This is a genomic window from Enemella dayhoffiae, assembly GCF_002250625.1.
Lineage (GTDB): Bacteria > Actinomycetota > Actinomycetes > Propionibacteriales > Propionibacteriaceae > Enemella > Enemella dayhoffiae.
Genome location: NZ_NMVQ01000044.1, coordinates 1 through 54,721, shown reverse-complemented (window position 1 = coordinate 54,721; position 54,721 = coordinate 1). Strand labels below are relative to the sequence as shown.

62 protein-coding genes and 3 pseudogenes (1 of these 65 cut by a window edge) are annotated in these 54,721 nt (G+C 69.4%); 27 read left to right on the top strand and 38 right to left on the bottom strand.

Translation table 11 applies throughout. The annotated features are described in order from the left end of the window. The 3 genes in view from menD to CGZ93_RS15310 are tightly spaced (each overlapping or abutting the next) and all read right to left on the bottom strand, a layout consistent with a single transcriptional unit that may run on beyond the window. A protein-coding gene (gene menD / locus CGZ93_RS15320; protein ID WP_229117504.1) for a 2-succinyl-5-enolpyruvyl-6-hydroxy-3-cyclohexene-1-carboxylic-acid synthase crosses the window boundary here: on the bottom strand, positions 1-853 show its 5' portion. Its footprint begins 761 nt before the window's first position; only the first 853 of its 1,614 coding nucleotides appear in the window; it begins with the start codon at positions 851-853; its stop codon lies beyond the left edge, outside the window. After that, positions 850-1,815 (bottom strand): o-succinylbenzoate synthase, encoded by a 966-nt coding sequence (locus tag CGZ93_RS15315; RefSeq protein ID WP_094365024.1) that lies wholly within the window; start codon positions 1,813-1,815, stop codon positions 850-852. The genes menD and CGZ93_RS15315 overlap by 4 nt, the downstream gene beginning before the upstream one ends. Further along, positions 1,808-2,254 (bottom strand): universal stress protein, encoded by a 447-nt coding sequence (locus CGZ93_RS15310; protein WP_094365023.1) that lies wholly within the window; start codon positions 2,252-2,254, stop codon positions 1,808-1,810. The genes CGZ93_RS15315 and CGZ93_RS15310 overlap by 8 nt, the downstream gene beginning before the upstream one ends. 51 nt (positions 2,255-2,305) lie before the next feature. On the opposite strand from CGZ93_RS15310, the gene CGZ93_RS15305 reads away from it, so the two are divergent. Genes CGZ93_RS15305 through CGZ93_RS15290 form a run of 4 tightly spaced genes read left to right on the top strand, consistent with a single transcriptional unit; the run spans position 2,306 to position 5,054 of the window. Beyond that, positions 2,306-3,400 (top strand): AMP-binding protein, encoded by a 1,095-nt coding sequence (locus tag CGZ93_RS15305; RefSeq protein ID WP_094365022.1) that lies wholly within the window; start codon positions 2,306-2,308, stop codon positions 3,398-3,400. After that, positions 3,397-4,275, top strand: coding sequence for a 1,4-dihydroxy-2-naphthoate polyprenyltransferase (locus tag CGZ93_RS15300; RefSeq protein ID WP_094365021.1), 879 nt, complete (start codon positions 3,397-3,399; stop codon positions 4,273-4,275). Before CGZ93_RS15305 ends, CGZ93_RS15300 begins: the two co-directional genes overlap by 4 nt. Positions 4,276-4,284: 9 nt before the next feature. Beyond that, a complete protein-coding gene (locus CGZ93_RS15295) occupies positions 4,285-4,545 on the top strand; it encodes a PLD nuclease N-terminal domain-containing protein (RefSeq protein ID WP_094365020.1) in 261 nt (86 codons plus the stop codon). Beyond that, positions 4,542-5,054 carry a hypothetical protein gene (locus tag CGZ93_RS15290; protein ID WP_094365019.1) on the top strand — a complete coding sequence of 171 codons (513 nt, stop codon included), beginning with the start codon at positions 4,542-4,544 and terminating at the stop codon, positions 5,052-5,054. The genes CGZ93_RS15295 and CGZ93_RS15290 overlap by 4 nt, the downstream gene beginning before the upstream one ends. A 69-nt stretch (positions 5,055-5,123) precedes the next feature. Here the strand turns inward: CGZ93_RS15290 and CGZ93_RS15285 are convergent, their stop codons facing one another. Further along, on the bottom strand, positions 5,124-6,671 hold the full coding sequence (locus tag CGZ93_RS15285) for a flotillin family protein (RefSeq protein ID WP_094365018.1): 1,548 nt from the start codon (positions 6,669-6,671) through the stop codon (positions 5,124-5,126). Positions 6,672-6,742: 71 nt separating this feature from the next. Next, complete coding sequence (locus CGZ93_RS15280) at positions 6,743-7,264, bottom strand: NfeD family protein (RefSeq protein WP_094365017.1); 522 nt, start codon at positions 7,262-7,264, stop codon at positions 6,743-6,745. Between the two features lie 128 nt (positions 7,265-7,392). Here CGZ93_RS15280 and CGZ93_RS15275 point away from each other — a divergent pair, with 128 nt between their 5' ends. From CGZ93_RS15275 to CGZ93_RS15265, 3 genes are all read left to right on the top strand, one after another. Next, a complete protein-coding gene (locus CGZ93_RS15275) occupies positions 7,393-8,109 on the top strand; it encodes a hypothetical protein (protein WP_094365016.1) in 717 nt (238 codons plus the stop codon). Between the two features lie 22 nt (positions 8,110-8,131). Continuing rightward, positions 8,132-8,686 (top strand): PRC-barrel domain-containing protein, encoded by a 555-nt coding sequence (locus CGZ93_RS19620; protein ID WP_094365015.1) that lies wholly within the window; start codon positions 8,132-8,134, stop codon positions 8,684-8,686. 82 nt (positions 8,687-8,768) lie between these two features. After that, on the top strand, positions 8,769-9,884 hold the full coding sequence (locus CGZ93_RS15265; protein WP_141211244.1) for a hypothetical protein: 1,116 nt from the start codon (positions 8,769-8,771) through the stop codon (positions 9,882-9,884). Here CGZ93_RS15265 and CGZ93_RS15260 read toward each other — a convergent pair. The 3 genes from CGZ93_RS15260 to CGZ93_RS15250 are packed head-to-tail and all read right to left on the bottom strand — an operon-like array spanning position 9,881 to position 11,786. Next, positions 9,881-10,513 (bottom strand): energy-coupling factor transporter transmembrane component T family protein, encoded by a 633-nt coding sequence (locus tag CGZ93_RS15260; protein ID WP_094365013.1) that lies wholly within the window; start codon positions 10,511-10,513, stop codon positions 9,881-9,883. The two genes, CGZ93_RS15265 and CGZ93_RS15260, sit on opposite strands and share 4 nt — an antisense overlap. Next, the gene (locus tag CGZ93_RS15255) at positions 10,510-11,199 is read right to left on the bottom strand and encodes an energy-coupling factor ABC transporter ATP-binding protein (protein WP_094365012.1); all 690 of its coding nucleotides are present in this window, start codon (positions 11,197-11,199) and stop codon (positions 10,510-10,512) included. Before CGZ93_RS15255 ends, CGZ93_RS15260 begins: the two co-directional genes overlap by 4 nt. Beyond that, entirely contained in the window at positions 11,196-11,786 is a 591-nt protein-coding gene (locus tag CGZ93_RS15250) for a biotin transporter BioY (protein ID WP_212753703.1), read from the bottom strand. The genes CGZ93_RS15255 and CGZ93_RS15250 overlap by 4 nt, the downstream gene beginning before the upstream one ends. 163 nt (positions 11,787-11,949) lie before the next feature. On the opposite strand from CGZ93_RS15250, the gene CGZ93_RS15245 reads away from it, so the two are divergent. After that, entirely contained in the window at positions 11,950-12,483 is a 534-nt protein-coding gene (locus CGZ93_RS15245; protein ID WP_094365010.1) for a MarR family winged helix-turn-helix transcriptional regulator, read from the top strand. Between the two features lie 9 nt (positions 12,484-12,492). Here the strand turns inward: CGZ93_RS15245 and CGZ93_RS15240 are convergent, their stop codons facing one another. The 18 genes from CGZ93_RS15240 to CGZ93_RS15155 all read right to left on the bottom strand — a co-directional run bounded on the left by CGZ93_RS15240 (position 12,493) and on the right by CGZ93_RS15155 (position 27,707). Beyond that, positions 12,493-12,876, bottom strand: coding sequence for a RidA family protein (locus CGZ93_RS15240; protein WP_229117503.1), 384 nt, complete (start codon positions 12,874-12,876; stop codon positions 12,493-12,495). Continuing rightward, positions 12,873-13,205 (bottom strand): hypothetical protein, encoded by a 333-nt coding sequence (locus CGZ93_RS15235; RefSeq protein ID WP_094365008.1) that lies wholly within the window; start codon positions 13,203-13,205, stop codon positions 12,873-12,875. Before CGZ93_RS15235 ends, CGZ93_RS15240 begins: the two co-directional genes overlap by 4 nt. Further along, positions 13,205-14,281 (bottom strand): Rieske 2Fe-2S domain-containing protein, encoded by a 1,077-nt coding sequence (locus CGZ93_RS15230; RefSeq protein ID WP_094365007.1) that lies wholly within the window; start codon positions 14,279-14,281, stop codon positions 13,205-13,207. The genes CGZ93_RS15235 and CGZ93_RS15230 overlap by 1 nt, the downstream gene beginning before the upstream one ends. A 1-nt stretch (position 14,282) precedes the next feature. Next, complete coding sequence (locus CGZ93_RS15225) at positions 14,283-14,501, bottom strand: recombinase-like helix-turn-helix domain-containing protein (protein WP_094365006.1); 219 nt, start codon at positions 14,499-14,501, stop codon at positions 14,283-14,285. Continuing rightward, positions 14,494-15,051, bottom strand: coding sequence for an alpha/beta fold hydrolase (locus CGZ93_RS15220; RefSeq protein WP_094365005.1), 558 nt, complete (start codon positions 15,049-15,051; stop codon positions 14,494-14,496). Before CGZ93_RS15220 ends, CGZ93_RS15225 begins: the two co-directional genes overlap by 8 nt. Then, entirely contained in the window at positions 15,051-16,721 is a 1,671-nt protein-coding gene (locus tag CGZ93_RS15215) for a thiamine pyrophosphate-binding protein (RefSeq protein ID WP_229117502.1), read from the bottom strand. Before CGZ93_RS15215 ends, CGZ93_RS15220 begins: the two co-directional genes overlap by 1 nt. Positions 16,722-16,759: 38 nt before the next feature. Beyond that, positions 16,760-17,551, bottom strand: a complete 792-nt coding sequence (locus tag CGZ93_RS15210) for an SDR family oxidoreductase (protein ID WP_094365003.1) — start codon at positions 17,549-17,551, stop codon at positions 16,760-16,762. 8 nt (positions 17,552-17,559) lie between these two features. Continuing rightward, positions 17,560-18,309, bottom strand: coding sequence for an SDR family oxidoreductase (locus tag CGZ93_RS15205; RefSeq protein ID WP_094365002.1), 750 nt, complete (start codon positions 18,307-18,309; stop codon positions 17,560-17,562). After that, a complete protein-coding gene (locus CGZ93_RS15200) occupies positions 18,302-19,099 on the bottom strand; it encodes an alpha/beta fold hydrolase (RefSeq protein WP_229117501.1) in 798 nt (265 codons plus the stop codon). The genes CGZ93_RS15205 and CGZ93_RS15200 overlap by 8 nt, the downstream gene beginning before the upstream one ends. A gap of 2 nt (positions 19,100-19,101) precedes the next feature. Then, complete coding sequence (locus tag CGZ93_RS15195; protein ID WP_094365001.1) at positions 19,102-20,109, bottom strand: VOC family protein; 1,008 nt, start codon at positions 20,107-20,109, stop codon at positions 19,102-19,104. Positions 20,110-20,135: 26 nt separating this feature from the next. After that, complete coding sequence (locus tag CGZ93_RS15190) at positions 20,136-21,119, bottom strand: PDR/VanB family oxidoreductase (RefSeq protein WP_094365000.1); 984 nt, start codon at positions 21,117-21,119, stop codon at positions 20,136-20,138. A gap of 32 nt (positions 21,120-21,151) precedes the next feature. Then, the gene (locus CGZ93_RS15185) at positions 21,152-21,685 is read right to left on the bottom strand and encodes a cupin domain-containing protein (protein ID WP_094364999.1); all 534 of its coding nucleotides are present in this window, start codon (positions 21,683-21,685) and stop codon (positions 21,152-21,154) included. Between the two features lie 33 nt (positions 21,686-21,718). Beyond that, positions 21,719-23,287: an aldehyde dehydrogenase gene (locus tag CGZ93_RS15180; protein ID WP_094364998.1), complete on the bottom strand. Its 1,569-nt coding sequence runs from the start codon at positions 23,285-23,287 to the stop codon at positions 21,719-21,721. Between the two features lie 85 nt (positions 23,288-23,372). Further along, the gene (locus CGZ93_RS15175) at positions 23,373-24,167 is read right to left on the bottom strand and encodes an aspartate dehydrogenase domain-containing protein (protein ID WP_094364997.1); all 795 of its coding nucleotides are present in this window, start codon (positions 24,165-24,167) and stop codon (positions 23,373-23,375) included. Further along, the gene (locus CGZ93_RS15170) at positions 24,164-24,997 is read right to left on the bottom strand and encodes an ABC transporter ATP-binding protein (protein WP_094364996.1); all 834 of its coding nucleotides are present in this window, start codon (positions 24,995-24,997) and stop codon (positions 24,164-24,166) included. The genes CGZ93_RS15175 and CGZ93_RS15170 overlap by 4 nt, the downstream gene beginning before the upstream one ends. After that, on the bottom strand, positions 24,990-25,913 hold the full coding sequence (locus CGZ93_RS15165) for an ABC transporter permease (protein WP_229117500.1): 924 nt from the start codon (positions 25,911-25,913) through the stop codon (positions 24,990-24,992). Before CGZ93_RS15165 ends, CGZ93_RS15170 begins: the two co-directional genes overlap by 8 nt. Beyond that, positions 25,910-26,698, bottom strand: a complete 789-nt coding sequence (locus CGZ93_RS15160) for an ABC transporter permease (protein WP_094364995.1) — start codon at positions 26,696-26,698, stop codon at positions 25,910-25,912. Before CGZ93_RS15160 ends, CGZ93_RS15165 begins: the two co-directional genes overlap by 4 nt. Positions 26,699-26,729: 31 nt before the next feature. Continuing rightward, a complete protein-coding gene (locus CGZ93_RS15155) occupies positions 26,730-27,707 on the bottom strand; it encodes an ABC transporter substrate-binding protein (protein WP_094364994.1) in 978 nt (325 codons plus the stop codon). A 217-nt stretch (positions 27,708-27,924) separates the two neighbouring features. Here CGZ93_RS15155 and CGZ93_RS15150 point away from each other — a divergent pair, with 217 nt between their 5' ends. Together CGZ93_RS15150 and CGZ93_RS15145 are read left to right on the top strand one after the other, a co-directional pair. Next, entirely contained in the window at positions 27,925-29,031 is a 1,107-nt protein-coding gene (locus tag CGZ93_RS15150) for an FAD-dependent monooxygenase (RefSeq protein ID WP_176451798.1), read from the top strand. Further along, positions 29,028-29,660: an IclR family transcriptional regulator gene (locus tag CGZ93_RS15145; protein ID WP_171197727.1), complete on the top strand. Its 633-nt coding sequence runs from the start codon at positions 29,028-29,030 to the stop codon at positions 29,658-29,660. The genes CGZ93_RS15150 and CGZ93_RS15145 overlap by 4 nt, the downstream gene beginning before the upstream one ends. Before the next feature lie 6 nt (positions 29,661-29,666). On the opposite strand, the gene CGZ93_RS15140 is transcribed toward CGZ93_RS15145, so the two are convergent. Then, positions 29,667-30,500: an SDR family NAD(P)-dependent oxidoreductase gene (locus tag CGZ93_RS15140; RefSeq protein ID WP_094364991.1), complete on the bottom strand. Its 834-nt coding sequence runs from the start codon at positions 30,498-30,500 to the stop codon at positions 29,667-29,669. Between the two features lie 315 nt (positions 30,501-30,815). Here CGZ93_RS15140 and CGZ93_RS15135 point away from each other — a divergent pair, with 315 nt between their 5' ends. Beyond that, positions 30,816-31,400 carry a DoxX family protein gene (locus CGZ93_RS15135; RefSeq protein ID WP_094364990.1) on the top strand — a complete coding sequence of 195 codons (585 nt, stop codon included), beginning with the start codon at positions 30,816-30,818 and terminating at the stop codon, positions 31,398-31,400. Positions 31,401-31,473: 73 nt separating this feature from the next. Here the strand turns inward: CGZ93_RS15135 and CGZ93_RS15130 are convergent, their stop codons facing one another. Beyond that, on the bottom strand, positions 31,474-31,725 hold the full coding sequence (locus CGZ93_RS15130) for a DUF6458 family protein (RefSeq protein ID WP_094364989.1): 252 nt from the start codon (positions 31,723-31,725) through the stop codon (positions 31,474-31,476). Positions 31,726-31,790: 65 nt separating this feature from the next. Next, a complete protein-coding gene (locus CGZ93_RS15125) occupies positions 31,791-33,098 on the bottom strand; it encodes a hypothetical protein (protein ID WP_141211242.1) in 1,308 nt (435 codons plus the stop codon). A gap of 77 nt (positions 33,099-33,175) precedes the next feature. Here CGZ93_RS15125 and CGZ93_RS15120 point away from each other — a divergent pair, with 77 nt between their 5' ends. The 3 genes from CGZ93_RS15120 to CGZ93_RS15110 all read left to right on the top strand — a co-directional run bounded on the left by CGZ93_RS15120 (position 33,176) and on the right by CGZ93_RS15110 (position 36,374). Beyond that, complete coding sequence (locus CGZ93_RS15120) at positions 33,176-34,183, top strand: sugar kinase (protein WP_094364987.1); 1,008 nt, start codon at positions 33,176-33,178, stop codon at positions 34,181-34,183. After that, a complete protein-coding gene (locus CGZ93_RS15115; protein ID WP_094364986.1) occupies positions 34,180-34,776 on the top strand; it encodes a bifunctional 4-hydroxy-2-oxoglutarate aldolase/2-dehydro-3-deoxy-phosphogluconate aldolase in 597 nt (198 codons plus the stop codon). The genes CGZ93_RS15120 and CGZ93_RS15115 overlap by 4 nt, the downstream gene beginning before the upstream one ends. A 185-nt stretch (positions 34,777-34,961) precedes the next feature. Continuing rightward, positions 34,962-36,374, top strand: a complete 1,413-nt coding sequence (locus tag CGZ93_RS15110) for a DEAD/DEAH box helicase (protein ID WP_229117499.1) — start codon at positions 34,962-34,964, stop codon at positions 36,372-36,374. Here CGZ93_RS15110 and CGZ93_RS15105 read toward each other — a convergent pair. Continuing rightward, complete coding sequence (locus CGZ93_RS15105) at positions 36,371-36,835, bottom strand: TRIC cation channel family protein (protein ID WP_229117498.1); 465 nt, start codon at positions 36,833-36,835, stop codon at positions 36,371-36,373. The two genes, CGZ93_RS15110 and CGZ93_RS15105, sit on opposite strands and share 4 nt — an antisense overlap. A 103-nt stretch (positions 36,836-36,938) precedes the next feature. On the opposite strand from CGZ93_RS15105, the gene CGZ93_RS15100 reads away from it, so the two are divergent. After that, complete coding sequence (locus CGZ93_RS15100; RefSeq protein ID WP_176451797.1) at positions 36,939-37,784, top strand: hypothetical protein; 846 nt, start codon at positions 36,939-36,941, stop codon at positions 37,782-37,784. Between the two features lie 22 nt (positions 37,785-37,806). Here the strand turns inward: CGZ93_RS15100 and CGZ93_RS15095 are convergent, their stop codons facing one another. Further along, on the bottom strand, positions 37,807-38,676 hold the full coding sequence (locus CGZ93_RS15095; protein ID WP_176451796.1) for a MerR family transcriptional regulator: 870 nt from the start codon (positions 38,674-38,676) through the stop codon (positions 37,807-37,809). 202 nt (positions 38,677-38,878) lie between these two features. On the opposite strand from CGZ93_RS15095, the pseudogene idi reads away from it, so the two are divergent. From idi to CGZ93_RS15055, 9 genes and pseudogenes are all read left to right on the top strand, one after another. Beyond that, positions 38,879-39,430: pseudogene (idi, locus tag CGZ93_RS19900) on the top strand (isopentenyl-diphosphate Delta-isomerase); the annotation flags it as partial. 60 nt (positions 39,431-39,490) lie between these two features. Then, on the top strand, positions 39,491-40,528 hold the full coding sequence (locus CGZ93_RS19895; RefSeq protein ID WP_324252452.1) for a polyprenyl synthetase family protein: 1,038 nt from the start codon (positions 39,491-39,493) through the stop codon (positions 40,526-40,528). Beyond that, positions 40,525-41,991 carry a phytoene desaturase family protein gene (gene crtI, locus CGZ93_RS15085; protein ID WP_229117497.1) on the top strand — a complete coding sequence of 489 codons (1,467 nt, stop codon included), beginning with the start codon at positions 40,525-40,527 and terminating at the stop codon, positions 41,989-41,991. Before CGZ93_RS19895 ends, crtI begins: the two co-directional genes overlap by 4 nt. After that, complete coding sequence (locus tag CGZ93_RS15080) at positions 41,988-42,908, top strand: phytoene/squalene synthase family protein (protein WP_229117496.1); 921 nt, start codon at positions 41,988-41,990, stop codon at positions 42,906-42,908. The genes crtI and CGZ93_RS15080 overlap by 4 nt, the downstream gene beginning before the upstream one ends. Next, positions 42,905-43,870 carry a DUF5914 domain-containing protein gene (locus CGZ93_RS15075; protein WP_094364978.1) on the top strand — a complete coding sequence of 322 codons (966 nt, stop codon included), beginning with the start codon at positions 42,905-42,907 and terminating at the stop codon, positions 43,868-43,870. The genes CGZ93_RS15080 and CGZ93_RS15075 overlap by 4 nt, the downstream gene beginning before the upstream one ends. A 2-nt stretch (positions 43,871-43,872) precedes the next feature. After that, positions 43,873-44,208 (top strand): lycopene cyclase domain-containing protein, encoded by a 336-nt coding sequence (locus CGZ93_RS15070; RefSeq protein WP_141211241.1) that lies wholly within the window; start codon positions 43,873-43,875, stop codon positions 44,206-44,208. Continuing rightward, a complete protein-coding gene (locus CGZ93_RS15065; protein ID WP_094364977.1) occupies positions 44,201-44,512 on the top strand; it encodes a lycopene cyclase domain-containing protein in 312 nt (103 codons plus the stop codon). Before CGZ93_RS15070 ends, CGZ93_RS15065 begins: the two co-directional genes overlap by 8 nt. Beyond that, entirely contained in the window at positions 44,509-45,240 is a 732-nt protein-coding gene (locus tag CGZ93_RS15060) for a class I SAM-dependent methyltransferase (protein WP_094364976.1), read from the top strand. Before CGZ93_RS15065 ends, CGZ93_RS15060 begins: the two co-directional genes overlap by 4 nt. 59 nt (positions 45,241-45,299) lie before the next feature. Further along, the gene (locus CGZ93_RS15055; protein ID WP_324252451.1) at positions 45,300-46,739 is read left to right on the top strand and encodes an NAD(P)/FAD-dependent oxidoreductase; all 1,440 of its coding nucleotides are present in this window, start codon (positions 45,300-45,302) and stop codon (positions 46,737-46,739) included. A gap of 14 nt (positions 46,740-46,753) precedes the next feature. On the opposite strand, the gene CGZ93_RS15050 is transcribed toward CGZ93_RS15055, so the two are convergent. Both CGZ93_RS15050 and CGZ93_RS15045 read right to left on the bottom strand, forming a co-directional pair. Further along, positions 46,754-48,154: a tryptophan-rich sensory protein gene (locus tag CGZ93_RS15050; protein ID WP_176451795.1), complete on the bottom strand. Its 1,401-nt coding sequence runs from the start codon at positions 48,152-48,154 to the stop codon at positions 46,754-46,756. A 5-nt stretch (positions 48,155-48,159) separates the two neighbouring features. Continuing rightward, on the bottom strand, positions 48,160-48,882 hold the full coding sequence (locus CGZ93_RS15045; protein ID WP_094364973.1) for a CPBP family intramembrane glutamic endopeptidase: 723 nt from the start codon (positions 48,880-48,882) through the stop codon (positions 48,160-48,162). 440 nt (positions 48,883-49,322) lie between these two features. Here CGZ93_RS15045 and CGZ93_RS20150 point away from each other — a divergent pair. After that, a pseudogene (locus CGZ93_RS20150) lies at positions 49,323-49,649 on the top strand (hypothetical protein); the annotation flags it as partial. 143 nt (positions 49,650-49,792) lie between these two features. Then, positions 49,793-50,311 carry a 3-hydroxybutyrate oligomer hydrolase family protein gene (locus tag CGZ93_RS19610; protein ID WP_407643953.1) on the top strand — a complete coding sequence of 173 codons (519 nt, stop codon included), beginning with the start codon at positions 49,793-49,795 and terminating at the stop codon, positions 50,309-50,311. Here CGZ93_RS19610 and CGZ93_RS15035 read toward each other — a convergent pair. From CGZ93_RS15035 to CGZ93_RS15025, 3 genes are all read right to left on the bottom strand, one after another. Further along, entirely contained in the window at positions 50,300-51,421 is a 1,122-nt protein-coding gene (locus CGZ93_RS15035) for a YihY/virulence factor BrkB family protein (RefSeq protein ID WP_229117493.1), read from the bottom strand. The two genes, CGZ93_RS19610 and CGZ93_RS15035, sit on opposite strands and share 12 nt — an antisense overlap. A 145-nt stretch (positions 51,422-51,566) precedes the next feature. After that, positions 51,567-51,860, bottom strand: a complete 294-nt coding sequence (locus CGZ93_RS15030; RefSeq protein ID WP_094364972.1) for a recombinase family protein — start codon at positions 51,858-51,860, stop codon at positions 51,567-51,569. 43 nt (positions 51,861-51,903) lie between these two features. Further along, positions 51,904-52,206 carry a hypothetical protein gene (locus CGZ93_RS15025; RefSeq protein WP_176451794.1) on the bottom strand — a complete coding sequence of 101 codons (303 nt, stop codon included), beginning with the start codon at positions 52,204-52,206 and terminating at the stop codon, positions 51,904-51,906. Here CGZ93_RS15025 and CGZ93_RS20145 point away from each other — a divergent pair. Further along, positions 52,150-52,476: pseudogene (locus tag CGZ93_RS20145) on the top strand (DNA-processing protein DprA); the annotation flags it as partial. The gene CGZ93_RS15025 and the pseudogene CGZ93_RS20145 sit on opposite strands and share 57 nt — an antisense overlap. Positions 52,477-52,731: 255 nt before the next feature. On the opposite strand, the gene CGZ93_RS15015 reads toward CGZ93_RS20145, so the two are convergent. Both CGZ93_RS15015 and CGZ93_RS15010 read right to left on the bottom strand, forming a co-directional pair. After that, a complete protein-coding gene (locus tag CGZ93_RS15015) occupies positions 52,732-53,727 on the bottom strand; it encodes a zinc-binding alcohol dehydrogenase family protein (RefSeq protein ID WP_094364970.1) in 996 nt (331 codons plus the stop codon). Then, complete coding sequence (locus CGZ93_RS15010; RefSeq protein WP_094364969.1) at positions 53,727-54,275, bottom strand: PadR family transcriptional regulator; 549 nt, start codon at positions 54,273-54,275, stop codon at positions 53,727-53,729. The genes CGZ93_RS15015 and CGZ93_RS15010 overlap by 1 nt, the downstream gene beginning before the upstream one ends. Between the last annotated feature and the right edge of the window lie 446 nt (positions 54,276-54,721).

The window sequence follows — 54,721 nt, the reverse complement described above, 5'->3', positions numbered from 1 at the left end:
GCCCCAGCAGTCGAGTCACCGGCCGGGAGAGGGTCGGATGCCCCACCACGACCACCCGCTCAATCTCTTGACCCAGCGGCGATTCCAGCAGCAGCCGATAACACCGAATCGCCGCACCGCTCCGCGCGTTGCCCGACGGTTCGCTGAGCACCGGGATCCCGTGCCGGGCACCCAGCTCCACCGCGCCACGTCCCTCCTCCGGCGGGCAGTCCCCCACCAGCAGCACCGTCCGCCGGCCGTCCAGGGGTTCTGCCACCACCTTCACCGGCAGCTCCGCCACCGATCGGGAGACCACCGCCGGCCACGGCGAATCCTCGGCGATCAGCGGCACCGAGAGCGCCAGGTTCAGTTGCACCGGTCCCGGTCGCCGACTGCGGATCCCGGTCGCCGCAGCCCACAACCGCACCACCTGATGACTCCAGGCGGCCGAATTCCCCGCAGCACCAGAGATCCGCGACTCCGCCCGCACGAACGACCCGAACATCCCGACCTGGTCGGTGGCCTGATTCGCGCCCGTGTGCAGCAGCGACTCCGGCCGATCCGCACTGAGCACGACCAGGCCCACCCCGCTGTGACTCGCCTCCATCACCGCCGGCATCAGGTTGCCCACGGCCGTCCCCGAGGTGGTGATCACCGCCACCGGAACCCCTGTCGCCTTCGCCAGCCCCAGCGCCAAGAACCCGGCCGACCGCTCATCGACCCGCACGTGCAGCTCCACCCGCCCCAGCGACGCGGCCTCCGTCGCAGCCAGCGCGAGGGGCGCCGAGCGCGATCCTGGGCACAGCACGAGGTGCTGCATCCCCTGCTGCAGCAGGGTTTCCAGTACCACCTTGGCGCAGCTGAGCGAGCTCACGCCAGCACCTCCCGCGTCTCGTCCAGGCGCGTCAGCCACGCCGCCCGATCCTCATCCGCCGCCGCACACCGCTGCAAGGCCTCCACATCGACCGAGACCGGACGCACCGCGATCTCCCCGTCCACCGCGATCAACGAATCCGACACCAGGTCATCGACCAGCAGCGCCCGCGTGTTCAACCCACAGGCGAAAGGGAGCTCCGGCAACGCCGCAGCCAACGCCACCCCGGCGGCCAGACCCACTGAGGTCTCCAGCGCCGACGACACCACCACCGGCAACCCCAGCGACTCGGCAAGCTCCAGACAGCGCCGCACCCCACCCAGCGGCTGCACCTTCAGCACCGCCACATCCGCGGCCCCCAACGCGGCCACCCGCTCCGGGTCACCGCTGCGCCGGATCGACTCGTCGGCGGCAATCGGTACGCTGATCCCCTTCCTCACCAGGGTTCGACGCAACCGGGCCAGCTCCTCCACCGACGCCACCGGTTGCTCCGCATACTCCAACTCCACCCGCGACAACACCCGCAACGCCTCGACAGCCACCTCGTGATCCCAACCACCGTTGGCATCCACGCGAATCCGTCCAGCCGGCCCGAGCGCATCCCGCACCGCATCGACCCGCGCCTGGTCGTCGGCCAACGACTGCCCTGGTTCGGCCACCTTCACCTTCGCCGTGCCGCAGCCCGACCGGGCGGCGATGGCGTACGCCTGCTCCGGACCCACCGCCGGGATGGTGCAGTTCACCGGCACCCTGTCCCGCACCGCCGCCGGAAACCCAAACTCGGCAGCCTCTTCCGCCGCCGCGAGCCAAGGTGCCAGCTCCGCGCCGTGATAGTCGAGGAACGGGCTCCACTCCGCCCAACCAGCGGGCCCGCGCCACACCATGCCCTGTCGTCGGGTGATGCCGCGAAAGCGTGTGGTCAGCCCGATGTCATAGGCGAACCGCTCTGCGGGATCAGCCATCGGTGCTTCGCGAGCGGGTCACCAGCACCGGCACGGGCGCCAGCGCCACCACCCGCTCGCTGACCGAACCCATCAGCAGCTTGTCCAGGCCGCCGAGACCGCGGCTGGCCACCACCAGCATCCGGAACCCTTCGCTCTCGCGGATCAGCACGGCGGCAGACTTCCCGGGGACCGCGCGCACTGTCACCGGGACATCTTCGAAGTCGGCCAGCGCCGGCGCGATCTGCCGCTTCAGCGCGGTGGCCACGTGCTCACCGATCTCGTCGATGCTCGGCACCTGACCAAACGGCGCAAGCCCTGCGGGGATGCCGATCTCGCGCAGCCCGAACGCGCGCACCACCGTCACCTCTTCACCCAGTCCCTGGGCCAGTGCCAGCGCCTCGCGCAGCGCTGTCTGGGAATGGTTCGAGCCGTCGTGGCCCACCATGATTCCGCTCACGTCGCCTCCTGCTCAACTTCCCTCCACTCTAGTGCGCACTAGGCTTGCCGGGTGCTGCTGCGTCCCCTCCCCGCCGACGACCCCGGCCTGCTCGTGGCGCTGCGGCAGGCCCTCGACGGCGGCCCTCCTCTGGCACCGCTTCCCCCGGACCCGACCAGCACCCTCGCCATGTTGCAACCCGATCGCCCCGTCGAGCCCGACACCGCGCTGGTGGTCAGCACCTCCGGGTCCACCGGCCATCCCAAGGGGGTACGCCTCAGCGGCCCCGCCGTCCGCGCAGGTGCGGACGCGACCCATCAGTGGCTGGGCGGCCCAGGGGACTGGGTGCTCGCCCTGCCGGCCCACCATGTGGCCGGGGTGATGGTGCTGGCCCGCGCCGTCGTCGCCGGTACCACCGTCCGATACGCCGACCCCCGACTCGACGACCTACCCACCCCGAGCGTGCGGACCTTCCTCTCCCTGGTCCCCACCCAGCTGCACCGCGCCCTCACCCACCCCGACCTCACCCAGACGCTCGCCGGCTACACCGCGGTCCTGCTCGGCGGCGCACCAGCACCCCAGGAGTTGCTCACCCGGGCCCGCACGGCCGGGATCAACGTCGTCACCAGCTACGGGATGAGCGAGACCAGCGGCGGCTGCGTATACGACGGGCAACCGCTGCCGGGCGTCAGCGTCCAACTCGGCGAGCGGCAGCGGATCAGCATCAGCGGTCCGATGGTCTTCTCCGGCTATCGGCTGCGCCCCGACCTCACCGAAGCCACCCTCACCAACGGCCGCGTGATCACCAATGACCGCGGCCGTTGGCGCGACGACCGGCTCGAGGTGCTCGGCCGGCTCGACGACGTGGTGGTGACCGGCGGCGTCAACGTCGATCTCGCCGAGGTCGAGCGCGAGCTGCAGCGGCACTGGCCGCAGGCCGCAGCGATCGGCGTACCCGATGAGACCTGGGGGCACCTGGTGGTCGCCGCCGGGCCCGACCTGCCCGACCTGGCCGCCCTGCGCGCCCGGCTCACCACCCTCGAGCCCGCCGCCCGACCGCGCGCCATGATGCGGTTCGACGTGCTCCCGGCGACCAGCAGTGGGAAGGTGGACCGCCAGCAGCTGATCACCCGCTGGCCGGACCACCAAGATAAGGAGCAGCTGTGACCGACCTGGCCGACTGGGTCGCCGGAGCGCGCCCGCGCACCCTCCCGGCCGCGCTCTCCCCGGTGCTCGCCGGCTCGGGTGCGGCCTGGTTCGCCGGCTCGTTCTCCCTCGGCATGGCCCTGCTCGCCCTGGTCGTCTCCACGGCCCTGCAGGTCGGCGTGAACTTTGCCAACGACTATTCCGACGGAATCCGCGGCACCGACGCCGACCGGGTCGGCCCGATGCGCCTGGTCGGTTCCGGGGCCGCCAGCCCCCGGGCGGTGAAGCGCGCCGCCTTCGGCTGCTTCGGTGTCGCCGCCGTCGCCGGGCTCGCGCTCTGCCTGTGGAGCGGCCTCTACTGGCTGCTGCTGGTCGGGGTGGCCTGCGTGCTCGCGGCCTGGTTCTATACCGGCGGCCGCCGACCCTACGGCTATCTCGGGCTCGGCGAGGTGTTCGTCTTCGTCTTCTTCGGCCTGGTCGCGGTCTGCGGCACCACCCTCGTGATGGTGGACCGCATCACCTGGTCAGCGTTCTGGGCCGCGGTCGCGATCGGGCTGCTCGCCTGCGCCATCCTGGTCGCCAACAACCTGCGCGACATCGCCGGCGACCGAGTGGCCGGCAAGCGCACCCTCGCCACCCGACTGGGTGACCGCGGCACCCGCTGGTTCTTCGTGGGCCTGCTCGTGGCCACGGGCGGTTCGGTGGTGGCCGTGGCCGCGACGAGTACGCCGTGGGCGCTGCTCGGGCTGGCGTACGCCCCGGTGATCGCCCCCGCCACCGCCAGCGTGCTCCGCGGCGCCGTCGGACCGAAGCTGATCGGCGTGCTCAAGGCGACCGGGCTGGCCGAACTGGTCGCGGCGATCGGACTCTGTCTGGGACTGGCCCTCGGCGCCTAGAATGGGAAAATGCTCAGGTTCCTGCCGCTGATCATCGTGGTGATGTTGATGATCTACTGCATCGTGGACGTTGCCCAGGCCCGTCCCGATGAGACCCGGCTGGCCCCACGCTGGCTCTGGGTGGCCGGGGTGATCGCGCTGCCGCTCGTCGGGGCCGTGAGCTGGCTGATCTGGGGCCGTCCCAACGCTCAATCCATCGCCGAGGCGGACGCCGAACGTCGCCCGGCCGCCCCCGACGACGACCCCGACTTCCTGCGCCGCCTGCGATGACGCACGGCTGGAGTCATCACCCCCAGCCGGCGCCGCAGCCTGCGACGTCCCTGGCCCCGCTGAAGATCGTCGTCGGCGCCCTCGCCTGGGGCCTGGTGATGATGATGCTGCCGATGAGCTTCATCCTGAGCCGCGACTTCGAGGTGGCCGAGTCGGGACCCGAAGTCGCTCTCCCCTTGGTGCTGCCGCTGGTCACCGCGCTCGCCGGTTGGTTGATGGTGCGCCGACCATCCCGGCTCTCCGCACCACCCGAGCGCGCCCACGGGCAGGCGCTGGCCGCACTGCGCACCCGCACCCTGATCGCCGCTGCCATCACCGAGTCCGGTGGCGTTCTGACCGTGATGCTCGCCTTCGTGTTCAGGCTGCCGATGCCGCTGGTCCTCGGCGGTCTGCTGCTGTGCGCCGTGCTGGTGCTGCTGGTGGCCTGGCCCAGCGCCGGACGACTGCGCACCTGGGAGCAGGAGCTGCACAGCCAGGGGCATCGCAACCTGCGGCTCACCCAGCGCTGACCGTCCCCGGACGCGAGCGAGGCCCCCGCAACCGCGGGGGCCTCGTCCACTGACTCGAACCGGTTCCGGTCAGCCTTCCTCGACCTTGATCACCTCGGCGTTGGTGGTCGACTGGCTGTCGGTACGCCGTGCCCCGGTCAGCCCTTCGTCGCTGTACTTGTCCATCAGCTTGGACAGGTCCACCCCGGTGGTGTTCTTGATCAGCTCCATCGTCTGCACCACGTTATTGGTGACCTGCTTGGGCACCGCCCCAGCGCCGTCGGTGGAGACCACGGTGAGCTTGTCGATCGCCGCCATCGGGGCGGCCACCTTCTCGGCCACCTGGGGAAGCACCTCGACCAGCATCTGCAGTACGGCCGCTTCGTTGTATCGGGCGAACGCGTCGGCGCGCCTGTTCATCGCCTCGGCCTCTGCCTCGCCCTTGGCGAGGATCGCCGCGGCCTGGGCCTCACCCTCGGCGCGTAGGGCCTCGGCCTCGGCGATCCGTCGAGCCTTCTCGGCCTCACCGCGCTTGGCGCCCTCAATCGCCTCTGCCTCGGCCAGCGCCTGCCGGCGGGACTGCTCACCGACACCGGTGAGCCGCGACTGCTCGGCGTTCGCCTCGGCTGCCGCGATCGAGGCGGCCTTGTCGGCGTCCGCCTTGCGGATCGCTGCGGTACGCCGGGCCTCGGCCTCGGTCTCCACCCGATAGCGCTCGGCGTCGGCGGGCTTGCGCACCTCGGTGTCCAGCTGGCGTTCCTTCAGCGCGGCCTGGCGTACGGCCACCTTCTCCTGCTCGGTCAGGATCGCCTGATCCCGATCCGCCTGGGCCAGCGGACCGGACGCCGCGGCCTGCGCCTGGGCGGCGTCGGTCTCGGCCTTGATCTCCGAATTCTTCAGCGACAGCGAGCGTTCCGCGATGGCGACCTGGGTCTCGGCCGCGATCCGGGCCTGCTCCGCCTCCTGGTGAGCGGTGGCCTCGGCGACCGCGGCGAGCTGCCCGATCCGGGCGGCCTCGGGCCGGCCCAGGTCCGACAGATAGGACCCGTCGTCGTTGATGTCCTGGATCTGGAAGGTGTCCAGCACCAACCCCTGCCCGGTCAACGACGATTCCGACTCGTCGGCGACCCGCTGGGCGAACGCGGCCCGATCCCGGATGATCTGTTCCACGGTGAGCCCACCGACGATCGAGCGCAGCGAGCCGGCCAGGGTCTCCTGGGTGAAGGTTTCGATCTCGTCCTGCTGGGACAGGAATCGCTGGGCCGCGGCCCGGATCGAATCCTCGTTACCGCCGACCTTGACGATCGCCACGCCGTCCAGGTTGAGCCGGATTCCCTGGGCGGACACGGCACCGCGGATCTGCACCATGATCCGCCGCGAGGACAGGTCGAGGATGTGCAGCCGCTGCACGAACGGCATCACGAAGACGCCGCTGCCCATCACAACCTTCTGGCCCGACAGGTCGCTGGAGATCTGCCCGGTCTCGGGATTCTTGACCTCCTTGCCCTTGCGGCCGGTGACGATGTACGCCTCATCGGGCCCGGCAACCCGGTATCGACTGGTGATCAGCAGCGCGACCAGCACCACCAGCACGACGATGCCGATGATGCCGATCACGAGCGGCGAAAACAGATCCATCCTCTTCCTACCTTCTCCCTGCGCACTTGCTACTGGCTGGACGATCGAAAATTTTTAAGCGGGACAAGCAATCACTCCGCGACCGGGTCGGCCAGGTCGGGGCGCACCACCACCGAGGTCGCCGACAGCACCCCCACCACTTCGACGGGTGTGCCCGTCGGCACCGGTTCGTGGGCGCGGGCGTTCAACTTCGTGGGGTGACCGCGCAGCACCACCCGCACCTCGCCGAAACCCTCGGCGGGGATGTCGTTGATCACCCGGCCGCGGGAACCGACCAGGTGTTCCCGGCGTACGGTCACGTCTCCGTTGTGGCGCTCATCACGCAGCCGCGCGGTCAACCAGGCGGCCCCCGCCCCGACCAGCACACCGACCACGACCCCGCAGCCGATCGCGACCGGCCAGCTGTGGCTGAGCTGCAGCGCGATCGCTCCGCCGAAGCCGAGCGCGCCGAGAAAACCGGCCAGACCGGCCAGGGAGAAGAAGTCGCCACCGATGGTGTCGAAGTCGAACAGTCCGTCGAACAGGTCCCCGAGCAGCATCGCGACCAGCAGCAGCGCCACTCCCACGCCACCCAGAGTCAGCAGCAGGATCATCGGCACCCGTTCTGTCGCATCTGACCCAAGAATAGGTCTTGGGCGGGTCAGTCCCGTCCGTCGCAAGTTGCTCCGGGCTTGTCGGGCGGGGTTAGGGTGGACGGCGCTTTCACACTCTGGAGGACAGCATGCGACGGTTCCTGGCGACCATCTGCGCGGTCACCCTGCTGGGCGGATGCTCCGGCAACACCGCGGCGGCCCCGCCCGCAGCCCCGCCGGCGGGGACGCCCACGGCGGCGGGCGACGGCGCGAGCGCCACCCCGACGGCAGCACCCACCACCGCGTCGGCAGGGGTCACCCCGACCTCCAGCACCACCCCCACCGATCCGGAGAAGCTCGACCGCGGCCTGCTGCGGCCCGAACAGCTGCCCGGTTGGCGACCGGCGGAGTTCACCGACGAGCCGATCGACGCCAGGGTCGACCCGCCCGCGTGCAGCACCGTCTATGACCAGAGCCTGGGCAAGGTGGCCAGCGACATGGGCGCCACGGTGGCGTACACGCAGGATCCGCTGTTCCTGCAGGAGTTCGTCGACCTGGTCGACAACGGCGCCAAGTCGGTCGGGGAGATCGAGCAGTCGGTGGGCCAGTGCAAGGAGTTCACCGTCGACGAGAACGGCGAGGTGACGAAGTTCACCGCGACACCAATCCCAGTGCCCGCGCTGGGCGACAAGGCGTTCGGTCTGCGGCTCGGGGTCACCGGCGCGGAGCCCGCGGAGCTGCTCTATGTGTGGGTGGGGCACAAGGACACCCTGATGATGTTGCACATCGACGGGGACAAGGTGGACCAGGCCCAGCTCGTCGACATGGCGACCCGGGCCACCGACACCCTCCGGGCCGCGATCTGACGCGACCTGAGATGCTGGGGCAATGACGGTCAACGACGAAAACTTCTTCGAAGCGCTGGCTTCCGCCACGGTGCTCGACTCCGCGGGCAACAAGCTCGGGCGGGTGGGTCAGCTCTTTCTGGACGACCAGAGCGGCAAGCCCAGCTGGGTGACGGTGAAGACCGGCCTGTTCGGCGCCTCGGAGTCCTTCGCGCCGTTGCAGGGTTCGCGCTTCGACAACGACGAGCTCACTCTGGCGTACCCGAAGGAGCAGGTCAGCGACGCACCGCGGGTCGACCCGGACGGGCACCTCGATCTCGAGGACGAGGAGCAGCTCTACCGCCACTACGACATCGACCTCGAGCAGGCCGAGGCGCGCGACCAGTCCGACCCGCAGAACGAGCACGTCCCCAGCGATCAGCGGGACACCGACGGTGCCGACTGGAACAAGACCGCCGGGCTGCACGAGGACCGCTGGGGCGGCGCCGACCGGGAGGTCGACCCCGTGGGCGGCCTGGACTCACCGACCGTCCCTGCGGCGTCCCAGATCCCGCCGGTACGCCCCGAAGGCCACCGGCGGCTGCGGCGCCATTCCTGATCCCCGCCCGCTGCGCCGCGTGGGCGTGCGGCCCGGATAGCCCCGGCACCAGCAATACTGGCCCCTACTGAGGGGAGCGACCATGAGTTCGGGACCGAACTGGCCGGGTGCGGGCGCGCAGCCACCCGAAGACCCGTACGCCCAGTCGGGCGGCAACGGCCCGGACGGACTCGGGAGACCACCGAGCGGTCAGGCGGGTCAATCCTTTCCCCTCTATCAACCGGAGTCGGACCACTGGGGCGGCCCGCCGCAGCAGCCGGCTCCTGACCAGTGGCAGCAGCAGGCCGCACCCCAGTGGCAGCAACCGCAGCAGGCCGCACCCCAGTGGCAGAACCGGGGCGCTCCCCCGCAGGCGAACCCCTACCTGGGCGGCCCCGGACCGTACTCCCCCGGCCCTCCGCCGCCGCGGCCACGCAACCGCAGCACCGGCGTCATCGTGGGAGTGGCGCTCGCCGCCACCACCCTGCTGCTCGTGGTCGGGGTGCTGGTCTGGTTCCTGAGCGGGCCCGTGAAGACGGCTCCGGCCCCAGCTCCCGCGCCGACGGCCACCTCCACCTCCCGGGCTCCGTCAACGGCGGCTCCGACCGGCGGACGCCCCACCCTCGTCTCGGCCCCGCCCGGAGCGCCGGCCAGCGGCGCGCTGAAGGACCACCTGGACAAGACCTACGGGACCTTCCCGACCGCGCGCCACCAGGGGAACGCCAACCAGGAGATCGCCCTCCCCGCGGGGGCGGCCCGGGGGATCCTCTGGTTCAAGACCAGCGCACACTGGGTGTCCATCGAGGCGGTCACCGAGGACGGTCGCGACACTCCGCTGGTCTACAGCGGTGACGGCATCGAGGGCACCTTCGCCTACGGGGTCGACCCGGACGACAAGAAGATCCTGAAGCTGAAGGTCGAGACCCGCGGCGGGACCTGGCAGCTGGAGTTGCGCCCGATGTCGTCGGCTCCGGTGATGGGGGAACAGGCGAGCGGAATCGGACACCAGGTGATCGTCAGCGACGGCCCGGCCCGGCGGGCTCGGTTCAGTCAGCTCGGCACCAGCAACTTCATCGTCCAGCAGTATTTTCCCAACGACTGGGATCTGTTGGTGAACGAGCAGGACGACGTGGAGAAGGTGGAGGAGATCGGCGCCGGGCCGTCGGTGATCCAGGTGGAGTCCTGGGACATGGGCCGCTGGAGCATCGTCCCCGCCTAGCCGGAATCCTCGTCTCCCTCGCCGAGACCGCGCGCCGCCAACGCCCCGCCGGTGGTCTGGGCGTACGCCACGGCCTGCACCACCACCGGGCTGACCCGGGCGAGCAGGTTGCGTTCCAGCCCGCGCGCCCGGGCGGCGTCGCGGACCTCGTCGAAGGAGGCGAGCAGGTGCGGAATGCTGCGCAGCATGATCGCGGCAGCCAACCCGACCCGCTCGGGCTGGACTCCGATCAGCTTCAGCGGTCGAGCCGCCACCACCAGCGCGTCCAACAGCACCGGAGCCGGGGTGGTGAGGGTGAGCATCCGGGCCGCATACACGCACAGCAGCAGGTTGGCGACAACCAGCGCGGCATCCCGCCACGTGCCCCACACCAGCTGGTACGCCACCAGCAGCGCGACCATCACCCACACGGCCGCGGGCAGGGCCAGGCACCGGCGCACGCCCAGCCGGCAGCCCAGCAGCAGCGCGACGCACCCGGCGAGCGCCCCGACCGACACCGGCCACTGCCGCAGCAGCAGACCGAGCAGGGAGGCGGCGAACACCAGCGCGAACTTTCCCGCGACCGGTATCCGGTGCAGCAGCGAGCGACCGGGCAGATAGAGACCGAACAGCTCGACCCGGCCGCTCATCCCATCAGCTCCTGATAACGGCGTACGCCCTCGGCCGGGTCGCCGTCGAACCAGATCCGGCCCGCCTCGACGACCAGCACCCGGTCGCACTCGGCGGCCAGGCTCAGGTCGTGGGTGGACACCACGACCTGCTGATCCAGGTCGGCGAACACCCGCGACAGCATCCGCCGATTCCGCAGATCCAACAGGGTGGTCGGCTCGTCGGCGACGATCACCCGCGGCTCGATCGCGAGCACCGAGGTGAGCGCGACCAGTTGCCGTTCACCACCGGACAGGTCATAGACGGACTGCCTGGCCAGGTGACCGATCCCGCGCCGCTCGAGCAGGGCGAGTGCGGCCGCCTCCCGCTCGCGGCGGCTGCGGTACTGGCGGCGCAGACTGAGCTCGACGTCCTCGATCGGAGTGCTCATCACCAGCTGGGAGAGCGGGTCGGTGAACACGAAACCCACCTGCCGGCGTACAGCCCGGCCGTGGTGCACCGTGTCCAGACCGTTCACCGCCACGATGCCGCTGCTCGGCGCAACCAGACCGTTGAAAAGCCTGAGCAGGGTGGATTTCCCGGATCCGTTGGCGCCGATCACGGCGATGCGTCGCTCGGTCAGGGTGAGCTCGATCCCTTCCAGCAGGGACTTCTCGCCGGCCGGGGTGTGAACCGTGACGGTGACGCCGGTGAGCTCGATGGTCACTGAACGGCAGGCTCCACGCGCCGAGGCGCCGACAGCGCGGGGAACGCCTTGAACACGGCCGCGGCTATCGCGGCAGCCAGCAGGTTCTTGACCAGATCGCCGGGCCAGAACACGAGGTCGGTCATCGCCGCCTTGGTCAGGTCCATCTTCGCATTCACCATCAGGCCGAGGATTCCGCTCGGGTGGATGATCAGGATGCTGGCGCTGATCCCGGACAGGAACAGCGCCGGCAGCAGCGGCAGCCGGGTCCGGGTTAGTCGCCGGGCGAGCAGCCCGGCGACCAGGGCGGCGACCGGGAAGGAGAGCAGATAGCCGGCCGACGGCTTTCCGAGTACGCCGATTCCGGCGGCTCCGCCGGCGAAGACCGGCAACCCGACCAGCCCCACCACCAGATAGAGCAGCACCGCCAGACAGCCACGCCAGGGGCCGAGCACCAGTCCGCAGAGCGCGACGCCCAGGGTCTGCAGGGTGATCGGCACCCCGATCCCGACATTCACCGCCGGCACCAATGAGAGCACCGACACCAGGGCGGCGAAGACGGCCACCAACGCCAGGTCGGTGGTGCTGGAGGTGCTGCGTGCGGTCATCTGTGCTCCCATGGCTGCGGCTCGGCGAGCCGGTTTGAACGGTGTTCAACGCAGCATAGGCCATGTCCGGCAACGTCGGTCCGTCGATCGAAGATCGAACCCCTCGCCCTCTAAATATCTTAGTGCTAATATTCTTTCACCCATCGATACCCCCAGGAGTGCCATGACCAAGCGCAGCGTCCGCCCCGACGCGGTTGACGACATCATCGCCACCTGGGCGGTGACCAGGCCGGGCCTGGATGTGTCCGCGATGGAGGTGTTCGGCCGGTTGCACCGCAGCTTTCTGCTGTATCGCCAGCAGATCTCGGACCGGTTCGAGGAGCTTGGCACCAACGTGGCCGGTTTCGACGTGATGGCAGCCCTGCGCCGCGCCCCAAACTTCCGGATGAGCGCCGGTGACCTCGCCCACCAGACGCTGGTCACCACCGGCGGCCTGACCCTGCGGGTGCGCAAGCTCGAGGCGGCCGGGCTGGTCCGTCGGTCCAGGGATGCCAACGACAACCGAGTGGTGCACGTGCAGCTCACCGACGCTGGCCGCAAACTGGTCGACGAGGTGGCCGACGAGCACTTTGCCAGCCTCACCCAGATGCTGGCCGGCCTCAGCAACCGGACCCAGGAATCCCTGGCCGACCAGCTGGCCCAGCTCGAGCGGTCGCTGCGCAGCGCCGCGCCCGAACTGGAGCCGCGCGAGGCCTGAGCCGGCCGGTCAGCTCGGCAGGATCCCCTCGGCCTCGATCTCGACGAGCAGGTCGTCGGCCACCAGCCGCGACACCTCGACCAAGGTCGAGCACGGCGGTTCGCCGGTGAACAGCTCCGAGCGGGCCCGGCCCACCTCGGCGCGCAGCCGGATATCGGTCAGATAGACGCGGAGCATGGTGACGTCCGCGAGGGTGGCACCGCACGCCTCCACCAGCGCCCGCACCCGACGCAGCGCCTCCCGGGTCTGAACGTACGCGTCGGCCCCACCCACGGCACCCTGCGGTGTACCCGCGTGCATCCCTGAGATCCAGAAGTGGTTGCCGGAAACCCTGGCATTGCTGAACATTCCGGGGCGCAGCGGTTCGGGGACCGAATCGGCCGAGACTCTCATCGACCCGTCCGCTCGTCGGACTCGCGGGTGAGCCGTTCCCGCACCGGCAGGAAGTCATAGCTCGGATAGAACTCGGTGGTGAACACACCCCAGGCGCGACGTTCCAGTTCGACGTTCACCGCCGCCAACCGGTCGGCCGGCAGCCGCAGGGTGACGACCTGCCCGATCCCCATCGCGACCACCCAGCTGATGATCTCGCAGCCCTCCGGCGGGAACCCGTGCCACCAGTCTCGCTCGTCCAACTTTCCCTGCAGCTGTTCGAGATTCTGGGACTGGTCATGGCGCAGGAGGACCGTCAACAGCAGATGGCCCTCCTGCCCCTCGACCATCAGGCCTCTCCGGCCAGGATCTTGGCCTGTGCCTTGGCATCGGACTTGTAGAGCCTACGGATTCGGCTCACCCCGAGGTCGTGTTGATAGAGGTTCTCCTCGGTGTCGGCGTCGCCAGCCAGCGCTTCCAGCACCACTCGGTCCTGCTCCAGCACCTCCCAGTGCCGCCCCTCGAGCCTGGTCCGATAGAGGAAGCGCCACACCTCGCGCTCCCAGCCCTGGACGCGTCGGGTTCGCCAGTGGAAGACGCACACGTTGTTCTCGTCGACCGGCACCGCCATCCCGACGATTCCGAACACACCGCCGGGGCCGGCGTTGCTGGCATACGGGATCTCGAGGTCGACGTGGTCCATCGATCCGCGCACGAACTCCACCCAGTCGAAGTTGACGCCGCGCTGGTCGGTCTTCTCGAAGAAGAAGCCGCGATCGGTCTCGCGGATCCGGAAGCGGGCGGAGGTGTCACCGCCGAACATGGAGTGCGACTCGCGGTGCAGGAAGGCGCCGTGCATCGGGTCGAGCACGTTGTCCATGTAGAAGCGCCACGGTCCCGCCCACTCGGCATAGTTGAGGAACCAGGAGTTCGCGTCGTCGCGGAGCCGGTCGGGCAGCGAGAACTCGGCCGCCTCGTCCTCGGCGGTCAGCGGCACGAACACGAAGATGGTGTCCGCGGCCTCGACCACCTGCAGCGACAGGGTCGCCTGTCGCCCCTCCAGCGCGCAGCCGGGCATCCCCGGCACCGAGACGACAGTGCCGCTGCCGTCGACCTGGACGCCGTGATACTTGCAGGCGACCCGGTCACCCAGGTGCTGGCCCACCGACAGCGGCGCGCTGCGGTGCGGGCAGCGGTCCTCCAGCACGTGCACCGTGCCCTCCGCGTCGCGGAACAGCAACCAGTCGACGTTGAGCCGCTTCACCTTGGTCATGCTGCCCTCGGCGAGCATCCGCGACGGGAGGAACGGATACCAGCGGTTGCGCAGCCCGGTGGCGGCGATCTCGTCGGCGGTGAGCGTACGCCGGGTCCCGGCCGCCTTCTTGGGGCGCTGGGTGGTGTTCGGTGTGGTTGTGGTGGCGGTCATCTCAGTTCCCCAGTCGTCGCATCTCGTCACGGAAGGAGTCCTCGGTCCACTCGCGGCCGCCGGGGCCGTGCAGTCCGAGGTCGTTCAGGCCTTTGATCAGGCCGGGCAGGTCGTGTGTCCCGCGGGCGAACACCTCCATGATCGAACCGGACAGCTTCAGCTCATAGGGGCTGAACGGTTCGGGATGGGTCTGGTGCGGTTCCAGATACTGCTCAGGCATCGATCCTCCTAGATCCTTGCTGTGCCTCGGTTTCCTGTGTCTGATCGAGGTCCGGGCGATCGGGTGCGAGCCCCTCGGCGATCGCCATGAACGCCGTCCCCCACTCGACGAAGGAGTCGACCCGGGTCCGGTGGCTGGGCGGTTCGGCCCCGTCGATGATCACGAACACCCCGTTGGCCACACCGCCGGCCACCGACTGCGCCTGTGCGACCGGGCTGTTCGGGGCGGGAGCCGCGGCGATCACCAGGGTTGGCACCTTCACGGCCCGCAGCGTGTCCCAGTAGGTCGGGTCGTCCTCGTCGACTTCGGGATCCACCAGCACCAGGCTGATCAGCCGGCCGCCGCGCTCGGCGGCGAAACGAAGTCCCCCGGGCGCATCCGGGCCGGCGACCACCAGGTGCACCGGATGCGATCCCAGTCCGTCGTCGACGGCTGCCAACCACTCATCTCCCACCCGCGCGGAGATCGGCAGTGCCCGGAATCCCTGTTGGGTGGCCTCGTGGTCCCCGACGAAGACGACGGGGTGGTTCAGTTCTTCGTTGGCGCTCATCACTCGCCTCGGCTTTCGTTCGGTGTGGGGATGTGCACCGGCGGGGTGAACGCCCCCGGGGCCGGGTCGAGGTCACCCACGGTGACCTCGATCATCGCGGGACCGTTGACCGTCAACGCCCGTTCGAGCGCGGGGCCGAAGGTGCCGGGCGCCCCGGTCCGCCAGAAGGGCAACCGGATGGAGGCGGCCAGGGTTTCGAAGTCGGGGGTGAACAGGTCCACTCCGGCTCGGTCGAACCCGTGTGCGTGCTGCATGTTGCGCAGCACCCCATAGCCGGAATCGTTGAACACCACGACCACGCACCGGGCGCCGCTGCCCGCCAGCGAGGCCAGCTCGCCCAGGTGCACGGCCAGCCCGCCGTCTCCGGCGATCACGATCGTCGGCACCTCGGGCCGGCCGACCGCGGCGCCGATCCCCATGGCGAGTCCCTGTCCGATGCCTCCGCCGAGCGGGAAGATGTTCGACTCCCGGTCATAGAACTCCAGCAGCCGGTTTCCCCACTGAGACGAGGGAATTGTGACGTCCCTGGCCACCACGGCCTCCCGCGGCAGCTGCCCGCGCAGCTCGCGGCAGATCTCGGCGTAGCCGCCGATGTGGTCGAACAGCTCCGTGCGGACCTGTTCGCGGACCTGGCGTACCCGATCGGTCCACCCGGGATCGGTCGAACCGTGTCGCATCCGCTCTGCCAGCGCGGCGAGCAGCTGCCGTGCGTCACCGACCAGCTTGTGGCTGGCCGAATAGGGACGCTCCAGGGCCCGCGGGTCGAGGTTGATGCCGAGGTGCTGCACGGGCAGACGCAGGTGATAGGTGCGCGTCTCGTTGGAACGGAAGTGGGTGCCAACGCTGATCAGCAGGTCCGCATCGGCCAGCAACGACGCTCCCCGTTCGGTGGCGGCGAAGTTGCCGATCACCTGCGCGTGGTCCTCGGACACGATGGCACGTCCGGAGTTGCTGGAGAACAGCCCTGCGCCGGTGCGGTGCAGCAACTCCGTCAGTTCTGCACCGGCGCCGGCCGCGCCACCGCCCACCCAGAACAGCGGACGACGGGCCCCCTCGATCAGCGCGGCCGCGGCCGCCAGCGAGTCCTCCGGCAGCTCGATCGGCCGCTGCTGCACCGGTCGCCAGGGGTGTTGCGCGTCGGTCCGGGCCAGGTATTGCAGGTCGGTTGGCCACTCCACCGAGGCTGGCCCCTGGGGAGCGGTGAGGATCTGTGCGATGGCGCCTTCCAGGACCGCCTCGGCCTCGTCGGCGGCGGTGATGGGTGCGGCATGTTTGGACACCGCGCGCAGCATCTCCAGCTGGTGCGGGACCTCGTGGATCACACCCTGGTTGCTGCCGACCCAGTGGCTCTCCACCTGTCCGGTGACGTGCAGCACCCGGCTGCCGGCGGTCAGCGCCTCAACCATCGATCCTGCCGCATTGCCGGCGCCGGTTCCAGTCGAGGTGATCGCCACCCCCACCTTGCCGGTGGCGCGGGCGTACCCGTCGGCCGCGTTCACGCAGGCCGCCTCGTGCCGCATCTCGACGAACCTCAGCTCGCGGGAGATGGCCTCCACCAGCGGCAGGTTGTGGATGCTGATCACGCCGAAGGCGACATCGATTCCGTGGCGCTTCATCACCCGAACCAGCACGTCCCCGCCGCTGTGGCGTCGATCCTGTTCCTGGGTCACGGAATCTCCTTGCTGTTCTGCCGTTCTCGGGGTCGTCGTCATGGCTGCCTGGTCACTCCGCCGCCCACGTCGATGCTGGCGCCGGTGATGTATCCCGCCCGTGGTGACAGCAGTGAGACGATCGGGTACGCGACCTCCTCGGCCCGTCCGAAGCGGCCCAGGGAGATCCCGCGGTCCGCCGCGATCTCGGCGCTCCAGTCCGGGTAGTCCAGCTCGCCGCCGCCCTCGGTGTACGCCTGGAACCGGCGGCGCCACTGCCCGGTGTCGATCAGGCCGAGACACACCGAGTTGACCCGGATCCCTTCCTCGGCGAGCTCCGCGGCCATCGATCGGGTGAGGTTGAGCAGCGCCGCCCGCGCAGCGGAGGTGACGGCCAGCCGGGTCTCGGGCTGCCTGGCCAGGATCGCGTTCACGTTCACCACGGCCGCAACCTCGGAGCGGGCCAGGGCGGCGCGGGCAGCGCGGATCACGTTCCAGGCACCGAACACCTTGAGCTCCAGTTCCTGGCGGATCTCATCGTCGGTGGCGTCACTGAGGGTCGACATCAGGGATCTCCCGGCGTTGCAGACCACCCCATCGATTCCGCCGAAGCGGGACATTCCTTGCTCCACCGCGGATTCCACCTGCTCGCGCAGCGTCACATCACAGACCAGCGGGTACGCCCGCTTCGATCCCGGCAGCTCGGACACCGCGGCCCGCAGCCGCGCCTCGTCCCGGGCACAGGCGATCACCCGTGCGCCCTCGGCCAGCAGCATCGAGGTGGTGGCCAGACCGACGCCGGAGCTGGCGCCGGTGACCAGCACCGTGCGGCCGTCGAGCTGAAGATCCATCGTGCCTCCTAGGTCGGCATCACGAAGCCACCGTCGACGACGATGGACTGTCCGGTGAGATAGCTGGCCGCCTCGGAGGCCAGGAAGAAGACGGTCGATGCGACGTCGGCGGGCACCTGCTCCCGCGGCAGGGCACGGTTGTCGCGATAGAGCGCGTAGCGGTCGGCCGGCACGTTCTCGGTCGCCTCGATCCGGGTGAGCCCCGGGGCCACCGCGTTGACCCGCACCCCGTGCGGGCCGGCGTCGCGGGCCATGGAGCGGGTCATCGCGAGCACTGCGCCCTTGGACCCGACGTAGTGCACCAGTCGCGGCGACCCGTAGTAGGCGACATCCGATGCCACGTTGACGATCACGCCACTTCCGCGTGTCAGCATCGGGCCAACCAGGTGCTTGCTGACCAGCCAAGTGCCGAAGGCGTTGATGCGCAGCACCTGCTCGAAGGCGGCCTCGTCCAGCTCCCAGAAGGTGTCGCCGCCGACCCCGTCGGCCTTGGCCGCGTTGTTCACCAATACGTCGGCACCGCCGAGTTCGGCAACCTTTGCGGCGAACTCGCGCACCGAGTCGACGTCGGCGATGTCCAGGGCGAGGGCGGTCACGTCCTGACCCCACTCGCGCAGCTCGGCTGCGGTCTGCTCGGCGAGCTGGTGACGAAGGTCTCCGATCACCACCCGATCGGTGGTGAACGCCTCCGCGATCGCCCTGCCCAGTCCGCGGGCGCCGCCGGTGACGACCACCAGGCGTGAGGTCTGCTCAGTCATCGATCTCCTCCCAGAATCGAGTCATCACCGCGACCATCGCCTCTGGGCGCTCCGTGACGGCACTGTGCCCGGCATCCGGCAGCACCTCGAAACGCGCCCCTGGCACCAGCTCGGCCAACAACTCCGACTCCGGCACTCCGGTGACCACGTCGTCGGCACCCACCACAACCAGGGTGGGCAACTCGAGCTGCCGCAGCAGGTCGGTGTTGTCCGCGTCGGCCATGAACTCTGCTGCCATGGTGTTTCCGACGGGACGGACGCGCGTCATTTCCGCACGCACCCGCTCGCGGATGTCCGCCCCTGCCTGCGGCGACACCAGGCGCGGTGCCCTGCTGGCGGCGAACGCGTCGGACCCCAGTCTGTCCAGCAAGGAAACTCGCTCACGCATCGCCTGCGCCTTCTCGGGGTTCACGGCCAAGCCGCGGGTGGAGTCGGCCAGGATCAGCGAGCGCAGTCGCCGAGAATGCCGATGGGCCACCTGGGCGGCGATCACCCCACCCCAGGAGGTTCCGAACAGGTCGACCCGATCCAGCCCGAGCTGGTCCAGCGTCTGCACCACCTGCACCACCAGGTCGGTCTCTCCGCTCGGGTCCGCCGACTCGCCATAGCCGGGTGCATCCCACGAATAGGCCGCGACCCCCCGCGCGGACAACAGGTCGGCGGCAGCCTCGCAGGAGTGCGCGTTTCCACCGATCCCGTGCAGCAGCAGCACCTGGCGTCGCGGCGTACCCTCGGGGAGCGCGGCGAGCACACTGGTGCCGTTGGGCAGCTGGAGTCGCTGGACGGGCACGGTCAGAACCGTCCGCTCGCGGCCCGCTGCTCGGGGGTTTCGGCGTCCCCGTTGTCGGCGGCCAGGAAATAGTCGGTTTCGGCGTTCACCAGCCCCCGGGCGCCGGGGTCCGCCACGCCTGCCATGGCTGAACGCACTCCCGCGCTCGGCGGACCGGCGGTGCGCCACTGGTCCGACAGCTCCGGCGTGCGCCGCCAGGTGCGACACAACCAGGTGTCCTCGTTGATCTCCTCCACCTCGGAGGTGTACTCGCAGACCAGACCGGCGGGGTCGGTGAAGTAGGAGAACGTGTTGTTGCCGGGTCCGTGCCGACCCGGGCCCCACTTCGGCTCGATCCCGTGCACCTTGAGGTTTCCGATCCCCCGCATGAAGTGATCGATCGAGGTCAGCTCGTAGGCCACGTGGTTGATCGACGCCCACGGCGCCTGGTTGAAGGCGATCACGTGGTGCTTCGGGGTGCACCGCAGGAACGCCATCTGGTGTTCCGACCAGTCGGAGACGCGCATCCCCAGCACCTGGGTATAGAAGGCGGTCGCCGTGTCAATGTCGGTGGTGTTCAGCACCACATGCGCGAGCTGGCGGGGCACGCTGGCGTATCCGTTGACGTCCTGGTGGACAACGGCGTTGACGTCGGCGGCCAACTCGATCACGCGGCCCTCTGGGTCAACCAGGGCACAGGAATAGCCGCCGGCCGCTTCGTCGTGGCGCCCGGGCGTACGCAGCAGCGGGATGCCGAGGGCCTCGAGCCGGCGGGCGGCCTCGTCGACCTCGGACGGGGTGCCGACGGCGAAGCTGACCCCGCCGAGGGCGTTCTGCTCGGATGCCTCCAGCTTGAGGATGTGGTGCTCCTGGCCGGTGCCCCGCAGCCAGAACCGTTGGTCGTCGGAGTCGCTGACCCCGAGCCCCCACACCTGGTGATAGAAGTCCTTCGAGCGCTCGGGTTCCGGGACCCGGAGCGTCACCGAACGGAGCCCGCGCAGCCGGACCACCGGCTCATCGCTGTATCGCATCTCTCCCCTTCCGATCTGTTCGGTCCTCACAGGTCGAGCACCAACTCGGCCCCGCGGCACCGGGACACGCAGATGCACATGGTCTGGCCCGACTCCTTCTCCTCGTCGGTGAGCAGGAAGTCGCGGTGCTCGATCTCACCCGAGAGCACCCCAGTCTCACAGGTGCCGCAGATCCCTTCCAGGCATGAGGACGGGACCGGCACTCCCGCCTGATCGAGCGCGTCCAGGATGGACTCGTCGGCGGCCACGGACACCCGTTGACCGCTGCTGTTCAGGACCACGTCGAAGCCACGGTCGGCCTCGGCGTCCGGGTCGACGACCCGCTCCGGGGCCTTGAACCGCTCCAACCGCAGGTTGGCCGGAACCGGCATGGCCGCCTCGACGGCGTCCATCAACGGCCCGGGGCCGCAGCAGTAGACGATCGTGCGCGGGTCCTGGGACTTCAGCATCTCCACCAGGTCAGGGAACCGGCCCGCCTCGTCGTCGACGTGCAGGTGCACCCGTTCACTCGGGAGCGCCTGGATTTCTGTCAGGAAGGCCATCTGGGCCCGGGTACGACCCGTGTACAGCAGCGACCACTCGGCTCCCCGCGACTGCAGCTCACGCGCCATGGCGACGATCGGGGTGATCCCGATCCCCCCGGCGATCAGGTGGTGCTTCGGCTCCTCCCCGTCCACCGCGGACTCCAGCCGGAAGGCGTTGCGCGGGCCGTCGACCTCCAGCTCCACTCCGATCGGCAGCTGTTCGTGGATGTGGCTGCTGCCGCCGCGCGAGTCGCTGGTGCGCAGCACCGCCACCGTCCACTGACTCGTGTCGGCGGGGTCCGAACACAGCGAATATTCGCGGACCAACCCGTTCGGCAGGTGCAGGGCGAGATGCGCCCCGGGCTGCCAGGTGGGCAGGGACGCGCCGGCCGGGTCGACCAGCGTGATGCTGGTGATCCCGGCGGCCTCCCACCGCTTCTGGTGCACCCGCAGGGTGCGTCGCTCACCACCGGTCTGGGTCTCCATCTCGCCTCCTTGGGCCTCTGGTCGTCGGTGTGTCAGCGGGTCACGCCGTACATCTCCGAGCTCGGCGGATAGGTCGGCAGCTGCGGCTTGCGGGTGCCGATGATCACGCAGAACAGCGCGTCACTGTCGCCCACGTTGGCCAGGCTGCGGGGCACCCCGGCCGGCACCACGATCAGGTCACGGTAGCCGAGCCGTCGGGTGGCCTTCTTGTGACCGTCCTCGACGTCGTGCACCGATACCTCGAGCTCCCCCTCGAGCACGAAGAACGCCTCCTCCACGTCGTGGTGGGTGTGCTCCGGACCCACGGCGCCGGCCGGCAGCCGCATGTTCGAGAAGGTGAAGTTGTTCGACGGGATGATCCGGTTGTCGTTGTCGAAGTTGCCGGTCGCGCCGGAACCCAGGTAGCGGATCTGCGCCCGGCGGAACCGGTCGCCCCCCGCGTTCGCCTGGAAGCCAAGCGCGTCCCAATCCTCATAGCGAGAATCGCGGCTGGCGATGCAGGAGTCGATCAGCTGATCAAGGTCCACGGGTTCGTTGGTGGTGGGGGTGTCGGTCTGCTTGGTCATGGTTTCCTCTCCCGGTTGCGGTTCGGTGTCGGGTCAGTCGTCGGAGACGGCCCTGGCCTGCTCAGCGGCCCACGGCAACGGCTGTCCCGTGAGGTCGACATAGATGGACTTCTGGTGCATGTAGGACCGGATCCCCTCGCGGCCCTTCTCCACCCCGACACCGCTCAACTTGCGCGCGGTGAACGGGGTGGAGATGGAGAACTGCTTATAGGTGTTGACATAGACGGTGCCAGCCTGGATGCTGCGGGCCACTCGCCACGCGCGGGCGTGGTCGCGGGTCCAGATGCCGCTGGCCAGGCCGAACACGGTGTCGTTTGCCTGGGCGATCAGGTCCTCCTCGGTGTCGAACGGCAGCAGCACCGCGACCGGTCCGAACACCTCCTCCTGGCAGATGGTGGCCGCGTTGTCCACGCCTGTGAGAATTGTTGGCAGATAGTAGGCCCCGGCGGCCAGCGCCGGATCGCTCGGCACCTCCCCGCCGACCAGCACCTCGGCCCCGTCGGCCACGGCGTCGGCCACCATCCGCGCCACGGCGTCGCGATGGCTGTGCGTGATCAGCGGCGCCACCTGGGTGCGCGGATCGGTTCCCGGCCCGACCCGAAGGCCACGGGTCGTGGCAACCAGCCGGCGTACCAGTTCGTCGTGCACACCTCGCTGCACGAAGATCCGCGAGCCGGCGATGCAGCTCTGCCCACTGGAGGAGAAGATCCCATAGAGCAGGCCGGCCACGGTCTGGGTCAGGTCCGCGTCGTCGAACACGATCGTCGGTGACTTGCCTCCCAGCTCGAGGGTGACCGGCATCAGCTTGTTCGCCGCGACGCCGGCCAGGTGCCGTCCGGTGGAAGTTCCACCGGTGAAGGTGATCTTGCTGACCTGGGGGTGCGCGACGAGGGCTTCCCCGACGGTACGCCCGGGCCCCGGCAGCACCGACAACAACCCCGTGGGCAGACCCGCCTGTTCCGCGAGACGGGCCAGATAGAGCGTGACCCACGGCGCCCAGACGGGCGGTTTGGCGACCACCGCGTTCCCGGCAGCGAGCGCGGGGGCAATCTTCTGGGCGTCCGAGGCGATCGGGGAGTTCCACGGGGTGATCGCCCCGACCACCCCCATCGGCTCCCAGATGGACACGGTGAGTGCGCTTCCCCTTTGCGGGGTGATCGCGTCCTCAAGCGTCTCCAGTGCGGCCGCGACGTAGCGGAAGGTCCCTGCGGCACTCTGGGCGAGCGCGCGGGTCTCGCCGAGGGTCTTGCCGGTGTCGAGGGTCTGCAGAGCGGCGATCTCGTCCTGGTGCGCCTCGACGGCGTCACCGATGCGCCGCAGTACGGCGGCCCGCTCGTGCGGCAGCAACTCGGTCCAGCCCGACTCGGTGACCGCACGCAGTCCCTCACGCACGGCCAGGTCTACGTCCTGCTCGGTGGCTCCGGTGAGGGTGGCGAACACCTCACCGGTCGCCGGATCGACCGACTCGATCATCGCCCCCGTGCCCCGGCGCCACTGCCCGGCCACGAGGATCTCGTCCCGCAGCAGGTCACGACCGACGCCGCTGCCGGGGCCGGCCTTCGCGCGGACGGCGGCCGCGGGGGTGGCGAGCTCGGTGTCCATCGGCTGTGCCTCGCTTTCGGTATGGAATAAGTCTGAGCGCTAAGATACTTTCCGTCAAGGTTTCGGTGAACCTTTTTCGGTCGAATCAGAGCACCGCTGGTGGATGTTGCGTGAGCCCGGAGATGCTGTGCAGCACGGAGAACGGGGTGATCGCACTGCTGCGCGGGTTGTCCCGGCTGGGGAAGTTGCGCACCTCGAACAGGTACTCCCCCAGCTGGGCGCGGGCCTGGATCCGGTGGGTGCTCATCGTGGCCGCCGGGTCGGCGTACAGCTCCACCCGCAACGGTTCCACGCTGCCGATCGCAGTGGCCACCCCCGCCACGATGTTGAGCGATTCGGGAAACAGGGCGACGGCCTCGTTCGGCGTACCGGAGAAGACCAGGACCGGCTCCGTCGCGGTTCGCAGTAGTTCGATCTGCTCGGGTTCCATCCACTGCCTGATCAGCGCCCCAGGCTGCTTCGTGGTTCGCATCAGCACCGACTCGAACCCGCCGCCACGACTGGCGGCGGCGAGCAGGTCGAGCCCGCCGACGGCGCCGTGCGTGGCCAGCACTCGACCCGGGCCGAGCTGCGGGAGCCGTCCGGACAGCTCCGGATCCAGCAGCGCTCCGACCGAGGTGACCAGCAGATCCACCCCGGCGGACACCACCTGGTCGACGATCTCGTGCACCACCGGCTGCCCGGCGCACTCCACGACGAGGTCGGCCCCCTTCAGCGCCGCGGGCAGGTCGAGCTGCTGGGCGGGCGGGTTTGCGACCGGGGAGCGGTTCACCACGGCGACAAGCTCGGCGCCGACGACCTCGCCGGTGGCCACTCGCGCGGCCACCGTGGAACCGATCACCCCGTGGCCGACGATGACCACCCGCAGCGACTCGCTCATGCCGACTGGCTCTGCGCGGTCGAGGAACCACCACTCAGCTGGGTGTGGCGCAGCAGCTGGGTGACGTGCCCACGGATCTCAACGAACCTCGGATCGGTTTTGGTCCTGAAGTGGTCCCGGGGGTGCGGCAGGTCGACCTCGATCGTCTCGGCGACGACACTCGGCGGCGTGGACAGCACGATGATGTGGTCGGCCAGATAGACCGACTCGTCGATGTCGTGGGTGACCACGAGCACCGTGATGCCGAGCTGGCGCTGGATCTTCAGCAGCAGATCCTCCAGGTCAGCCCGGGTCTGGGCGTCCACCGAGGCGTACGGCTCGTCCATCAGCAGCAGCTTCGGGTGCGACGCAAGGGCGCGAGCGATCGCGACGCGCTGCTGCATTCCGCCCGACATCTGCCACGGGTACAGCTTTTCCCTGCCCTTCAGGCCGACGGCCTCGATCGCCTCGGCGACCCGCTGGTCCCGCTCGGCTGCGGTCAGCCGACTCAGCGGAAAGGCGATGTTCTTGTCCACCCGCAGCCAGGGATAGAGGGAGCGCGAATAGTCCTGGAACACCATGGCCAGGCCTTCGGGTACGCCGTTGACCGGCGTCCCCTCGAACGAGACCGCGCCCTCGGTCGGGTTGTCGAGACCACTGATGATCCGAAGCAGGGTGGACTTTCCACAGCCCGAAGGGCCGACGATCACGCTCACCTTGTGAGCCGGCACGGAGCAGGTGATGCTACGCACCGCCAGGTTGTCGCCGTAGCGCTTGGAGATCTGGTCGAGCTGCAGCTCGGGCAGCTCCGGGCCATCGGCGCCGGTTGCGGGTTTCGTTGTCTCAGTCATTCTGTGCCGTCGCTCCTCGGTGCCAGGCCAAGACCCGGCGCTCGATCATCAGGAAGAGGAAATTCATCACCACACCAAGCAGCGCCAGCACGATCAGCACCGCCCAGAACCCGGCGTAGTCGAAGTTGCGTTGCGTGGAGATGAGCAGATAGCCCAGCCCGTTCTCCGACTTCTGCAGCTCGGAGATGATCATCAGGATCAGCGACATCGCCATCGCCGTGCGAATTCCGGCGAAGATCTTCGGCGCAGCGCCAGGCAGCACGATGTGAGTCAGCACGATCCGGGCAGGGATGCGGAAGATGGCGGCCGCCTGGGAGCGCGTCTCACCGACCGACTTCACCCCGTCCATCGTGTTGAACAGGATCGGCCACACGACGCTGAACGCGATCAGGAAGATCTTGGGGCTGGCCCCGATCCCGAACAGGAAGAAGAACACCCCGAGAAGGGCCGGGCTCGGCAGCGAGCGGCCGAGGTGGATCAGCGGCTGGAACAGCGCGGTGAGCAGCGGGAAGATGCCGAGCAGGATGCCCACGCCCACGCCGATCACGATCGCCAGTGCGAGACCGGCCAGTGCGCGCCCAACGCTGGGCAGGAAGTGGGTCCACGTGGCCTCACCCAGGAACAGCTTCGCGGGCTCGGCACTGAGGAACATCTCGGCACACTTCGCGAACGCGTCCAGCGGGGTGGGCACGAACAGACCACCCGCATCAGACTGGGACAAGGCGTACCAGGCAACGAGAATGATGATCGGGACGATCAGCCGCAGCCCGATCCGCACCGGCAGCGACGGGCTTCCGGCGCGCTGCCTGCGCTGCTTGCGGGTGCTGCCGACGGCACCGTCGGCCTGGGCCTCGGTATCGGCGACCGAACCCACCTCGTGGTCGACGGCGGCCGGCCCGGGGTTGATCGAGGTCACTGGGCGAGTCCCTTCTTCCAACCGAAGACACCGTTGTCGAGGGCCGCCATCAACAGACTCACCGCCACGCCGAGGAGCCCGGCGACCAGGGTTGCGGCGTACACCATGTCCAGGTTGGCCGCGTTGGCACTGTTCTGCAGGATGTAGCCGCCGATCCCGGTGCCCGACCCGATCAGAAGCTCGGCGGAGACGGCGACGATGAGCCCGATCGAGGCGGCGATCCGAATGCCGGTGAAGGCGAACGGGAGCGCGGCTGGCAGGGTGACCCGACGCAGGATGCCAAGGTCGGAGACGCCGAAGGATCGGGCGGTCTGGACAGCTGTGGTGTCGGTCGAGCGGACGCCGTACATGGTGTTCAGCAGGATTGGCCAGACGCAGGCAAGGGCCACGGTGATGGACAGCGGCAGCATGCCCGAGCCGAGCAGCAGCACCAGGATGGGACCGAGGGCGATCGATGGAAGCACCCGGAAGCACTCCACCGGCAGCTCGAAGGCGATCATCACCATCCGGCTTGCGCCCATCGCGCCACCGAGCAGCACCCCGCCGATCGAGGCGAGGACCAGCCCGAGCATCCACTCGGCGAGGGTGAACCCGACCGCGGCCCAGAACTCCGGATCACTGAACAGTGCAACCGCGCCACCGAGAACCTGGGAAGGGATGGGCAGCCCCGGCTTGGTGATCACCGTGCGCAGGAGCAACTCGGCGACCGCCGCCGAACCGATCACCCCGACCACGCCCAAGACGATCTGCCTGTTGCGGCTGTAGGGCTCGCGCAGCAGGTTCATCGTGGTCCTCCTTCACCAAGTGGCGCCGGAATCACTTACCCGGCTGGAAGACGCGGTCCTCCGGCTTGTAGTCGGGCTTCACCAGACCCTGCTGCTTGAGGATGTCGACCGCCTTGACGTAGTCGGCCATCTTGAACGAGTCGTAGTACTTCGGCAGCGGCATGTTCTGGGCCACCTTCGGGTCGAGCTTGGCCACCCCGGGGAGCCACTCCCGCTCGGCCGCCTCGTTGGCGTTCAGGTCGGCGCCGGCGGCGTACATCGCCCGCGCGAAGGCGGCCGCGGTGTTTGGGTTGGACTTGACGAATTTGTCGCTGGCGACATAGTCGGAGCCGGCGAGGCCCTTGTTCGGGCCCTCGGTCAGGTCAGCGATCTGGCGGAGGCCGGCGTTGCGCGCAGCGGAGGCGAACGGCTCCGGCAGGTATCCGGCCTCGATCGAGCCGGCCTGCACGCCCTTGATCATCTCTGGGAACGGCACCTCGACCCAGTTCGGCTTCACGTCCAACCCCTTGGACTTGGCCAGGTTGTTGAACGTGATGTCGCCCATGTTGCGAGTGGTGTTGATGCCCAGGCTCTTGCCGTTGAGGTCGGCCATCGACTTGATCGGCGACTCCGGCTTGACGAACACGCCGAGGCCCTTGTCGGCCAGTGAGCTGGTGAGCACGACCGACTTGATCGGCAGGCCGGAGTTGGCGGCCATCGAGGTGCCGAACGGGGTGGAGTTGGTCATGTCCAGCTCGCCCGAGGCGACCTTCTGAATACCGACCGGGCCGCCCTGGACGGCCACGATCTCGACGTTGAGGCCCTCCTTGTTGAAGAATCCCTTGTCCTTGGCCCAATAGAGGGCCGCATAATCGGCCAGCGGCAGCGAACCGACCTTGAGCTCGGTCTTCTCGAGCTTGCCTCCACCGGCGGAACCGGGGGCGGCGTTGGACCCGCCGCCGCCACAACCGGTCAGGCCCAGCGCGAGCGCCGCGGCTGCCGCCACCACCATGGTCGTCAACTTCTTCATAGGAGTCCTCCACCCTGGGGAGCGCCGGGGCTCCGGACCCCAATGTCTTAGCGCTCAACATTTTGCTTGAAAGTTATTGTGCGGACCATCGGCCTGAGAATCAAGGGGTGTGCCACGACTTTTTCAATCCGGACACGAGACCGGCGACACAAGTTGACGGACGCCCCGATCAGTGTTCAGATCTGTGCTTATCGCACTGTTTTGAACGGAGACGCTGATGGACATCGCGGTCAACGGCGGAGGCATCGGCGGACTGGTGCTCGCCCTGGCACTGCAGGAGGTGGGCCTCGACTGCACCGTTTTCGAACAGGCGAAGGCGTTCACCCGGGTCGGTGCAGACATCAACCTGACACCGAACGCCGTGCGCGCGCTGGACCGTCTCGGCGTGGGCGAGGAGCTGCGCCAGGCCGCGGCCCGACCCCGGTTCCGGATCAGCCGCGACGGATACACCGGAGAGGAGACCTCTCGCCTGCCGATGTCTGAGGCGGCCGAGCAGGCGTACGGCGCGCCGCAGCTGACCCTGCACCGCGGCGACCTGCTGAGCGTGCTGGAGCGGGCAGTCGGGCCGGGCGTACGCCTGGCGCACCGGCTCCACCGTGTCGACTCGGAGGCTGCGGGCCAGACGCTCACGTTCACCAACGGCGAGCGGCACCGAACCGACGTGCTGATCGGCGCCGACGGGATCCACTCGGCCGTGCGCACCGCGCTGTTCGGGGCCGAACACCCCACCTTCACCGGCGTGGTCGCCTATCGCGCGGTGGTGCCGACCGACCGGCTCGCCGGGATCGCGGATCTGGACTGCTTCACCAAATGGTGGGGCAACGACCCCGCGGTGCAGATCGTCACCTTTCCGCTCACCCGGGGCGAGGAGACGTTCATCTTCGCCACCGTCCCACGCTCCAACTGGACCGAAGAGTCCTGGACCACGCCCGGCCGGATCGAAGAGTTGCGCTCCGCGTACGCCGACTTCCACCCGGAGGCGCGCGCCCTGCTGGACGCCTGCGATGAAGTTCTGATCTCGGCCCTGCACGTCCGCGATCCGTTGTCCCGTTGGGGAAACGATCGAGCCACGTTGCTCGGCGACGCCTGTCATCCGATGATGCCGTTCATGGCCCAGGGGGCCGGGCAGGCCATCGAGGATGCGGTGGTGCTGGCCCGGGCCCTGCAGCGGTTCGACGCGCCGGAGGCCTTGCAGCGCTATCAGCTGGCCCGGCTGGAGCGGACCGCGCGGATCCAGGTGGGGTCCCGGGGCAACGCCTGGTTGCGCGAGGGCGGGAACGCCGACTGGGTCTACGGCTACGACGCGTGGACGGCCCCGCTGTGAGCGCGCAGCTTGTCACCCCGGTGCTGCGCGGGTTGGACCTGCTGGAGTGGTTGGCCGCCGGCGGCAGCGCGGCCAACCTGAGCGAGGCCGCCCGGGAGACGGGCATCAACCGAGCCACCCTGGGTCGGTTGCTGGCCACCTTCAACGCTGCGGGAATCCTGGAGCAGGACGCCGCGGGCGCACTGCGCTTCGCGCCGCGGATGCTGCGCCTGTCCGCCGCAGTCCTGGGAGAGTCGGATCTGGCCTCCGCCGCGGCGCGGATCCTGCCGGGGGTCGCCGCCGCACTCGGTCTTTCCACCTATCTGGTGGCTCTCGACGGGCCGGACGTTGTCTATCTGCAACAGCACCTGCCGGCATCCCCGCTGGTCAGTCACATCGGGGTGGGGAGCCGGGCCCCGGCACAGCAGACCGCTCCGGGCCGGGTCCTGCTGAACGGCACCCCGCTCGAGTGGAGTCGCTCGGGCCTGGAGGCCGGGGTCGGCGCGGCCGCTGCGCCGATCCTGCGGCACGGCGCATCGGTCGCCGCGATCAGTGTTGCCGGACCGCAGGCCACCGTCGACGCCGTTGCGGAGGGGATCGAAGGTCAGCTGCACGAGGCCGCGGCGTCGATCGCCGCCCAACTCGGCTGAACCCGCTCACCGCAGGTGACTGGCCCCGTTCAGGTCGAGCACGGCACCGGAGGCCCACTCCAGTTGAGGCTCGGCCAACATCACGATGGCGGCCGCGATCTCTTCGGTGGTGGCGATCCTGTTGAACGGACTCTGCGCCCGGGTGCCTGCGGCGCGGTCGTCGTCGAGGGCATAGCCGGCCATCTCGGTGTCGATGAAGCCCGGCGCGACCGTGGTCACGGCGATACCGTGCGGGGCCAGGCGCTGGGCCATCGACTGCCCGAACGCGTGCAGGCCGGCCTTGGCGGCGCCGTATGCGGGGATGTCCGGCTCACCTCGATAGGCGCCACGCGAACCGGTGTTGACGATCCGGCCGACCGGTACCCCGGCCGCGGGGGGCACCTCGATCATCTGCCGGGCCACGCACCAGGTCAGGTTGGCCGGGCCGAGCAGGTTGGTGGCGACGGTCTGCTGCCAGATCCTGGTCCAGTCCTGATAGCTGGTCGTCTCCAGTTCGTGGGTACCGCGCCGCGAACCGCCGGAGCCGGGTTCCGGGGCAACGATCATGGCCGCATTGTTCACCAGCACGTCGATCCGACCCAGCACACGCACCGCCGCATCGGTCAGCGCCGGGGCCTGGTCCGGGTCGGCGAGGTCGGCCGCGAAAAGGCCGTGCCCATCCCCCGGCAGCCCCGCCAGCACTTCTGTGGCGGCCTGCTCATTGCGGTGGAAGTGGACCAGCACCCGGTCGCCCCGCGCGGCGAAGGCGTACGCCGTCGCAGCCCCCACCCCACGGGAGGCACCGGTCACCAGAACCCCGCGGGAGCCGGTCGTGGCGGTTTGGGACTGCGACTTCGTCATCGGCCCAGATTGGACGCCGTTAAGAGCGAAACCCCTTGCGGCGAGGTTGCTTGACACCCCTGATGGGTGGGCCGAGTGTTGACCTGTCAGCAGCAACACGATCGCGGCAGTGTGCTTGCCCTCGAGGAAGGACGTCCAGTGGCAACCGAAACGGAATCACAGGGGGGAGAGGGCGCAGCCGGGGCAACCGAGCAGAGCGCCTCGCCGCACACTTCCGAGCGGCGCAGAGGCGACACCCGCGCCACCAGCGGGGGCACCACCCGCAGCCCGTCGACGGCCGCCGGGGGTGCGGCGGGAGCATCCAAGGTGGACACGGTGAAGAGCACCGACGGCACCGGACGGGAGTCCAAGGGAACCGCACTGGGCAAGGAGAACGACCGGCTGCGGGCCGAGCACGCGGAGACCCACCGGCGCTCACTGATCGATCTCGAGCTGGCCAGGACCAAGAACCGGCGCTGGACCGACTTTGGCCTGCTGCTGCTGCGCGTGCTGCCGATCATCATGGTCATGCACGGCATCCACAAGGCCCAGGGATACTCCGGTTTCCGCGACACTGTGGCCAAGAACCAGTTCGGCGCGATCGCTCCTGACGTCTTTGCTCTCATGATCGTCGCGGGCCAGATCGCTCTGCCGATCCTGATCGCGCTGGGGCTGTTCACCCGGCTGGCCGGGTTCTTCGAAGCGCTGATGATGGCATTCGTCTGGGTGCTGATGTTCATCCTGCAGGCCTGGATGGATCCGAAGACCGGCGGGATCAACGGCGAGTCCGCCCTGCTGTATGTGTTCCTCACCCTGCCGCTGGTGTTCACCGGAGCCGGTCGCTACTCGATCGATTACCTGATCGGTCGAGGCCGGGCCAAGACCCGAGCGGAGCGCCGGGCGGAGAAGCGCGCCGTCTGAGCCGAACCTGCCCGCGAATTGGGAGCGCCCCGGAGCCTTGGCTCCGGGGCGCTCTCGTCGTTGAAGAGGTCGATCAGATGTCGTCGCGATAGACCTCGCGACGCTCACCGACGCCGCCGGCGCCGCGGATGTCGTGCACCTCGCGGGTCCGAGACCGCGGGCGGTTCAGCACGATCTCGAGGATCAGCCAGATGGCTCCGGCCCCCGCGGCGATCCAGCCGATCATCGCCAGGTCGATCCCGTTGATCGCGTCCCGGACGGCAAGGGCCAGCACCAGGCCGATCACGATCAGAGCGATGGGTCCACCAATTCGGGCAGCACGCATGTCGACTCCTGTTCCGGGCCAGCGGCGGGCCCACGGCAGATTGTAAACATATGCCTGTTGACGAATCAGCCAGCCGTGCAGTCCCACATGTCCAGAATCGCTTGCCCCGGGCCGCCCGGAGGGGTCGTCGGATTCGCCCGTCCGCTGCTGGTGGAAGTGAACCGCACCGATCCGCCGTCCGCCCGGTTCACCACGGAGTACGTCTGCTCACCCTGCCCAGGATGCTCACGGAGGACCCGCGCCATCCTTCGCCATCCGGCCAGGTCGGGATCGGACAGGATGAGGGTCACTTCCCGTTCGGTCCAACGCAGTTCGGGCCGGGACGCGTCCGCCAGGAGCAGCTGCACGACGGCTGCTGGCCGTTCGAGCTGAGCGGGTGGGAGGTTGACCAGGTTCCTGTCGTGGGCGAGCTCGACGCGGGCAATCCGACCGGCATCAGGATCTGTGGCGATTCGCTGCCCGGCTTCCGCGAACCGCTCGGGCGCGAGCGTCAGATACAGCCCATCCCGGGTCAGGCGTACGCCCCGCACGCCGGGCAGCTGGCGAGCGCGCCGAGCCAGATCGACACCGGCCAGGGTTGTTGCGTCTGCGCCCACCACGGTCAGCCCGTCGTGTTCAAGGGTGACCTCGGCGGGGGTGGAGTTCGCCGACGCTGCCCTGGCCGCACCGGGCAGATCGGCCGACCCCAGCAGTACCTTCACCCTGGGCCGCTCCGCCAACACCGCCTCGATCTCGATCCGGGCCGGGCGAAACGGCCGCAGGGCCGCGAGCAGCGGGCTCAACCGCTCGGGCTCGGCGTCGACGAGAAAGCTGGCCACCTGTTCGGGCCCCTCCAGGGCGAGGATCCCCGGCCGCTCCGAGCCGCGGCGGGCCTCGCGCACCACCGGATCCTGCAGCAACTGCCCGGCCAGCGGCAGCAGATCCGCACCGCGGCGCAGGCGTACGCTGCTCTTCTCGGTCTCGAGGACCAGACTCTCCACCCGGCGGTCGGTGCGCCAACGAGTCAGGGCGTCGATCCGGCGTTGGTTCACCGCGGAGTCCAGACCCAACTCGACCCCGTGCCCGGACTGCTCGGTCACGACCAGGGCGACTCGCTGCCAATCGGACCGGTGTTCGGTGAGGTACGCCTGCAGGCGGGAGGCGAACTCGGGCAGGTCTGCTCCGGAGCGCAACTGTGCAGTGCCCACCCCATCGCGCGGCGAGGACCTGGTGTCCATCATCCACTCACGGTGTCGGACCTCCGCCGACGCGACCGCGGGATCGGCCCGCAACCAGCCCGCAAGCTCATCCGGAGCCGTGCGGCGATCCGCCCCGAGGCACCCGCTGAGCAGCGCGGCCAGCACCGGCACCAGCAGCCACCGCATCGCTCTCACCCGCCAACGGTAACGTTACGATGGGGCCGACGGCCGCTGGCATACCGAACGCGGCCATCGAGGAGCGGGCGAGAGCGATGGCGAGCACAGCACGGGGTCCGGCGATCTGCATCGGCGAATCGATGACCCTGCTGACTCCCCCGGCGGGATCGTCGCTGTCGCAGGCCGACTCGGTCGAGTTGCACGTGGCCGGCGCGGAGGGAAACGTCGCCTGCGGGCTCGCCCACCTGGGCGTCGACGTGGAGTGGCTCAGCCGCGTGGGAGCCGACCCGATGGGTCAACGGATCCTGGGTTTCCTGCGCTCACGAGGAATCGGCACCGACCGCGTCGAGGTGGACCCCGCCCGACCGACGGGCGTCATGTTCAAGGACCGGGTCGACGGACGCTCCGTGGTGCACTACTACCGGCGCGGGTCCGCGGCCGCGGCGATGGGCGCTGAGGTGCTGGGCGGCCTTGGTACACCCGCGCTGATCCACCTGAGCGGAATCAACCCGGTGCTCTCGGATTCCCTGGCCGAGTTGGCAGAGGGGCTGCTCGCCAGACGCGAACTGGGCAGGACTCCGATCAGCTTCGACGTCAACCATCGCCCGGCCCTGTGGTCGGCGGACCAGGCAGCGGAGCCGCTCGGGCGACTGGCCGACCTGGCCGATGTGGTCCTGGTGGGCCTGGACGAGGCCGAACGGCTGTGGGGGTGTACCACCGCCGAACAGGTTCGCAACGAACTGCCCGGGGCCCGCACCATCGTGGTCAAGGACGCCGACGTGGGCGCCTGGCACCTCGACGACACCGAAACCGTGTTCCAACCCGCGCTGAAGTTGGACATCGTCGACGTGGTGGGTGCCGGTGACGCGTTCGCGGCCGGCTATCTGGCCGCGCTGCTGAGCGGGCGTACGCCGCAGGTGCGGCTTCGGTTGGGGCACCTGCTGGCGGCGTTGACCATCCAGTCCACCGCAGACGCACCGCCGCTGCCCGACCGGTCGGTCCTCTGGGAACTGGCCGACACCGGGGCAGGCTGGGACCGGCTCACCGTTGGCCCCGCGGCCCTGGACGACGCAGAACTCCTACGAGGGAAGGAAACCCGGTGACCAACCTGGACGAACTGTTCAAGGATCAGCCGATCATGGCGATCCTGCGCAACATGGATCCCGACCGCAGTGTGCGGTTGAGCCGCACCGCCTGGCAGCTGGGCATTTCCCTGGTGGAGGTGCCGATCCAGACTCCCGATGCGGTGCCGTCACTGGAAGCGGTGCTCGCCGCGGCCCAGGAAGAGGGCCGCCCGGTCGGTGCCGGCACCGTGACCACGATGGACCAGGTCGGGTTGTGCGAGGAGCTCGGTGTGGCGTTCACCGTCGCCCCGGGACTGGACGCCGATGTGGTCGCCGAGTCCGAACGACTCGGCGTACCCCACCTGCCCGGAGTGGCCACCGCCAGCGAGGTGCAGCAGGCCATCCGATTGGGGTGCACCTGGCTGAAGGCCTTCCCGGCCAGCCTGCTCGGCAAGGAGTTCTTCCCTGCCATGGGCGGACCGTTCCCGCGAGTCAACTTCGTGGCCACCGGCGGCATGAACGCCCACAACGCCAAGGAGTTCCTGGATGCCGGCGTGCGCTGCGTGGCCGTCGGATCGGCGTTGGAGGACGAGGCGCAGCTCCCCCAACTGGCCCAGCTGATCGGTCGGTGATCCCCGATCGCCGGGGGTTGGCACGGTTGGGGTAGACTGGCCCAGTCCCGTACCCGTTCTGCGTACGGGCCTTGAGACATCAGTCGATGCCATCGCGTCGCGGCACGGCCGCGCCGGGCAGAACCGACCGCATCAACGTTCTTCGGAGAATTTCCCTGACAAGCAACACTTTCGGCGCGCTCGGCGTGCCCACTCCCCTGGTTGACGTCCTCGCCGCCCGAGGCATCACCTCCCCCACCCCGATCCAGGCGGCCACCCTTCCCGATTCGCTCGCCGGCCGCGACGTGCTCGGCCGCGGCCGCACCGGTTCGGGCAAGACCTTCGCCTTCCTGCTGCCGCTGGTCGCCCGGCTCGCCGAGTCCGGCACCCCGCGTCGCGCCAAGCAGCCGCGCGCGCTGGTTCTCGCCCCCACCCGTGAACTGGTGAACCAGATCGCCGAGGCGCTGGCTCCGCTGGCGGAGGCGTACGGCCTGCGCAGCCGCACCGTCTTCGGCGGTGTCGGCCAGAACCCGCAGGTGACCGCGCTGCGTGCCGGTGTGGACATCGTGCTGGCCTGCCCCGGTCGGCTCGAGGACCTGATCGGCCAGGGACACTGCGACCTGTCCAAGGTCGAGATCACCATCCTGGATGAGGCAGACCACATGGCCGACCTCGGATTTCTGCCCGGAGTCAAGCGGATCATGGGTGCGACTCCGCGGAAGGGACAGCGGATGCTGTTCTCCGCCACCCTGGACGCCGGGGTGAATCAACTGGTGCAGCGATTCCTCGACCGGCCGGTGACCCACGAGGCCGACTCGGAGCAGTCCCCGGTCGCCACGATGACCCACCACGTGCTTCACGTGACCCCCGACGCGCACCTCAAGGTGCTCACCGACCTGGCCGCCGCGCCGGGGCGTACCGTCGTGTTCACCCGGACGAAGTATCGGGCGAAGAAGTTTGCGCGGCAGCTGAACGCGGCCGGAGTGGCGGCCGTGGAATTGCACGGAAACCTGTCCCAGAACGCCCGGACCCGGACCATGGACGCGTTCCACAGCGGCGCGGCGCAGACGCTGGTCGCCACCGATATCGCCGCCCGCGGCATCCACGTCGACGACGTTTCGCTGGTCGTGCACGCCGATCCCCCCGTCGAGCACAAGGCCTATCTGCACCGCTCCGGCCGGACCGCCCGCGCGGGCAACGAGGGCACCGTGGTCACGCTGATGACCGACGAGCAGGTTCGCGATGTGCGCGACCTGACCCGCAAGGCCGGGGTACGCCCGACCACGACCCGGGTCGACGTCGGGCATCCGCTGCTGCAGGAACTGGCCCCCGGTGAGCGCGTCTTCCCCGGTCCGCACCGCGTCGAGGTACCGGCCCAGCAGCCGTCGGCATCCCACGGCGGTGGCGGCGGACGCCGCCGCTCCGGCGGAGGTCGCTCGGGTGGAGGTCGCTCGGGCGGAGGTCGCTCGGGCGGTGATCGGCCGAGCGCGGGTGAGGCACCCGCGGGCCGCACCGGTGGTCAGCGCGGCGGTGCGGGTTCGCGCGGCCGGCGCAGCACCAGTTCCGGCGGCGGCAGCGCGGCGAAGTTCTCCGCGTCGATGGGCCGCGGTCGGCGCTAGTCCTCGGCCTGCTCCCGACGCCGCCGTCGACGCAGGGTTCTGCGCTCGACGCGGCGGACCAGGCTGGCGAGCTGGGTCCGGGTCATGGTGACCGTGCCGTCGCCGTGCACCGGCAGCCGCCAGTTGCGCCAGTGGGCGATCACCGCCAGCGCGGACCCGGCCAGCACGCCCACCACCATCACCAGCACCCCGTTCAGGGCCAGGCTGTGCCCGGCGACGGTCAGGCCCGCCGCCAGCAGTGCGGGGGTGGCGTACAGACGGTTGCCGCCGAACACCTCCGGCACGCTGCCGACCGCGATGTCGCGGATCATCCCACCGCCGAGCCCGGAGATGATGCCCAGCACCGCGAATCCGGTGATGTCGAAGCGCCGCTGCCGGGCGATCAGACCACCGAGGACACCGTTGAGCGCCACACCGAGCAGGTCGATGATGCGGAACGCGAGGCTGAGCTCATCGGGCACCGATCCGGTATAGCACGGGGCATCCGACGAGCGGCGGAACGCCGGTGTGACGAAACCACCGCGGCCTACGCTGACGGCGGAACCTGACCCAGAGGAGCACCTCATGTCTCACCCGGGCAATGGTTGGCAGTCCAACCCGAATCAGCCGCCCCATCAGCCCGGCGGACAGCCGCCCTTCCAGCAAGGTGGCCAAGGGCCCTACCCGCCGGGTGGCCAGCCTCCGTTCGGCGGTCAACAGTCCTGGGGTCCGCAGCAGCAGCCGCCCGGGCAGTACGGGGGGCCGGGCGGCCCGCCGCCGATGGGTCTGCCACCGAAGAAGAAGGGCGGCGTCGGGAAGGTCATCGGCATCATCGTCGGGGTCGTGGTGCTGCTGTTCGCGGGTCTCGTCATCATCGGCCTGACCGTCGGTGATCAGGACCCCACCGCGGAACCTACGGCTCGTGGGACCACCACCCCGACGGCCGCGAAGACCGCGGCCGACAAACCCGGCAGCCGTGACTTCAAGCAGCTCAAGGAGGGGGATTGCCTGAGGATCATCCCCAAACCGGGCGCCACGCCGAAGCCGGACGGGAGCATGGAGATCAACCACGAGGAGGCGGGCTGCGAGAGCAGGGGCGGTGGTGTCATCTACAGCGTCGGCAGCGTGTCCAAGGGCCAACTCCAGTGCAGCAACGACAACTACATCGAGTACTACCAGACCTCCAGCAACGCCGAGACCGCTGCGCCGGAGGACCGTAGGTACACCGCCTGCCTGATGCCGCGGTTCGCCAAGGACACCTGCTATGGCGAGGATTCCAAGACGGGGGGCTTCGTCGCGTCCGCCTGCGATCCGAAGGCGATCCTGAAGGTGGTCGACGTCATCGAGGCCGACGATCCCAGCAAGTGCAAGGGATCGACCGCGATGAACTTCCCCAAGCCCGCGCGAACCTATTGCGTCGTCAAGCCCTGACCTTCGCCGGCGGTCGAGGCGATCAGCCGGCCGCCGGCTCGGCGACGGACTCGTGCAGCTCGGCGGCGTGCCGGCCGAACCTGTCCACCGCCGGACCGAACTCGTGGCCCAACCGAAGCGCCGACCCCGACACGTCACCCTGATATCGACCCCCGAGGGCGATCAGTTGCGCCCCCGCGGCAGCCACGCTGACGATCAGTTCCTCGACGCTGGGGACGTCCTCGGGACGGTGTACGCCGGTGACGACGACCCTGGCGCGGGTCTCGATCACCGCCTCGGCCCAACTCTCCGCAGGGAGGTCCGCACCCAGGTAGCGTACCCGGATTCCCTGCTCCTTCAGCAGAATCGCGAACGCCAACAGGCAGATCTCGTGCCGGGCGCCGGCCGGGAGTCCGATCAGCACCATCGGGCCGTCCCCCTGGGGCAGGGCATCCCAGACGACGCCCAACTGACGCATGATGGCGGCGCTGACGCCGTGCTCACCCCCGATGGAGACGTCCCCCCGTAGCCACGCCCGCCCCAACAGCTCGAGCATCGGCACCATCCAGTTGTCCACGAAGTCGACGAACGGGCGATCCTGCAGGCAACAGGCGAAACTCTTCTCCAGCTGTCGGATTGAGTGTGGGCCCTCCAACGCCTTGATGAACGCGGCCGGGGTCAACCGAGGGCCCGCGTCATCGCGCGCCCCGACGATCAGCGCGGCCTCCCTCGCCTGCAGCCCCTCGGCCAGCAGCCGGGTCATCCGTCGGATCTGGGCCAGCGCGGCCTCGTCGTACAACCGATAGCGAGCCTGGGTCCGGGCCGGTGTGGGGAAGCCGTAGCGGCGCTCCCACGCTCGCAGCTTGTCGGCCGACACGCCAGTGCGCCGGGCCGCCTGGCCGATGGTGTACACCCGGCACCTCCTTCGCTGGACCGTTCCGGGAAACACTCACTCCTCAGTACCATAGGCCGAGAAGCCGACTCACGATACCAGCCTGCGGTCAGGCGGACAGCCGGTCGTCAACGCCGGTCCGGCTGATTGACCGTTCTTGGTCGTACCCCTAGGGTCAAGGGAGTTGGACAAACATTGGACACAGGTGGACGGCGGGCCGCGAATGGCGTACGGAGCGATGGCACCCACCACCCAGGACCGCGTCGTGCTGCTCGACGAGGCCGGGGGTGAGACTGGCACGGCCGCGCGCGCCGCGGTGCACACCACCGACACCCCGCTGCACCTGGCCTTTTCCAGCTATCTGGTGGATGCCGCCGGACGCGTGCTGATCACGCGCCGGTCCCTGTCCAAGGTCGCCTGGCCCGGGGTGTGGACGAACAGTTGCTGCGGGCACCCTCGTCCCGGTGAGGACGTCGCCGATGCCGCCCGGCGTCGGATCCGTCAGGAGCTCGGGCTCACGGTCCGCGACCTGCGCTGTGCCCTGCCCAACTTCCGCTATCGCGCCACCGACGTGACCGGCATCGTCGAGAACGAGCTGTGCCCGGTCTTCTGGGGCCGGGTCGACCCCGCCGAGTTGCAGCCCGACCCCGACGAGGTCATCGAACACGCCTGGGTCGAATGGCCGGACCTGGTCGCGGCGGTCCGCGCCACACCGCAGGTGTTCAGCCCATGGTCGGTGTCGCAGGTCCCGCTGTTGGAGGGCGGGCCCTCGCTGACGCGAGAGCCTGGTTCGCGCTCAGCTGGTCACCGGACCGTCTCGGAATTCCTTGGCGACGTGGACAGGCTGCTGCGTTCCGAGGTCGCCGAACTGCAGCAGCGCTGGTCCGAGCTGACCGGTGGCGCCCCGGCCGAGGTGCTGCCCGGACACCTCCCCGACTGGCTGAGCGAGCAGTTGTCCGCCGGCGGGAAGCGGCTGCGGATCCGCTTGGTGCACTGGGGTCATCTCGCGGCGGGCGGTGACTCTGAGCCGACGGCGTACGCCCAGTTGGTGCGGCTGGCCAGCGCTCTTGAGGTGCTGCACCAGTTCGCCCTGGTGCACGACGACGTGATGGACCAGTCGGCCTCCCGCAGGGGTCGACCGTCGGCGTACGTCGAGGCGACCCGCGCGCACATCGCAGCCGCCGGCCGCGGCGGGGCGGAACGCTTCGGCGAAAACCTCGCGATCCTGCTCGGCGATCTCGCCCACAGCCTGGCCGACCAGTTGGTCGATCCGCTTCCAGCCGAGCAACGGGCACTGTGGTATCGCCTGTGCACCGAGCTGATCGCCGGGCAGGGCGCGGACCTGACCGGCGCGGCAGCCGGGCGCAGGGACCGCGCGCACTCCGAACAGGTGGCCAGGCTGAAGTCCAGTCGCTACAGCGTGGAACGGCTACTGGAACTTGGCGCGCTGGCTGCCGGTGCCGGGCCTGCGCAACGGGCGGCCCTGTTGGAGTGCGGGCAGCATCTGGGCCGCATCTTCGCCCTGCGCGACGACTTCCTCGGGGTCTGGGGGGATCCGGAGTTGACCGGAAAACCGGCCGGTGATGACCTCGCCGAGGCGAAGGCCACGGTGATTCTCGCGCTGGCCACCGATCGCTTGACCGGCGCGGCGGCGGAGGCACTGGAAAGGTTGGGCACCCGGGACCAGCGCCCGGACGACGTGGCCGTGGTGACCGAGGCCCTCGATGCCGCGGGAATCCGCACCGAGATTGAAGAAATGATCGCCGCAGAGGTGTCCTGCTGTGACACGCTGTTGGACACGGCTCCGCTGACCCCGGCGGGGGTGGCGGGTCTGCGGGCCGAGGTGCGCGCGATCGCTTGGCGGGACTCGTGAGAGTTGCCGTCGTCGGCGCGGGGCTGGCCGGGCTCGCCGCCGCCCTGCACCTGGCCGGCGCGGGCCATCGGGTCACCGTGCTGGAGCGGGAATCGTTGCCCGGCGGGCGTTGCGGCACGATCAGCCAGGACGGGTTCACCTTTGACTCCGGGCCGACCGTCTTCACCATGGTCGACCTGCTGGAGCAGGCGTTCCGGGCCGTTGGCAGGACTCACCACGACTTCGTCCAGTTGCGGCTGCTCGATCCGGCTTACCGGGCCTGCTTCGCCGACGGGTCCGAGTTGCACGTGCGGCACGGGCACGAGGCGATGCGGGCCGAGATCGCTCGTGAGTGCGGGGCCCGCGACGCGGCCGCCTTCGACAGTTTCGTGCACTGGCTGCGAAAGCTCTATCTGGCCGAGCTGCCGCACTTCATCGACGCCAACTTCGACAGCCCGCTGGACCTGCTCCGGCATCCCGGTGCGGCGGCCAGGCTGGTGCGCCTCGGCGCGTTCGGTCGCCTCGGTCCGGAGATCGAACGCCGCTTCACCGATCCGCGGTTGCATCGCATCTTCAGCTTCCAGGCGATGTACGCCGGACTGGCCCCCGCCCAGGCGCTCGCCCTCTATGCCGTGATCACCTACATGGACTCCATTGAAGGCGTGTGGTTTCCCGAGGGTGGGATGCGCGCCGTCCCGGCCGCAATGGCCGCCGCAGCAGCAGAATCCGGGGTCGAGCTGCGCTTCGACTGCCCGGTGGAGGAGATCACCCATCACTCCGGTCGGGTCACCGGCGTACGCCTGGCCGACGGGGAGCAGGTGGGTGCCGACGCGGTCGTCTGCACCGCTGACCTGCCGGTGGCGTACCAGCGTCTGCTGCCGGGGCTCCGCGCGCCGCGGGCGGCTCGCAAGGGCCTGTTCTCCCCCTCCTGCGTGGTCTGGCACCTCGGCGTGCGCGGCGCTCCCCCGCCGCGGGCGACCCACCACAACATCCACTTCGGGAACGCCTGGCAGGACGCGTTCGACGATCTGCTGATCCGCGGCCGGGTGATGCGAGACCCGTCGCGATTCGTCGCGGTTCCGTCGCTGGACGACCCGGGCGCCGCACCTGAAGGTTGCACGAGTCTCTATGTGCTCGAGCCCACCCCCAACCTGCAGACGGGCCGGATCGACTGGCACGCCGAGGGCCCCCGGGTCCGGGAACGAATGCGGGAATCCCTGACAAGGTGGGGATATCCGGTCGAAGTGGTCACCGAGCGACTGGTCACCCCGGACGACTGGCAGGTCCAGGGAATGGCAGCCGGTACGCCGTTCGCGCTGGCGCACACCTTCGGCCAGACGGGGCCGTTCCGCCCTCGCAACGCGGACCGACGGGTCCGGGGCCTGGTGTTCGCCGGATCGGGAACCACCCCAGGAGTCGGCATCCCGATGGTGCTCATCTCGGGCCGGTTGGCCGCCGCACGGGTCGAGGAGTTCCTTCGGTGACGCAAGAAGTGGTCACGACGAACAACCTGGCGGTTGGCTACCGGCAGGCGGCCCGGATCACCCGCCAGCACGGCACCACATACTACTGGGGCACCCTGCTGCTGCCGCCCCGGCAACGCCGGGACGTCTTTGCGGTGTACGCGTTGTGCCGACTGGCCGATGACATCGTCGACGAGCCCGACTTCCGCCACCCGTCGGTGCCACCCTCCGGTACGCCCGCCGAACGACTGGCGGCCTTTCGGGGCTGGTTCTTCAGCGGACTGGCCGACGGCGGCGTGGCTGACCCCCTGCTGGCGGCAGCCGTGGACAGCATTCGCCGTCGGGGAACGGACCCCGAATGCTTCGAACGGTTCTTCGACGCGATGGCGCTGGACCTCACCCGGACCACGTGGGCCAGCTGGCCGGCGCTGCGCGACGGCTACATGGAGGGTTCGGCCGCGGTGATCGGTGAGATGATGCTGCCGGTGCTGGAGCCGCTCAGCCCCGCGGCTCGGGAACCGGCGCGGGCGCTGGGGTTGGCGTTCCAGCTGACGAACTTCCTGCGAGACGTCGGTGAGGACCTGGACCGGGGGCGGGTCTACCTGCCGCAGGACGAGCTCGCCGCGCACGGCGCCGATCCCTGGTTGCGCCGCGTGACACCGGCCTGGCGGTCGTTCATGGCGGAGCAACTGGTGCGCAACCGGGAGCTGTATCACCAGGCGCGCGCAGGCCTGCCGCACCTCCCGGGCGGCTCCCGGCGCTGCGTCGGCACGGCGCTGATTCTCTATTCGCGCATCCTGGATCGGATCGAGGCGGCCGACTTCGACGTGTTCTCCGGCCGGATCCGGGTGCCTCGACGCGAAAAGCTGGCCGGGTTCGCCCGCGCCGCGTTGCCGGGCGGAGCTCGGCGATTCGCGATGGCCGAGGATGGAGCATGATCCGCCCGCCCACGAACCCACTGCGACGGCTGCCGCAACCGCCGGCCCGCGCCCTGCGCTCCACCTGGCGCGACGCGAGCCCGCGCCGGATCGAACGTGCCCTGGAGCTGGCTCAGCAGCGTAATCCCGGCGGGTGGTTGGTGGCCGGCGCCTCCCGCGATCTCCGCACCGAGTCGGTGGTGCGTCACCTGGCCGGACGGGAGGTGGCGGTGTGGCGCGGAGCAGACGGCACCGTGCACGCCGGCCCGGGGGCCTGCCCGCACCTTGGCGCGAAGCTGGAGGCGTGCACGGTGGCCGGGCAGGACCTGCTGTGCCGGTGGCACGGGATGGCGCTGCCCCGCGAGGCGGGCGGGGGTTGGCGAGAGTTTCTTGCGTACGACGACGGGGTGTTGCTCTGGGTACGCCTGCCGCTCGCCGATGAGCAGCCGACCGAGCGCCCGCTGCTCCCGGAGCGGCCGCCGGTCGACGGCTCGATCGCTGCGGTGGTGAGCGTGGCGGGCACCTGCGAGCCCGCCGACATCCTGGCGAACCGGCTGGACCCGTGGCACGGCGCCTGGTTCCACCCGTATGCGTTCAGCCACCTGCGCGTCGTCGAAGAGGCGAGCACCGAGGACGCACTCGTGGTCGAGGTGGCGTTCCGGATCAACCGCACCTGGGGAGTGCCGGTGCTGGCCCGGTTCACCACCCCGGACGCTCGGACGATCACCATGCAGATCGTCGAGGGCGAGGGCGCCGGCAGCGTGGTGGAGACCCACGCCACCCCGCTGGGACCGGACCGGGAGGGCCGCCCGCGCACGATGATGACCGAGGCCACCATCGCCCACTCCCCCCGCCCGGGATTCCTGCTGGCACGGCGGATGGGGCCGCTGGTGCGGCCGCTGATCCGTCGCAGCGCACGACAGCTGTGGGTGGACGACTTGGCGTACGCCGAGCGTCGGTTCGCGCTGCGCGAGGCGCGCTGACCGTGGACCGATTCCAATACCTGCTGCTGATGGCGGGGTGCCTGCTGATCACCCTGCCGCTGGAATTCGTGATCGGGGCGCGGGTGTGGCGGCGCCCGCGCCGGTTGTTGCTGGCGCTGCTACCGACGGTGTTGCTGTTCTCGGTGTGGGACGTCGCCGGGATCATTCGCAACCACTGGTCCTACAACGAACGCTACGTCTCGGGTATCCACCTCGGGGTGATGCCGCTGGAGGAGTTGGTCTTCTTCATCGTCATCCCGATCTGCGGGCTGCTCACCTACGAGGCCGTCGGCCAGGTGCTGCGCCGGTTCACCGGACGGCGGCCCGATCATGGGTGAATACACCGTGCTGACCCTGCTGTCGGTCGTGGTCGTGGTGGTCCTCGAGCTCGCCTGGCTGCGCACCGGCATCTTCCGTTCACTGCAGTTCTGGCTGACGCTCGGGATCGTCTTCTTCTTCCAGTGCCTGGTCGACGGGTGGCTCACCAAGCTGTCCGCGCCGATCGTGCTCTACAACCGGGAGCAGTTCTCCGGGATCCGTTTCCCGTGGGACATCCCGGTCGAGGACTTCGGATTCGGGTTCGCGATGGTCACGCTCACGCTGCTGGTCTGGCGGACCCTTGGACGGAAGGAGAACGCGTGAGCACGACCGAGGCGTTCGACCGCGGCTCTCGACGCTATGACCTGCTCGTCTCGCTGAATCCGGGCTATCACCAGCACCTGCGCAGTGCCGCCGCCGAGCTGGCCCGCCGGATCGCAGGGCGACGCGGTGACCGGGTCGGGTGGCGGTTGCTGGATCTGGCCTGCGGTTCCGGCGCATCCACCCGAGCCCTGGTGGAGGCGGCGCCCGCCGGCAGCCGCATCGAGGGGCTGGACGCGTCCAACGGCATGCTCGAGCGGGCCCGGGCGAAGCGCTGGCCCGACGGAGTTTCCTTCACCCAGGCGGTTTCCGGCGAGCTGGCGGTGGAACGGTTTGCTCCGGGGAGTCACGACGGGATCTTCTCGGCGTACCTTTTTCGCAACGTGAGCGAGGATCGACGCGATCTTGCGGTGCGAGAGGCGTATGACCTGTTGGCGCCTGGGGGTTGGCTGGTGGTTCAGGAATACTCGGTACGTGGTCGTTGGCGGGCCGAGGTGAGCTGGACCGCGGTCTGTTGGCTGGTGATCATCCCGCTGGCGATGCTGCTGGACCGCAACCGCTCGCTCTATGCCTATCTGTGGCGCAGTGTGCTTGATTTCGATACCACCGCACAGTTCATGGACCGGTTGACCCGCGCCGGGTTCACCGATGTGGCCACCCGCACCGTGCCGGGCTGGCAGCGGGGAATCCTGCACACGTTCGTCGCCCGGCGACCGGAGGAGTCGGCGTGAGCCGGCCCGGCCGGGATCGTCGCGCGGTCCGCCATCCCGGCCCCGCCGGGTCTGCGCGGGTGACTGAGGAACTGCGGGTCAGCGTGGTCGGCGGCGGGATCGCCGGGCTGGCCGCGGCCACCGTGCTGGCGGAGCGCGGGGTGCGGGTGACCCTGTTCGAGGCCGACGACCGGCTGGGTGGCCGGGTGGCGGCGTGGCCGCTGCCGGGAGGCGACGGGCGCACAATGAGTCGCGGGTTCCACGCCTTCTTCCGCCAGTACTACAATCTGCGGGCACTGCTGCGGCGTACCGATCCCGGCCTCGAACGCCTGCGCCCGGTCGGGGACTATCCGCTGCAGCGACCCGACGGCATGCGCGACTCGTTCTCCGGCATCCCGCGGACGCCACCCTTGAGCGTGCTCGGATTCGTGGCCCGCAGTCCCGCATTCACCCCGGCCACGCTGGCCCGGGTCAACGTGCCCGCCGCGCTGGAGCTGTTACAGGTCAGCTTTCCCGGCCACCACGCCCGCTACGACGGTGAGTCGGCGGCGGATTTCCTGGACCGGTTGCGATTCCCGCGGGCCGCGCGGGATCTGGCGCTGGAGGTGTTCGCCCGCTCTTTCTTCGCCGATCCCAGCGAGTTCTCCGCCGGGGAGCTGGTGGCCATGTTCCACGCCTATTTTCTCGGCTCGGCCGAGGGGCTGCTCTTCGACGTGCCCGATGAGGACTACGACACCGCGCTCTGGGCACCGTTGGCCGAGCGGCTGCGCCGGCTCGGGGTCGAGCTGCGCACCGGTTGCCGGGTGGCCGAGCTAGGGCGCGACGGCGTACGCCTGGCCGGCGGCGAGCTGGTCTCCGGTGACGCGGTGGTGCTCGCGGTAGACCCGGGCGCGGCCCGCGCGATGCTCAGCCGGGTGGACGATCCGGCGGTCGACCTGACGGACTGGAAGACCCGCGTCGCCGCGACGCGCAATGCGCCGCCGTTCGTGGTGGTGCGGCTGTGGCTGGACGGCCAGGTCGCCCCGGAGCGGCCCGCGTTCCTGGGCACCAGCGGTTATGGGCCGCTGGACAACGTGTCGGTGTTGGAGCGCTTCGAGGCGGGTGCCGCCCGGTGGAGCCGGGAGCACGGCGGGTCGGTGGTCGAGCTGCACGCCTACGCCTGCAGCGATTCCGTGCTGGCCGACGCGGACGCGCGGCAGCAGACCGTGGCCGAGTTGGAGCGGCAGTGGCATCGGATCCATCCCGAGGCGGCGCACCACCCGGTGCTGCACCGGGAGGTGCTGGTGCGCGACGACTGCACGCTGATCACACCCGAGCGGTGGAGTGATCGACCCGGGGTCAGCACCCCGTGCGACTGGTTGGTGCTCGGGGGCGACTGGGTGCGCTGTGACTATCCGGTCGCGCTGATGGAACGCGCCGCGACCACCGGCATCCTCGCTGCCAACCGACTGCTCGAGGGCTGGGGTGCGGCCGGCGAGGACTTGTGGACGGTCCCGATGCGCGGGCTGCTCGCCCGCTGACCCCGGCCTGCTTCTCAGCCCCGGCGGGGATTCCGGCGGGCGATCTCTGTGCTGAGGGCGGTGGCGAAGGTCGTCCAGGCGGCGTACGCCCCCAGCACGACGGCGTTGTGCGGACGGGTCGCGGCTGCCCGTCGGGTCAGGTCGGCCGAGCTCGCCGCGAGCAGCGCCGCCTCCGCAGCGGCCAGCCACGGTCGGCGGGATCGGAAGAACAGCCCACTCCAGGTGGCGTTCAGCGCCAGGTTCACCGCCAGGGCGATCCTGAACCGGTTTGCGTCTTCGGCGCGGTCGTTCTCGACGAGTTCCGTGATGGTGGCCGTCGAGGCGGCCCAGATGCCGCCATAGAGGGCGCTCCAGGCGATCGGGAACACCACGGCGGGCGGCTGCCAGGCGGGCTTGTCCAGCGAACGGTACCACCGCGAATCGGGTTGGGTGAGCAGTGACCCGGCGAGCGCGGCGGCGAGTACGCCAGCTCCCAAGGCGAGGGCGGTGCGGCTCCAGCGCTTGGCCTCCTGGTCGGTGACGGAGCTGCGGACCGCGTCGTCGAAGCCGGTCAGTCCCCCTTCCGGGTCGCCGAGGTCGCGTCGGGCGTCGTGCTCATCAGCCACCGCGTCGTGGATCAGGCTGCCGACCAGCGGTCGGGCCACCCCGGCCGAGACGGGGGTGACCAGACCGACCCACCGGCTGGCCAGGCGCGGGGTGAGCACCGGTGCGATGCCCATCCGGCGAGGCATCAGGCCGGTGGCGGCGGCATAACGCTTCATCATCTCGACGTAGGTGAGCACCTCGTCCATGCCGATGTCGTAGCTGCGGTTCACCTCCCGGGGCAGGGATGCGGCGCGCACCAGGTAGTGCACCACGTCGACGTCCGCGATCGGCTGGATGCGGTTCTTCAGCCAGCGGGGTCCGAACGCGATCGGCAGCCGCTCGGTGAGATGCCGCAGCATCTGGAAGGACGCCGATCCCTTGCCCAGCACGATTCCGGCCTGCAGGACCGCGGTCGGCACGCCCGATTCGAGCAGGATCCGGCCGACTTCGACGCGCGAGCCGAGGTGGGCGGACAGTTCGCCCTCGGGATGCAGTCCACTGAGATAGACGATCCGCTCCACGCCCGCAGCCTCGGCCGCGGCGGCGAATCCCTCGGCCAGGTTGCGATCGCGGTCGACGAAGTCGCCCTGTCCGTCCATCGAGTGCAGCAGATAGTAGGCGACGCGCACCCCGGTCAGGGCCCGGTCGAGATCGCCACGCTCGGTGGCGTCCCCCTGGACCACGTCGACCCGGTCGCGCCAGTCGGGGTTGAGCTTCTGCGGGCTTCTGGCGAGGACGCGTACGCCAAACCCCTCCGCCAGCAGGGCGGGGACGAGCTGGGCGCCGACGTGCCCGCTGGCGCCGGTGACCAGGGCGATGGGTCGCTGCATTTCGTTCAACCTCCGTGAGTGAGGACGAGCGGCAGCAGGAACAGCATGCCGAGCGACCAGGTGAGATGGGACACGATCGGACCGAGGACGCCTCCGGTGACCCGGCGCTGGGCGCCGGCGAGCAGGCCGAGGGAGGCCGCGGCGAAGGTCAGCAGGGGTACGCCGGACAGGAGCGTGGAGGCGGCGTACAGGACGGTGGAGCCGAGCAGGTTCCACCTCCTGGGCAGTGCGGCGAAGACCGCACCGCGGAAGAACAGCTCCTCGGAGATCCCGTTCAGCGCGGTGATCAGTGCGACCACCCACAGCGATCCGAACCGGGCGTGATCGAGCAGTGACTCGACTGGGTCACGGAGCAACGGGATCTGCGCGATGACCAGGGCGCCGGCGCAGAACACGCCGAGCAGTGCCGCTCCGAGCAGGAATCCCTGCAGCACAGCGAATCCGTCGTGCCGGCCGGATCTGGTGTTGGCCCGGCCAAGGTGCAGCCGACCCGAGGCGAACGCGCCGCCGGCCCAGAGCGCGGCGACCCCGAGCGTGGCCGGATAGAACAGCGGATCACCGGGACGGATGGTCAGCGCCAGCCCGAGCGTGATCGCCCCGGCCAGCAGGACCCCGGCCACCACTATCCGACGCCGGCGCAGCCTCGCCACGGACTCCCGGTGGTCCCGGGGCACCGGGTCGACCAAGGAAGCCCGCAGGAACGAGCGCACCTCGCCGACCGGATTCACTCTCGCCAGTCTGGTGCGCGAGGCCCGGATTGTCGACAGGCTCCGGGTGATTTTTGTCCAAAGTTTGTCCAGGATGCCCGTCGGTCATCATCCCGACCGAACCCGGCTGGCGGCCCGGCCCGAACCGCCGGTACCCCTTGTGTCTGCACACCATCATTCGCCAGACTCCCAACATGTTGCGGCCGACCCGCTCCTCGCCCTTGTCGCCGCGCTGATCTGTCTGTTCGCTGGGGCCGGCGCCCCGGCGTACGCGAAGGACCTGCCACCGGGCAATCCGAAGGCCCACTGTGGCCGCGCCGATCGGATCAGGGTGCCGCGTGCGGAGAAGCAGCAGATGGCCAGTCTGACCGACCTCACCACGGCCGGCACCACGGTCAGCGGGCACACCAACGTGAACGACTGGGCCGGGTTGAACGCGCCGGGCACCGTCAACCCGAGCGGTGTGCCGGGGATCCAGATCGACGGCTGTTTTCCCGACACCAGCACCATCAACACCTGGCTGGAACCACGATCCGCAGTTCGTGATCCGGGTGCCCGACAACTGGAACGGCAAGCTGGTCTTCACCGGCGTGCCGGGCGTCCGCACGCAGTATGCGAACGACTTCATCGTCAGCGACTGGGTGCTGGCCCTGGGGTACGCCTTCGCCTCCACCGACGAGGGCAACTCGGGCATGAAGTTCTACGAGGACGGGGCCCAGCCCGGGGACGCGATCGCCGAGTGGCATAACCGCTTCACCGAGCTGACCGTCGCCGCGCAGCAGGTGATGAAGCAGCGCCACGTCCGCCCGGTGCAGCAGACGCTGGCCGTCGGCACCTCCAACGGCGGTTATCTGGTGCGCTGGCAGCTGGAGAATCATCCCGCCCACCGGGCCATCCTGACGGCGGGGTTCACCCCGGGTTCTGAGTACCTGTGGCCGTTCCACCACAAGGTCTACTGGGATCTGACCCAGCGCTTTGTCGTGAGGAGTTGGATCCGGCGTACGACGGGGCGCTGCAGGCCGGGATTCCCTTCTGCACAAGCGGATCGCCCAACTGCGACGCCGACTACGATCTGGCCACCAGGCCGCATTCAGTGCGCGACGCGATCGCCAGGATCTCGCTCACCGGGCGGATCGACAAGCCGATGATCACCGTGCACGGCACCCACGACTCGCTGCTGCCGATCACCCTTGACTCGGACGTGTACGCCGAGATGGTCAACGCGGCCGGCATGGGCGGCCAGCACCGCTACTACCGGATCGAGAACGGCAACCACACCGACGGGTTGTACGCCCTGTTCTCCGACAAGATCCGCCCGCTGCTGCCGTGCGAGCGGACCGCTTTCACCGCCCTGCAGACATGGGTCGACCGTGGTACGCCACCGCCGCCCAACAGGACCGTGCCGAAGCCCACGAGCGGTGATCTGGTGAACACCTGCTCACTGGGGTGAGGAGCCGCCCGAACCCTTCTCGGGGTGCTGATCGTTGTTGTCGTCACTGAACGGCGCGTCGCCCTCACGTTCGGACTCCTCGCGCACCTGGCGTCCCTCCTCGCGCAGCTCCCGACGCTTCTTCTCCTTCTTCTCGCTCTGCCTGGTGTCACGGGGCGGCAGTTGCAGGGTCTCCTCGGCCTCGAGGCCCGCCTGCAGCTGGCGTGAGCGCTCCATCTCCGAGTCGATCTCGGCCCCCAGCAGCAGTGCGATGTTGGTGATCCAGACCCACAGCAGGAATATGATCACCCCGGCCAGCGCGCCGTAGGTCTTGTTGTAGTTGGCGAAGTTGGCGACGTAGAGCCCGAACAGCGCGGACAGGACGATCCAGATGACGACCGCGATGACCGATCCGATGCTGATCCAGCGGAACTTCGGCTGCTGCACGTTGGGGGTGAAGTAGTACAGCAGCGCGATGATGACGACGACCACGAGCAGGATGAGCGGCCACTTCACCACCGCGAACACGGTCTGGCCCAGGCTGCCGAGCCCGATCATCCGGGTCACCGATTCGGCGATCGGCCCGCTGACGACCAGGCCGATCAGCACGAGCGACACCAGCGTCACGACGACTGCCGTCAGCAGCACCATCTGCAGGCGAAGTTTCCAGACCGGGCGTCCCTCGTCCACCTCGTACACCCGGTTCATGGCCCGACCGAAGGCGCCGACGTATCCGGAGGCGGACCACAGGGCACCGAGCAGGCCGGCGACCAGCGTCCAGCCGGAGGCACCGGAGGTGGCCATCTGGGTGATCGGACCGCGAATCTGTTCGACGACATCCGCGGGCGCGAACCCGCCGATCAGTTCCAGGACCGTGGCCACGGTCTGCTGGGACTGCCCCACCACCCCGACTAGCGAGAACACCGCCAGTAGTCCGGGAAACAGTGCGAGCACCGAGAAGTAGGTGAGCGTCGCCGCCAGGTCCGTCCCCTGATCGTGGGTGAACTCGCTCAGCGCGTTGCGGAGGGTGAGCTTCCACCCGCCGCCACGGATCTGTTTCGGATGCTGTGGTTTGCGCCGGTCGTCGGGATCCGGAACGTCGGCCTTCTCCGCAGCGGTTTCGGACGCCATCACGCACCTCCCAGTGCCTCGTCAGTGAGCGGCCGCAGGTCGAGCCGTCCCCACACCCGCTGCCGCATGGTCGATCTGGGAGAAGATACCCACAAAGATGGTCGACGAACCGGGAACCGGCCCCCGCGTCGCGTCATGGGGCGCCTCAAAGTCTCCGGACACCCCGGGGCGGTTCATCGTCTAGCGCCTCGATGATGTGGGCGAAGTCGGTGGACGATCGGCTGAGCCGGTAGAGGTCAGCGACGATGATCGCCGATGCCTGCCCGTCGCGGATGGTGGCGAGGGCTTGGTCGAGTGCGGGTCGTGTCCGGCCGTTGTCGTGGAACTCGCCGCGGACCTCGTAGCCAAGCTCCACCGCGAGCCGTTGGCAGGCGGCGCGCTGGTGAGGGTGAGTTGTCCGGTTCGGGCGGGCGCTGCGGGTGTAGATCACGGCGCCCATCAGGCCACGCTCGCCATCGGGTACTCGACGGACTGAGCCTCGTTCATGCGGCGGGCGCGGCGACGCTCGACGGCATCCTGGACGCGGGCGCGGACGGAAGGATCACGCTGACCGGGCCCATGATGAGGAACTTGAGCGCGTTCCAGCAGAACACGAGCACAAGGAGACTCAGCCAGCCGGGGCCACCGTCCTCGATCAGCGTGAGGCAGTAGTTCACTGCGAGGAAGTACGGGACGGCGAGGAGCATCGCGGGTGGCTGCAAGGCGTCGCCTTCTTCCTCACCGCACCGGTGAACGATCGCGCCACGGTCACCGGAGCCCGCGCCGCCACCAGCTACGGTGAGCACGTCGCCAGTGAGCTCGCCTCAGATCTGCCCCATGCCGAGCGGATCATCGTGGCAGGCGGCGCCTACGGCATCGACGCCGCCGCACACCGAGCCGCGCTCGTCTCGGGCGGGCATACCCTCGCCGTCATGGTGGGCGGTCTGGATCGCCTCTACCCGTCCGGCAACCGCGAGCTGCTGCAACGAGCCGGCGACCTCGGACTGCTCGCCAGCGAAATGGCACCCGGCGCAGCGCCGACCACGTGGCGGTTTCTCGCGCGCAACCGCATCCTCGGTGCCCTCTCCGGTGCCACCGTCATCGTGGAGGCCGGCTACCGCTCCGGCTCCTCAACATCGCGGCCCGCGCCGCGCGGCTCGGCCGCCCGGTCGGTGCCGTGCCCGGCCCGGTTACCAGTGCCGCCAGCTCTGGCACGTACCGGCTCCTGCGCGAAGGCGTCGCCTCCCTCGTCACGGACACCGCCGACGTCATGGCCCTCCGTAGCGGGCGATCTTCCACCGATGCTACCTGGACGAGTGAGTCCGGTCGTTTCAGGTGTTCCTGGTCGTTCGTACGACGAGTTTGCCGCGGGCGGTGCCGTCTTCCATGAGCTGGTGGGCGTCTCGGACGCGGTCGAGGTCGAAGACCCGATCGACGGGAACGGTCGCTGCGCCTGCGGCGACGTCGTCGAGGTAGCCCTGGAGGACGGTGGCGGGCAGGTCGGCGGAGCCGCCGGTGTAGGCGGTGAGGCGGACGCCGCGGGGGAGATAGTCGATGGGATAGAAATCCTTGACGATCCACTCGTTGGAGAGCATGCCGATGAAGCAGACGGTGCCGTGAACGCGGGTGGCGCGGAGGGTATCGGGCAAGGTGGGCGTGCCGACGAGTTCGATCGCCCCGTCCACGCCCTCGGGAACGGTCGCGCGGACCTGACCGGCGATGGTGCCGTCGTCGATGAGGACGTGGTCGACGCCGATGCGGGTGAGCGTGTCGGTCTTGCTGGGGTCGCGGGTGGTGGACAGCACGGTCATCCCGTGGCGTTTGGCGAGGATGGCGGCGGCCATCCCGACCGAGGAGGTCCCGCCTCGGACGAGAAGGGTTTGCCCGGGTTGGGCGTCCAGGCCAATGGTGAGGGATCCGTAGGCGGTTTGCAGCATCACGGGGACCGCTCCCAAGGTGGCCCAGTCCAGGGTGGAGTGGAAGGGGATGACTTGGGAGACGGGGACGGTGGTGTACTCGGCGTATCCGCCGTCAAAGCTGCGGCCCATCCCGCCCGTCAGAGTCATTACCTGTTGCCCGGGCTGGTAGGTGCCGGTCGGGTCGGTGTCGATGGTGCCGGTGGCTTCGATGCCGAGGATGCGTGGGTAGGTGACCGCATCACCGGCGTATCCGAGGCGGGTGTGTAGCTCGGAACGGTTCAGGCCGAACGCTTCGACCTTGATCCGTACCCAGCCCGGCCGGGGCTCAGGGATCGGGAGGTGGCGCAGGTGGAGGTTAGTGACGGGGCCGGGTTCGTCCAGGACAATCGCGCGCATCGTGTCGGTCATCAGGACTCCGTCCGGGTCGTTCCCGCGTGTGCGGGGTGGTCGAGTTGGTCATGCAGCCAGTTCATCTCGGCGGTGCGGGTGGCGCGGGCGGAGATCAGGATGCCGCGCCGGTAGGGGTCGGTGACCTCGGAGGCCCGCAGGGGGTGGTCGCCGTCGTAGAAGAAGCTCGCCGGCTGTTCCAGGAACGCCAGCCGCCGCCGCAGCACCGCGTCCCGTTCCTGGGCACTGGGAAGGAGGGAGAGGAAGGCCAGGACGATGAAGAACCGGCTGCCGTCGGTGATGTCGTGCCCGCCCGCGTCCCGCAACAGCACATGCAGGCGGTCCCGCCCGGTGTCAGTCAGGTGCAGCACCCGGCGGGTGGTCGCCCCCGCCCCGGGCTCGCGGGTCTCGGTGAGTGCGCCGGCGCCTAGGAGGCGGGTGATGGCGGGATAGATCGTGCCGTCGCTGATCGTGCGGGCATGCCCGTGCAGTTGCCCCATCCGGCGGCGCAGCTCATACCCGTGCATGGGCCCCTCGGCGAGGAACCCCAAGATCATCAACACGATCACATCCCGATGCTAGCACCTCGAACCGATGCACTACGATTCGAGGTATACACCGGGTGCGAGTCGTGCTCCGCGGCTCGGCATGGCCGGTGACCTGGCGTGTCCATGGACTGGTTGAGAGGGCTGGGGTGTGGGGATCGCGTTCGAGGGGGTGTCCAATACCTACCCGGGTGGCTCTGTTGCAGTGGAGGGGTTCTTGCTGGAGGCGGCCGGGTACCCCTTGTCGTCAGGCGTAAGGAGTACGCAGGCGAAACCTGTGGCTTCGTTCGCTTGGTGGCGGGGTTTTTGCAGCGCTCCGTGGCGGTCTTGTTGCCGCGATCGCGCAGGACTGGCTGCAGGTAGGTGTCGCGGTCTGAACCGAGAGGGGTGCGCCCGGTCGGGGCCGTTTGGATCGCTGCCGCTACGTCAGAGTCCGAAGGCTCCGCCGCTGACGAGGATCACGATGCCGA

Coding starts and splice junctions, on each gene's coding strand:
- CGZ93_RS15315 (WP_094365024.1), bottom strand. CDS start 1,815: ATGGCTGATCCCGCAGAGCGGTTCGCCTATGACATCGGGCTGACCACA.
- CGZ93_RS15295 (WP_094365020.1), top strand. CDS start 4,285: ATGCTCAGGTTCCTGCCGCTGATCATCGTGGTGATGTTGATGATCTAC.
- CGZ93_RS15290 (WP_094365019.1), top strand. CDS start 4,542: ATGACGCACGGCTGGAGTCATCACCCCCAGCCGGCGCCGCAGCCTGCG.
- CGZ93_RS15285 (WP_094365018.1), bottom strand. CDS start 6,671: ATGGATCTGTTTTCGCCGCTCGTGATCGGCATCATCGGCATCGTCGTG.
- CGZ93_RS15280 (WP_094365017.1), bottom strand. CDS start 7,264: ATGATCCTGCTGCTGACTCTGGGTGGCGTGGGAGTGGCGCTGCTGCTG.
- CGZ93_RS15275 (WP_094365016.1), top strand. CDS start 7,393: ATGCGACGGTTCCTGGCGACCATCTGCGCGGTCACCCTGCTGGGCGGA.
- CGZ93_RS19620 (WP_094365015.1), top strand. CDS start 8,132: ATGACGGTCAACGACGAAAACTTCTTCGAAGCGCTGGCTTCCGCCACG.
- CGZ93_RS15265 (WP_141211244.1), top strand. CDS start 8,769: ATGAGTTCGGGACCGAACTGGCCGGGTGCGGGCGCGCAGCCACCCGAA.
- CGZ93_RS15260 (WP_094365013.1), bottom strand. CDS start 10,513: ATGAGCGGCCGGGTCGAGCTGTTCGGTCTCTATCTGCCCGGTCGCTCG.
- CGZ93_RS15250 (WP_212753703.1), bottom strand. CDS start 11,786: ATGACCGCACGCAGCACCTCCAGCACCACCGACCTGGCGTTGGTGGCC.
- CGZ93_RS15245 (WP_094365010.1), top strand. CDS start 11,950: ATGACCAAGCGCAGCGTCCGCCCCGACGCGGTTGACGACATCATCGCC.
- CGZ93_RS15240 (WP_229117503.1), bottom strand. CDS start 12,876: ATGAGAGTCTCGGCCGATTCGGTCCCCGAACCGCTGCGCCCCGGAATG.
- CGZ93_RS15235 (WP_094365008.1), bottom strand. CDS start 13,205: ATGGTCGAGGGGCAGGAGGGCCATCTGCTGTTGACGGTCCTCCTGCGC.
- CGZ93_RS15230 (WP_094365007.1), bottom strand. CDS start 14,281: ATGACCGCCACCACAACCACACCGAACACCACCCAGCGCCCCAAGAAG.
- CGZ93_RS15225 (WP_094365006.1), bottom strand. CDS start 14,501: ATGCCTGAGCAGTATCTGGAACCGCACCAGACCCATCCCGAACCGTTC.
- CGZ93_RS15220 (WP_094365005.1), bottom strand. CDS start 15,051: ATGAGCGCCAACGAAGAACTGAACCACCCCGTCGTCTTCGTCGGGGAC.
- CGZ93_RS15210 (WP_094365003.1), bottom strand. CDS start 17,551: ATGGATCTTCAGCTCGACGGCCGCACGGTGCTGGTCACCGGCGCCAGC.
- CGZ93_RS15205 (WP_094365002.1), bottom strand. CDS start 18,309: ATGACTGAGCAGACCTCACGCCTGGTGGTCGTCACCGGCGGCGCCCGC.
- CGZ93_RS15195 (WP_094365001.1), bottom strand. CDS start 20,109: ATGCGATACAGCGATGAGCCGGTGGTCCGGCTGCGCGGGCTCCGTTCG.
- CGZ93_RS15190 (WP_094365000.1), bottom strand. CDS start 21,119: ATGGAGACCCAGACCGGTGGTGAGCGACGCACCCTGCGGGTGCACCAG.
- CGZ93_RS15185 (WP_094364999.1), bottom strand. CDS start 21,685: ATGACCAAGCAGACCGACACCCCCACCACCAACGAACCCGTGGACCTT.
- CGZ93_RS15180 (WP_094364998.1), bottom strand. CDS start 23,287: ATGGACACCGAGCTCGCCACCCCCGCGGCCGCCGTCCGCGCGAAGGCC.
- CGZ93_RS15175 (WP_094364997.1), bottom strand. CDS start 24,167: ATGAGCGAGTCGCTGCGGGTGGTCATCGTCGGCCACGGGGTGATCGGT.
- CGZ93_RS15170 (WP_094364996.1), bottom strand. CDS start 24,997: ATGACTGAGACAACGAAACCCGCAACCGGCGCCGATGGCCCGGAGCTG.
- CGZ93_RS15160 (WP_094364995.1), bottom strand. CDS start 26,698: ATGAACCTGCTGCGCGAGCCCTACAGCCGCAACAGGCAGATCGTCTTG.
- CGZ93_RS15155 (WP_094364994.1), bottom strand. CDS start 27,707: ATGAAGAAGTTGACGACCATGGTGGTGGCGGCAGCCGCGGCGCTCGCG.
- CGZ93_RS15150 (WP_176451798.1), top strand. CDS start 27,925: ATGGACATCGCGGTCAACGGCGGAGGCATCGGCGGACTGGTGCTCGCC.
- CGZ93_RS15140 (WP_094364991.1), bottom strand. CDS start 30,500: ATGACGAAGTCGCAGTCCCAAACCGCCACGACCGGCTCCCGCGGGGTT.
- CGZ93_RS15130 (WP_094364989.1), bottom strand. CDS start 31,725: ATGCGTGCTGCCCGAATTGGTGGACCCATCGCTCTGATCGTGATCGGC.
- CGZ93_RS15120 (WP_094364987.1), top strand. CDS start 33,176: ATGGCGAGCACAGCACGGGGTCCGGCGATCTGCATCGGCGAATCGATG.
- CGZ93_RS15100 (WP_176451797.1), top strand. CDS start 36,939: ATGTCTCACCCGGGCAATGGTTGGCAGTCCAACCCGAATCAGCCGCCC.
- CGZ93_RS15075 (WP_094364978.1), top strand. CDS start 42,905: ATGATCCGCCCGCCCACGAACCCACTGCGACGGCTGCCGCAACCGCCG.
- CGZ93_RS15065 (WP_094364977.1), top strand. CDS start 44,201: ATGGGTGAATACACCGTGCTGACCCTGCTGTCGGTCGTGGTCGTGGTG.
- CGZ93_RS15050 (WP_176451795.1), bottom strand. CDS start 48,154: ATGCAGCGACCCATCGCCCTGGTCACCGGCGCCAGCGGGCACGTCGGC.
- CGZ93_RS15035 (WP_229117493.1), bottom strand. CDS start 51,421: ATGGCGTCCGAAACCGCTGCGGAGAAGGCCGACGTTCCGGATCCCGAC.
- CGZ93_RS15030 (WP_094364972.1), bottom strand. CDS start 51,860: ATGGGCGCCGTGATCTACACCCGCAGCGCCCGCCCGAACCGGACAACT.
- CGZ93_RS15015 (WP_094364970.1), bottom strand. CDS start 53,727: ATGACCGACACGATGCGCGCGATTGTCCTGGACGAACCCGGCCCCGTC.